Annotated in this window: 47 protein-coding genes, 1 other RNA gene and 3 pseudogenes (2 of these 51 only partly in view); 32 read left to right on the plus strand and 19 right to left on the minus strand. The window is 25.0% G+C overall.

All coding sequences use genetic code 11. From position 1 onward, the window contains the following. The 10 genes from nuoH to BUMPG002_RS03185 form a co-directional block, all read left to right on the plus strand. Positions 1-515: the 3' portion of an NADH-quinone oxidoreductase subunit NuoH gene (nuoH, locus tag BUMPG002_RS00805; RefSeq protein WP_025368805.1), read on the plus strand. It extends 454 nt beyond the left edge of the window; only the last 515 of its 969 coding nucleotides appear in the window; its start codon lies beyond the left edge, outside the window; the stop codon is at positions 513-515. A 24-nt stretch (positions 516-539) separates the two neighbouring features. Further along, positions 540-1,082, plus strand: coding sequence for an NADH-quinone oxidoreductase subunit NuoI (gene nuoI, locus BUMPG002_RS00810; protein WP_025368806.1), 543 nt, complete (start codon positions 540-542; stop codon positions 1,080-1,082). A 10-nt stretch (positions 1,083-1,092) separates the two neighbouring features. Continuing rightward, complete coding sequence (nuoJ, locus tag BUMPG002_RS00815; RefSeq protein WP_025368807.1) at positions 1,093-1,596, plus strand: NADH-quinone oxidoreductase subunit J; 504 nt, start codon at positions 1,093-1,095, stop codon at positions 1,594-1,596. Positions 1,597-1,630: 34 nt separating this feature from the next. Next, positions 1,631-1,933: an NADH-quinone oxidoreductase subunit NuoK gene (gene nuoK / locus BUMPG002_RS00820; RefSeq protein ID WP_025368808.1), complete on the plus strand. Its 303-nt coding sequence runs from the start codon at positions 1,631-1,633 to the stop codon at positions 1,931-1,933. Beyond that, the gene (nuoL, locus tag BUMPG002_RS00825) at positions 1,930-3,768 is read left to right on the plus strand and encodes an NADH-quinone oxidoreductase subunit L (RefSeq protein ID WP_025368809.1); all 1,839 of its coding nucleotides are present in this window, start codon (positions 1,930-1,932) and stop codon (positions 3,766-3,768) included. Before nuoK ends, nuoL begins: the two co-directional genes overlap by 4 nt. A 77-nt stretch (positions 3,769-3,845) precedes the next feature. Continuing rightward, complete coding sequence (gene nuoM / locus BUMPG002_RS00830; protein ID WP_025368810.1) at positions 3,846-5,363, plus strand: NADH-quinone oxidoreductase subunit M; 1,518 nt, start codon at positions 3,846-3,848, stop codon at positions 5,361-5,363. Between the two features lie 6 nt (positions 5,364-5,369). Next, a complete protein-coding gene (locus tag BUMPG002_RS00835; protein ID WP_025368811.1) occupies positions 5,370-6,842 on the plus strand; it encodes an NADH-quinone oxidoreductase subunit N in 1,473 nt (490 codons plus the stop codon). Between the two features lie 32 nt (positions 6,843-6,874). Continuing rightward, positions 6,875-7,831: a TerC/Alx family metal homeostasis membrane protein gene (locus BUMPG002_RS00840; protein WP_025368812.1), complete on the plus strand. Its 957-nt coding sequence runs from the start codon at positions 6,875-6,877 to the stop codon at positions 7,829-7,831. A gap of 111 nt (positions 7,832-7,942) precedes the next feature. Continuing rightward, positions 7,943-9,232, plus strand: coding sequence for a bifunctional tetrahydrofolate synthase/dihydrofolate synthase (folC, locus tag BUMPG002_RS00845; protein WP_025368813.1), 1,290 nt, complete (start codon positions 7,943-7,945; stop codon positions 9,230-9,232). Beyond that, a complete protein-coding gene (locus BUMPG002_RS03185; protein ID WP_025368814.1) occupies positions 9,232-9,681 on the plus strand; it encodes a CvpA family protein in 450 nt (149 codons plus the stop codon). Before folC ends, BUMPG002_RS03185 begins: the two co-directional genes overlap by 1 nt. A gap of 95 nt (positions 9,682-9,776) precedes the next feature. Here the strand turns inward: BUMPG002_RS03185 and BUMPG002_RS00855 are convergent, their stop codons facing one another. Together BUMPG002_RS00855 and ispE are read right to left on the minus strand one after the other, a co-directional pair. Further along, positions 9,777-10,724, minus strand: a complete 948-nt coding sequence (locus BUMPG002_RS00855; protein ID WP_143269452.1) for a ribose-phosphate pyrophosphokinase — start codon at positions 10,722-10,724, stop codon at positions 9,777-9,779. A gap of 92 nt (positions 10,725-10,816) precedes the next feature. After that, a complete protein-coding gene (gene ispE / locus BUMPG002_RS00860; RefSeq protein ID WP_044006128.1) occupies positions 10,817-11,704 on the minus strand; it encodes a 4-(cytidine 5'-diphospho)-2-C-methyl-D-erythritol kinase in 888 nt (295 codons plus the stop codon). A 219-nt stretch (positions 11,705-11,923) separates the two neighbouring features. On the opposite strand from ispE, the gene prfA reads away from it, so the two are divergent. The 3 genes from prfA to sirB1 all read left to right on the plus strand — a co-directional run bounded on the left by prfA (position 11,924) and on the right by sirB1 (position 14,807). Then, positions 11,924-13,006, plus strand: a complete 1,083-nt coding sequence (gene prfA, locus BUMPG002_RS00865) for a peptide chain release factor 1 (RefSeq protein WP_025368817.1) — start codon at positions 11,924-11,926, stop codon at positions 13,004-13,006. Further along, the gene (gene prmC, locus BUMPG002_RS00870; protein ID WP_025368818.1) at positions 13,006-13,839 is read left to right on the plus strand and encodes a peptide chain release factor N(5)-glutamine methyltransferase; all 834 of its coding nucleotides are present in this window, start codon (positions 13,006-13,008) and stop codon (positions 13,837-13,839) included. Before prfA ends, prmC begins: the two co-directional genes overlap by 1 nt. 158 nt (positions 13,840-13,997) lie before the next feature. Next, positions 13,998-14,807, plus strand: coding sequence for an invasion regulator SirB1 (gene sirB1, locus BUMPG002_RS00875; RefSeq protein ID WP_025368819.1), 810 nt, complete (start codon positions 13,998-14,000; stop codon positions 14,805-14,807). A gap of 14 nt (positions 14,808-14,821) precedes the next feature. Here the strand turns inward: sirB1 and nadE are convergent, their stop codons facing one another. After that, complete coding sequence (gene nadE / locus BUMPG002_RS00880; protein ID WP_025368820.1) at positions 14,822-15,628, minus strand: ammonia-dependent NAD(+) synthetase; 807 nt, start codon at positions 15,626-15,628, stop codon at positions 14,822-14,824. Between the two features lie 96 nt (positions 15,629-15,724). On the opposite strand from nadE, the gene BUMPG002_RS00885 reads away from it, so the two are divergent. Both BUMPG002_RS00885 and pta read left to right on the plus strand, forming a co-directional pair. Further along, positions 15,725-16,939 (plus strand): acetate kinase, encoded by a 1,215-nt coding sequence (locus BUMPG002_RS00885; protein WP_079172788.1) that lies wholly within the window; start codon positions 15,725-15,727, stop codon positions 16,937-16,939. Between the two features lie 45 nt (positions 16,940-16,984). Continuing rightward, a complete protein-coding gene (gene pta, locus BUMPG002_RS00890) occupies positions 16,985-19,111 on the plus strand; it encodes a phosphate acetyltransferase (protein WP_025384572.1) in 2,127 nt (708 codons plus the stop codon). Positions 19,112-19,119: 8 nt separating this feature from the next. Here the strand turns inward: pta and yfaE are convergent. The 4 genes and pseudogenes from yfaE to gyrA form a co-directional block, all read right to left on the minus strand. Beyond that, positions 19,120-19,382: pseudogene (gene yfaE, locus BUMPG002_RS00895) on the minus strand (class I ribonucleotide reductase maintenance protein YfaE). Between the two features lies 1 nt (position 19,383). Further along, the gene (gene nrdB / locus BUMPG002_RS00900; RefSeq protein ID WP_025368823.1) at positions 19,384-20,514 is read right to left on the minus strand and encodes a class Ia ribonucleoside-diphosphate reductase subunit beta; all 1,131 of its coding nucleotides are present in this window, start codon (positions 20,512-20,514) and stop codon (positions 19,384-19,386) included. A 62-nt stretch (positions 20,515-20,576) separates the two neighbouring features. Beyond that, a complete protein-coding gene (gene nrdA, locus BUMPG002_RS00905; RefSeq protein ID WP_025368824.1) occupies positions 20,577-22,859 on the minus strand; it encodes a class 1a ribonucleoside-diphosphate reductase subunit alpha in 2,283 nt (760 codons plus the stop codon). 72 nt (positions 22,860-22,931) lie between these two features. Next, positions 22,932-25,421 carry a DNA topoisomerase (ATP-hydrolyzing) subunit A gene (gene gyrA / locus BUMPG002_RS00910; RefSeq protein WP_025368825.1) on the minus strand — a complete coding sequence of 830 codons (2,490 nt, stop codon included), beginning with the start codon at positions 25,419-25,421 and terminating at the stop codon, positions 22,932-22,934. A gap of 267 nt (positions 25,422-25,688) precedes the next feature. On the opposite strand from gyrA, the gene BUMPG002_RS00915 reads away from it, so the two are divergent. After that, positions 25,689-26,432, plus strand: coding sequence for a DUF2076 domain-containing protein (locus BUMPG002_RS00915; RefSeq protein WP_025368826.1), 744 nt, complete (start codon positions 25,689-25,691; stop codon positions 26,430-26,432). Positions 26,433-26,536: 104 nt separating this feature from the next. On the opposite strand, the gene BUMPG002_RS00920 is transcribed toward BUMPG002_RS00915, so the two are convergent. Then, complete coding sequence (locus BUMPG002_RS00920) at positions 26,537-27,130, minus strand: peroxiredoxin (protein WP_025368827.1); 594 nt, start codon at positions 27,128-27,130, stop codon at positions 26,537-26,539. Between the two features lie 101 nt (positions 27,131-27,231). Between BUMPG002_RS00920 and ung the strand changes: the two are divergent. Next, positions 27,232-27,892 (plus strand): annotated as a pseudogene (ung, locus tag BUMPG002_RS00925) (uracil-DNA glycosylase). 110 nt (positions 27,893-28,002) lie between these two features. Here ung and grpE read toward each other — a convergent pair. After that, positions 28,003-28,560, minus strand: a complete 558-nt coding sequence (gene grpE, locus BUMPG002_RS00930) for a nucleotide exchange factor GrpE (RefSeq protein ID WP_025368829.1) — start codon at positions 28,558-28,560, stop codon at positions 28,003-28,005. Positions 28,561-28,673: 113 nt separating this feature from the next. Here grpE and nadK point away from each other — a divergent pair, with 113 nt between their 5' ends. Next, positions 28,674-29,552, plus strand: a complete 879-nt coding sequence (gene nadK, locus BUMPG002_RS00935; RefSeq protein WP_025368830.1) for an NAD(+) kinase — start codon at positions 28,674-28,676, stop codon at positions 29,550-29,552. Positions 29,553-29,637: 85 nt separating this feature from the next. Further along, entirely contained in the window at positions 29,638-29,943 is a 306-nt protein-coding gene (locus tag BUMPG002_RS00940; protein WP_025368831.1) for an outer membrane protein assembly factor BamE, read from the plus strand. A gap of 37 nt (positions 29,944-29,980) precedes the next feature. Here BUMPG002_RS00940 and ssrA read toward each other — a convergent pair. After that, positions 29,981-30,346, minus strand: a transfer-messenger RNA (tmRNA) gene (gene ssrA / locus BUMPG002_RS03190). A 106-nt stretch (positions 30,347-30,452) separates the two neighbouring features. Between ssrA and grxD the strand changes: the two genes are divergently transcribed. After that, positions 30,453-30,779 (plus strand): Grx4 family monothiol glutaredoxin, encoded by a 327-nt coding sequence (gene grxD / locus BUMPG002_RS00945; protein WP_025368832.1) that lies wholly within the window; start codon positions 30,453-30,455, stop codon positions 30,777-30,779. A gap of 141 nt (positions 30,780-30,920) precedes the next feature. Here grxD and rnt read toward each other — a convergent pair whose 3' ends face one another. Next, positions 30,921-31,595 carry a ribonuclease T gene (gene rnt, locus BUMPG002_RS00950; protein ID WP_025368833.1) on the minus strand — a complete coding sequence of 225 codons (675 nt, stop codon included), beginning with the start codon at positions 31,593-31,595 and terminating at the stop codon, positions 30,921-30,923. A gap of 359 nt (positions 31,596-31,954) precedes the next feature. Between rnt and BUMPG002_RS00955 the strand changes: the two genes are divergently transcribed. The 3 genes from BUMPG002_RS00955 (at position 31,955) to ychF (ending at position 34,418) form a co-directional block, all read left to right on the plus strand. After that, entirely contained in the window at positions 31,955-32,566 is a 612-nt protein-coding gene (locus BUMPG002_RS00955) for a Fe-Mn family superoxide dismutase (RefSeq protein WP_025368834.1), read from the plus strand. 187 nt (positions 32,567-32,753) lie between these two features. Further along, complete coding sequence (gene pth, locus BUMPG002_RS00960) at positions 32,754-33,296, plus strand: aminoacyl-tRNA hydrolase (RefSeq protein ID WP_044045776.1); 543 nt, start codon at positions 32,754-32,756, stop codon at positions 33,294-33,296. 33 nt (positions 33,297-33,329) lie between these two features. Further along, positions 33,330-34,418, plus strand: a complete 1,089-nt coding sequence (ychF, locus tag BUMPG002_RS00965; protein WP_025368836.1) for a redox-regulated ATPase YchF — start codon at positions 33,330-33,332, stop codon at positions 34,416-34,418. 68 nt (positions 34,419-34,486) lie between these two features. On the opposite strand, the gene thrC is transcribed toward ychF, so the two are convergent. Genes thrC through thrA form a run of 3 tightly spaced genes read right to left on the minus strand, consistent with a single transcriptional unit; the run spans position 34,487 to position 39,172 of the window. Beyond that, positions 34,487-35,773: a threonine synthase gene (gene thrC / locus BUMPG002_RS00970; protein WP_025404219.1), complete on the minus strand. Its 1,287-nt coding sequence runs from the start codon at positions 35,771-35,773 to the stop codon at positions 34,487-34,489. 3 nt (positions 35,774-35,776) lie between these two features. Then, on the minus strand, positions 35,777-36,706 hold the full coding sequence (thrB, locus tag BUMPG002_RS00975; RefSeq protein ID WP_025368838.1) for a homoserine kinase: 930 nt from the start codon (positions 36,704-36,706) through the stop codon (positions 35,777-35,779). Between the two features lie 21 nt (positions 36,707-36,727). After that, positions 36,728-39,172 carry a bifunctional aspartate kinase/homoserine dehydrogenase I gene (gene thrA, locus BUMPG002_RS00980; RefSeq protein ID WP_025368839.1) on the minus strand — a complete coding sequence of 815 codons (2,445 nt, stop codon included), beginning with the start codon at positions 39,170-39,172 and terminating at the stop codon, positions 36,728-36,730. 650 nt (positions 39,173-39,822) lie between these two features. On the opposite strand from thrA, the gene hpt reads away from it, so the two are divergent. Further along, complete coding sequence (gene hpt / locus BUMPG002_RS00985; protein ID WP_025368840.1) at positions 39,823-40,356, plus strand: hypoxanthine phosphoribosyltransferase; 534 nt, start codon at positions 39,823-39,825, stop codon at positions 40,354-40,356. A gap of 8 nt (positions 40,357-40,364) precedes the next feature. Here the strand turns inward: hpt and panC are convergent, their stop codons facing one another. The 3 genes from panC to dksA form a co-directional block, all read right to left on the minus strand. Further along, the gene (gene panC, locus BUMPG002_RS00990; protein ID WP_025368841.1) at positions 40,365-41,219 is read right to left on the minus strand and encodes a pantoate--beta-alanine ligase; all 855 of its coding nucleotides are present in this window, start codon (positions 41,217-41,219) and stop codon (positions 40,365-40,367) included. 16 nt (positions 41,220-41,235) lie between these two features. Next, positions 41,236-42,027, minus strand: a complete 792-nt coding sequence (gene panB / locus BUMPG002_RS00995) for a 3-methyl-2-oxobutanoate hydroxymethyltransferase (protein WP_025368842.1) — start codon at positions 42,025-42,027, stop codon at positions 41,236-41,238. A 105-nt stretch (positions 42,028-42,132) separates the two neighbouring features. Beyond that, positions 42,133-42,588 carry an RNA polymerase-binding protein DksA gene (dksA, locus tag BUMPG002_RS01000; RefSeq protein ID WP_025368843.1) on the minus strand — a complete coding sequence of 152 codons (456 nt, stop codon included), beginning with the start codon at positions 42,586-42,588 and terminating at the stop codon, positions 42,133-42,135. Between the two features lie 253 nt (positions 42,589-42,841). On the opposite strand from dksA, the pseudogene truA reads away from it, so the two are divergent. The 4 genes and pseudogenes from truA to mutT all read left to right on the plus strand — a co-directional run bounded on the left by truA (position 42,842) and on the right by mutT (position 49,309). Continuing rightward, positions 42,842-43,641, plus strand: a pseudogene (truA, locus tag BUMPG002_RS01005) (tRNA pseudouridine(38-40) synthase TruA). Positions 43,642-43,774: 133 nt separating this feature from the next. Beyond that, the gene (gene mrcB / locus BUMPG002_RS01010) at positions 43,775-46,033 is read left to right on the plus strand and encodes a penicillin-binding protein 1B (protein WP_268744734.1); all 2,259 of its coding nucleotides are present in this window, start codon (positions 43,775-43,777) and stop codon (positions 46,031-46,033) included. Between the two features lie 203 nt (positions 46,034-46,236). Beyond that, positions 46,237-48,858 carry a preprotein translocase subunit SecA gene (gene secA, locus BUMPG002_RS01015; protein ID WP_025404220.1) on the plus strand — a complete coding sequence of 874 codons (2,622 nt, stop codon included), beginning with the start codon at positions 46,237-46,239 and terminating at the stop codon, positions 48,856-48,858. Between the two features lie 25 nt (positions 48,859-48,883). Beyond that, the gene (mutT, locus tag BUMPG002_RS01020; RefSeq protein WP_025368846.1) at positions 48,884-49,309 is read left to right on the plus strand and encodes an 8-oxo-dGTP diphosphatase MutT; all 426 of its coding nucleotides are present in this window, start codon (positions 48,884-48,886) and stop codon (positions 49,307-49,309) included. A gap of 49 nt (positions 49,310-49,358) precedes the next feature. Here the strand turns inward: mutT and coaE are convergent, their stop codons facing one another. Beyond that, positions 49,359-50,012: a dephospho-CoA kinase gene (gene coaE / locus BUMPG002_RS01025; protein ID WP_025368847.1), complete on the minus strand. Its 654-nt coding sequence runs from the start codon at positions 50,010-50,012 to the stop codon at positions 49,359-49,361. Positions 50,013-50,135: 123 nt separating this feature from the next. On the opposite strand from coaE, the gene BUMPG002_RS01030 reads away from it, so the two are divergent. From BUMPG002_RS01030 to lpdA, 4 genes are all read left to right on the plus strand, one after another. Continuing rightward, a complete protein-coding gene (locus tag BUMPG002_RS01030; RefSeq protein ID WP_025368848.1) occupies positions 50,136-51,185 on the plus strand; it encodes a GMP reductase in 1,050 nt (349 codons plus the stop codon). Positions 51,186-51,393: 208 nt separating this feature from the next. Next, positions 51,394-54,060, plus strand: a complete 2,667-nt coding sequence (gene aceE, locus BUMPG002_RS01035) for a pyruvate dehydrogenase (acetyl-transferring), homodimeric type (RefSeq protein ID WP_025404221.1) — start codon at positions 51,394-51,396, stop codon at positions 54,058-54,060. A gap of 12 nt (positions 54,061-54,072) precedes the next feature. Next, positions 54,073-55,281 (plus strand): 2-oxo acid dehydrogenase subunit E2, encoded by a 1,209-nt coding sequence (locus BUMPG002_RS01040; protein WP_075629951.1) that lies wholly within the window; start codon positions 54,073-54,075, stop codon positions 55,279-55,281. Between the two features lie 36 nt (positions 55,282-55,317). Beyond that, the gene (gene lpdA / locus BUMPG002_RS01045; protein ID WP_025368851.1) at positions 55,318-56,739 is read left to right on the plus strand and encodes a dihydrolipoyl dehydrogenase; all 1,422 of its coding nucleotides are present in this window, start codon (positions 55,318-55,320) and stop codon (positions 56,737-56,739) included. Between the two features lie 171 nt (positions 56,740-56,910). Here the strand turns inward: lpdA and speD are convergent, their stop codons facing one another. Further along, on the minus strand, positions 56,911-57,671 hold the 3' portion of the coding sequence (gene speD / locus BUMPG002_RS01050; protein WP_025368852.1) for an adenosylmethionine decarboxylase. Its footprint extends 43 nt past the window's final position; the window shows 761 of its 804 coding nt (coding positions 44-804); the start codon falls outside the window, past its right edge; the stop codon is at positions 56,911-56,913.

Here is a 57,671-nt window from a genome sequence, read left to right on the forward strand (position 1 = left end):
AAACTTTAAGTTACGAGGTTTTTTTAGGTTTATCTTTAATGGGTGTGGTTGCACAATCAGGATCTTTTAAAATAATTGATATTGTAAATAGTCAAAAAGAAATTTGGAATATTATTCCACAATTTTTTGGTTTTTTAACTTTTTTTATAGCAGGTTTGGCAGTCTGTCACAGACATCCTTTTGATCAACCTGAATCTGAACAAGAATTAGCTGATGGTTATCATATTGAATATTCTGGTATGAAATTTGGTTTATTTTTTATTGGAGAATATATTTCTATTATTACCATTTCATTATTAATAGTGACAATTTTTTTTGGTGGTTGGTTAGGACCTTGGACTTCAAGTTTTCTTTGGTTATTTTTAAAAACAATTTTTTTTATTTTTATTTTTATTTTAATTAGAGCTTCTTTACCACGACCTAGATATGATCAAATCTTATCAATGGGATGGAAAGTATGTTTGCCTTTAACCTTGTTCAATCTGCTTGTAACAGCTTTTTTTATATTATTATAAATTTTATAAGAGATTTTTTTATTTATGATTTTAAAAAATATTATTGTCGGATTTTTGACTCAAATAAGAAGTATTTTGATGATTGGTGCAAATATTTTTTCAAAATCGGAAACCCAATCGTATCCAGAAGAAAGAGTAAATTTATCACCTCGTTATAGAGGACGAATTATATTAACACGCAATTTAGATGGAAACGAACGTTGTGTAGCCTGTAATTTATGTGCAGCAGTTTGTCCTGTAGACTGTATTTCTCTACAAAAATCCGAAAAAGTTGGTGGACGTTGGTATCCAGAGTTTTTTAGAATTAATTTTTCTCGTTGTATTTTTTGTGGTTTATGCGAGGAAGCATGTCCTACTGCTGCTATTCAATTAACTCCTGATTTTGAATTATCTGATTTTAAAAGAAAAGATTTAGTATATGAAAAAGAAGATTTATTAATTTCAGGTCCAGGAAAATATCCAGATTATAATTTTTATAATTTTACTGGTATAGCTATAGAAGGTAAGAAGATAGGCGAATTAGATATCGAATCTAAACCTGTAAATGTGAAGGATTTATTACCATAAGGAGATTTTTATGGAGTATGTTTTTTATATCTGTTCATTGGTTTCAATTATTTCTACTTTTTGCGCAATTATACAAAAAAACGCAATATACTCTCTTTTATATTTAATCATTTCTCTTTTATCAATATCAGGTGTTTTTTTTTCATTAGGTGCTTTTTTTGCGGGTGCTTTACAAGTTATTATTTACGCAGGTGCTATAATAGTATTATTTGTTTTTGTTATTATGATGCTCAATATAAGTGATAAAAAGGAGATAAAAGAAATAAAACATTTACGATCTTATTCTTGGATTGGAACTATTTCTTTATCTTTAGTATTATTTTTATCAATGACTTATGCAATATTTTGTTTGAAAAATAAAAAAATAGAAACATTATTAATTGATTCAAAAATAGTAGGGATTAGTTTATTTGGTCCTTATGTGTTATTAGTGGAATTATCTTCAATTCTTTTACTATCTGCTTTAGTTGTTGTTTTTCATATTGGCACAGAAAAAAAATCAAAACATAATTAATCATAACAATTAATATTTATAAGGATGATGATTGATGCTTTCTTTATTTCATGGTTTATTTTTATCATTAATATTATTTGTTCTAGGTTTAACGTCTTTAGTGATAAGACGCAATATATTATTTATATTGATTAGTTTGGAGATAATGATGAATGCTGTCGGTTTAGCATTAGTAGTAGTTGGTAGTTACTGGCAACAAGTAGATGGTCAAATAATGTATATATTTGCTATTACTTTAGCTGCATCAGAAGCAAGTATTGCTTTAGCATTAGTACTACAACTTTATCGACGTTGGAAAACATTAAACATTGATATTTTAAGTGAGATGCATGGATGAATATTATTTTTTTTATAGTTTTGTTCCCACTCATCGGATTTTTGTTTTTATCCTCTACACAAGGTTTAATCTCTACAAGAAAATCTTCAAATATAGGTATTTTATCAATATTTATATCATTTTTAATCACTTTTTTTTATATTATAAGTTTTAGAAACAATACTGATCAAGTTTATATTCAAAAATTATGGTCATGGATATGCGTTCAAGGTTTTAAAATTGATTTTTCTTTTCTTTTAGATGGCTTATCTTTAAGTATGTTATCTGTAATTACAGGTGTAGGATTACTAATACATATTTTTTCTTCTTGGTATATGAAAAAAAAAGAAGGTTCTGCTCGATTTTTTGCATATACTAATTTATTTATAGCAAGTATGTCTATTTTAGTATTAGCAGATAATTTTTTATTTATGTTTTTGGGATGGGAAGCAGTTAGCGTATGTTCTTATTTACTTATAGGTTTTTATTATACCGAATCTAATAATAACTATTGTGCTATGAAAGCTTTTATTTTAACTAGAGTTTCTGATATTTTTTTAATGATTGGAATATTTTTGTTGTATAAAGAATATAGTACTTTAAATTTTCAAGAAATTAAATTTCTATCAACTTTTTTAAATATAGAAAATTATTATCATTTAAATTTTATTACATTTTGTTTATTGATAGGTGTGTTAGCAAAATCAGCACAGTTGCCGTTACAAACTTGGTTATCTGACGCCATGGTTGGTCCTACTCCTGTTTCAGCTTTAATACATGCTGCTACTATGGTTACAGCTGGTATTTATTTAATAGCAAGAACGCATTTTTTATTTTTATTAACCCCAGATATATTATATCTGATAAGTTTTATTGGTACGTTAACAATATTAATTTCTAGTATTTCTGCTTTAGTCCAGACTGACATAAAACGTATTTTAGCTTATTCTACTATGAGTCAGATAGGATATATGTTTTTAGCATTAGGAGTTCAGGCGTGGAGTGCAGCAATTATGCATTTAATTATACATGCAATTTTTAAGGCATTGTTATTTTTATCTGCTGGTTCATTAATTATATCATGTAAAAATCAAAAAAATATATTTAAAATGGGTGGTTTGCGCAAAAAACTACCGTTTTTATATATTAATTTTATAGTTGGAGGTGCATCTTTAATTTCTTTTCCTTTAGTGACAGCTGGTTTTTATAGTAAAGGAAATATTTTGTTCAGTGTGTTACAAAGTGGTCATATTAATTTATTTCTAATTGCTTTATTTTGTTCTTTTTTAACATCTATTTATACATTTAGAATGATTTTTGTTGTTTTCCATGGAAAAGGACAAATTCAAACAGAAACTCATTCTCAAGGTTTAGAACATAGTCTACCATTATTAATTCTCTTGTTTTTTTCTACATTTTTTGGTTCATACATTATTCCACCATTATCACATGTATTTCCTGTATCTAATTTATTAATAGAGAAAAAATTTTTATTTGAAATTATATGCAGCATATTATCTATTTCTGGAATATATATTTCTTATTATATTTGGATTTATAATAGATCTTATATTAACAAACTTTTTCATTTTAATTTTGCAAAATCTCTCTATTATTTTTTTTTAAAAGGCTGGGGTTTTGATTATTTTTATAATATATATTTTGTAAAATTTTATTTATATATATCTCATATGTTATCTTTTGATCCATTTAATAAAATAATGTATCTTTTTATAAAGATAACTAAAATGTTTAATTTTTATTTGTTAAAAACTAGTAATGGTTATATTAGATGGTATATAGCTTCAATAATATTAGGAATTAATTTAATTTTCATATTAATTTTATTTTATTAGTTTATTTTAAAATTAATTGTTTCATAAAAAATAACATTGATTAAATAGTCATAGTGAATAATAGGAATATACGTGTAATGTTACTTTCTTTATTAATTATAATTCCATTTTTTAGTAGTTTTATTTCTTTTTTTTCTTATAAATTTAATAAAAATATTCCTAAGTGGAGTGCATTATTAGGAATAATATTAACTTTATTAGTTAGTATTAAATTATTGCTGAAAAAAAATTATTATATTTTTCAACATGAACATTATCCTAATTGGGATGATCAATTAATTATACCTTGGATATCAAGATTTGGTATTTCATTTAACATTGCTATCGATGGCTTGTCTATTGTTATGATTATTTTTGCATCTTTGTTATCTACTATAGCATTAGCATGTTCATGGAATGAAATTAAAATAAAAGAAGGGTTTTTTTATTTTAATTTTATGTTAGTTTTTAGTGGAATTATTGGTGCTTTTATTTCTTGTGATCTTTTTTTATTTTTATTTTTTTGGGAAATAATGTTGATTCCTATGTATTTTTTAATTGCATTATGGAGTAACCAAAATGAAAAAGAAAATAGTTATTTAGCTGCTAATAAGTTTTTTATATATGGACAAATTTCTGGTTTAATTTTACTGTCATCGATTTTATTATTAGTTTTTAATCATTATCAAGTTACTAATATACTGACTTTTGATTATAATTTATTGATTACTTCATCAGTAAATAAATATATAGAATATACTGTAATGTTAGGGTTTTTTTTATCTTTTGCTATAAAAATGCCCATTGTACCATTTCATGGTTGGTTGCCAGATGTACATGTTCAATCTGCATCTTGTGGTGCAGTAGAGATTATAGGAGTTTTATTAAAAACCGCTCCTTATGCACTTTTAAGATATAATTTAATTTTATTCCCCCATTCAACAGAAGATTTTGTTCCAATTGCAATGTTTTTAGGATTAATAAGTATGTTTTATGGAGCTTTTGTTGCATTTTCTCAAAAAAATATTAAACGTTTAATTGCTTATTCTTCAATTTCTCATATGGGATTAATTTTAATTGGTATTTATAGCAATAGTGAAATAGCACTTCAAGGTGTATTGATTCAAATGTTATCTAATAGTTTATCTACGGCTGCTTTATGTGTATTATCGGGTCAATTATATAAGCGCTTGAAAACTCAAGATATGTCTCAAATGGGAGGATTATGGTCGTATATTTATTGGATTCCAGGTTTTACTTTGTTTTTTTCTCTTGCCAATTTAGGAATACCTGGAACAGGTAATTTTATTGGTGAATTTTTAATTTTATCTGGTATATTTCAGTTTTTTCCATTTATATGTATATTAGCTACAACAGGTATTGTTTTTTCTTCTATTTACTCGTTAAATATGATACAAAAAATTTTTTATGGTTCGTCTAAAAAAAATTTTCCAATGTTTTTTTTAAAAAAACAGGAGTTATGGATCGTAATAGTATTAATTTTTATGTTAATTTTTTTAGGTATAAATCCGCAAAAAATTATAGATACTTCGTACAATTCTATACATAATATTCAGAAAGAATTTAATCATTCTATTTTAAAGATAAGGTTGTGATAGGTAATGATAAAAAATTTACAACAATTCATAGCACTGTTGCCTTTTCTAATTATACTAGTTACTTTAGTAACAGTAATATTATCTATTTCTTATAATAGAAATCATTTTTTTGTTTCAGGATTGAGTATATTAGGTTTTATTTCTGCATTATTTTCATTGTATTTTTTAACTACAGTAATTCCAATAGATATCACTGGTTTATTACATGTGGATGGTTATTCTATTTTTTATATTGGCATGATTCTTATTGCTAGTATTAGTACCTGTATTTTTGCATATCCATGTTTACTGAAATATGAATTTAATAAAGAAGAATTTTACCTATTAATATTAATGTCTACTTTGGGAGCTGTATTATTAGTTATCTCTAATCATATAGCATCATTTTTTATTAATATTGAACTAATGTCTTTACCTGTATTTGGTTTGATTGGTTATTTTAGTTATAAGAAAAAGTCTTTAGAAGCTTTATTTAAATATCTTATTTTGTCTGGTGTTGCATCGAGTTTTTTACTAATGGGTATCGCATGGGTGTATTCTATTTCTGGTAGTTTAAGTTTTATATCTGTAAATAGAATTTTTAATGTAGTATCTTTAAATGAAAAATTAATAGTATTATTTGGTATAAGCATGATATTTTTGTCCTTATTTTTTAAATTATCTGTAGTACCATTTCATTTATGGACTCCTGATATCTATCAAGGAACTTCAGCATTAGTATTATCGTTTTTTTCTACAGTTGGGAAAATCTCTATTTTTTGTTTATTGTTAAACATATCATCAGATATCATTATTTCAAATAATAGAACACTATATTTTATAATATCATTAGTTACTTTTTTTTCTATGATATTAGGTAATTTAATGGCTCTTTTTCAAGAAAATTTAAAAAGATTTTTAGGATATACATCTATATCACAAATAGGATATCTTTTTGTAGTATTACTTACATCAGAGAATAACTACATATTTTCTTTAGAAGCTAATAGTATATATTTATTTAGTTATTTATTTAGTAATATAGCATTCTTTGGTATCATGAATTTAATTGCTAATGCTTGTGAAAATAATAATGGAAATTTAATATCTTCATATCAAGGATTATTTTGGTCACAGCCTATTTTATCGAGTATATTAACTCTTGTTTTACTCTCTTTGGCAGGAATCCCAATGACTTTGGGATTTATCAGTAAGTTTTATATATTATCTATTATTATACAAGAACATTTATGGATCTTATGTTTTGGATTTTTAATAGCAACTTTATTAGGTTTTTACTGCTATTTAAGAATTATTATTAATTTGTATTTAACTCCATCATTACCATTACAACACAATTTTAAAATATCAAATTATTGGGTTTACACTCCTTCTGGAATATTAATATTATTTTCAGCAATAATTCTATTATTTTTAGGTTTATATCCGAATCCTTTGATTAGTTTAGTAAAAGTACCTGAATTATTTAAATATTAAAAATATTTTTTCATACAATAGGATCAATATTAGTGATTTATATTTCTTCTATGACATTACTTTGGAGCATTTTTTTTTTCTTTATTTTAATTATATTCATAATAGATCATTATATCTATAATCACAAAAAAATAGAGAGAAAAAATTTAAAACATTCTTATTTTTATTATTTTCATTGGTTTTTTTTATCTTTATTTTTTTCTGTCATATTTTGGTTTTTAACTTATCAAAATAAAGGTAGTACGATTGCCAATGAAAATATTGCATTGTTTTTTACAGGATATTTATTAGAAATATTACTTTCAATTGATAATGTTTTTGGATGGTTTCTTATTTTTAAATCTTTAAAGATACCAAAAATTTTTCAAAGAAAAATTTTATTGTATGGTGTATGGGGTGCGTTAATATTGCGTTCTATTTTAATTTTTTATGGAGAAATTTTATTTTCAAAATATAATTGGTTTTTGTACTTATTTGGTATATTTTTTGTATTTGCTAGTGCAAAGGTTATTTTTTTCAAAAATGAAGATTCTTCAAAAGAAAAAAAAAATCGAATGTTTTTTTTCTATAAAATTTTTAGAGTTTCAAAAGAAATTAATAGTAAAAAATTTTTTTTTATTATCAAAAAAAATAAGCTTTTTATAACCCCTTTATTCTTATCTTTAATTGTAATAGAACTAAGTGATATTGTGTTTGCAATAGATAGTATTCCTGCCATTTTTTCTATTACTAATAATTTTTTTATTATACTGACTTCAAACATTTTTTCAGTACTCGGTTTAAGATCAATGTATTTTTTTATATCGATAATAATAGATAAGAATCCCGAAATCGAATATGGATTGTCATTTGTATTAATGTTTATTGGATTTAAAATATTATTTTCAAAATTTTTTGTTATATCAACATTTATTACATTATTAACAATATCAATAATATTAATTATTACATTTTTAATTAATAGAATTTTATATTTTAAAAAATATTAAATTATACATCTTTTAATAAAATATTTCTATTTTCAGTTTTATTTAATATGTATATAGAATAAAATTTTTTATATATAAAAAAATTAATATTATTTTCTATAAAATAATAACATGAATAATATACTTAATAAAAATAATTCTTTATCTATATGGTTAAAATATTTAGAAAAATTAGATAAAAAAATAATATTAGATCTTAACGAATTAAAATCTATTGCAAAAAAATTAGATTTATTAACTTTTAGAGCATTTATCTTTACTGTTGCAGGTACTAATGGTAAAGGTACAACATGTGCAATGTTGGAAAAGTTACTTTTAAATTCAGGTTATCAAGTAGGATTATATACTTCTCCTCATCTTATTAGTTATTTAGAACGTGTTCGTATTAACGGTAGTGTTCTTACTTCAGAAGAACATATTAATTCTTTTCAGGAGATAGAAATAGCAAGGAATTCAACTTTATTAAGTTATTTTGAATTTATTACACTTTCAGCGTTACTTTTATTTAAAAGATATTCATTAGATGTTATAATATTAGAAGTTGGTTTAGGTGGTCGTCTAGATGCTACTAATATTATAGATTCTAATTTATCTATAATTACTAATATAGAAATAGACCATAGTGTTTTATTAGGACATACTCGTTCAAGTATCGCTCGTGAAAAATCTGGTATTTTTAGAAAAAATAAAATATCTGTTATTGGAGAAATAAATATTCCAAGTACTATAGATCAAGAAGCTCAAGTAAAAAAAACTATATTAAAAAAAAATAATAGAGATTGGTTTTTGGAAAAATATGATCATTATTGGAATTTTATTCATGAAGATATTAAATTATATGGTTTACCTAATACTCAGATACCAATTTCTAATACAGCTCTTGCATTAGCTGCGTTATATTATTCAGATTTTAAAATAAGTGAAAAAGTTATAAGAACAACAATTCCCTTTGTGCGATTACCAGGAAGATTTCAAATTATTTCTGTTTGTCCTCATATTATTATTGATGTAGCTCATAATCTACATTCAGCTTTATATTTATTTAATAAAATAGATAGTATGAATATAAAAGGTAAAATATATGCAATAGTAGGTATGTTAGAGGATAAAGATATCAATGGAATTGTTAATCCATTTAAAAGAAAAATTCACTATTGGTATGCTGCACCTTTAAAAACGTCACGTACTGCTACTATAAAACAATTAAAAAAATCTTTACCGTCTCATAATACAAAAATATTAAGCAGTATACATGAAACTTATAAAAAAGTACTTTTGTTAGTAAAAAAACAAGATGCTATTTTAGTTTTTGGTTCATTTTTTACTGTATCAGAATTTATTAAAGCAAAAAAATTAGAAGACAATATAAATATATTTAAAAATGCAATTTCGGAAAAATAATGTTTTTAATAGATTATGTTATTATTTTTATTATCTTTGTTTCAGTATTCTTTGGTTTATTCCGTGGTTTTTTTAAAGAAATAATATCTTCTTTTTTTTGGTTTTTTAATTTTTATTTTTTTAATAAATATTATTATTTTAATTCTTTTTATATAGACGCTTTGCAAAATATTTTTTTAAAAAATAAAATTTCAATATTAGTTATATTTTTTTTTTATAAAAAAATATTAAATTATATTTCAAAAAAAATTATAAAAAAAATGAATTTTTCTTTTTTTAATATTGTTTTAGGCGGTTTTTTTGGAATATTTCGTAGTATGATAATCATATTTTTACTGCTTTTTATTTTTAAATACTTTAGCAATATCGGCTATAATAATTATATAAAAAGTTCTATTGTAATGTCTGTTTTTTTTAAAATTACAAATTATTTTTTTATTTATTTTTGATTTTTTCAAAAAAACTAAGCACATTTTTAGTGTTAGTATATCTAAAATGATAGTGTGCTTAGAATTATATAAATTAAATTATTATAGAAAATATTTTAATGTTCAAACATAGCTGAAATAGATTCTTCATTACTAATTCTTCTAATTGCTTCTGCTAACATACCTGATAAGGTTAGTGTTCGTACATTTGGTAATGATTCAATATTTTCTGATAATGGGATTGTATCACATACAACAACTTCATCAATCATAGAATTTTTTAAATTTATAGAAGCATTTCCAGAAAAAATAGGATGTGTCGCATATGCGAAAACTCTTTTTGCTCCTCTTTCTTTTAAAGCTTCTGCAGCTTTGCAAAGAGTACCCCCTGTATCTATCATATCATCTACTAAAATACAATCACGATTTGCTACATCACCAATAATATGCATAATCTGAGATACATTGGCACGAGGTCTTCTTTTATCAATAATTGCCATATCTGTATCATAAAGTAGTTTAGCGATAGCTCTAGCTCTTACTACCCCGCCAATATCAGGAGAAACAACAATTGGATTTTTTAGTTCTCGTTGTAACATATCTTCTAAAAGAATTAAACTTCCAAAAACATTATCGACAGGAACATCAAAAAAACCTTGTATTTGTTCTGCATGGAGATCTACTGTAAGTACTCGATCTACTCCGATACTAGATAAAAAATCTGCCACTACTTTTGCTGTTATAGGAACTCTAGCTGATCTTACACGACGATCTTGACGAGCGTATCCAAAATAAGGTATTACTGCAGTGATTCTACCAGCAGAAGCTCGTCTTAAAGCGTCTACCATGACAACTAATTCCATTATGTTATCATTAGTAGGTGAGCAAGTTGATTGAATAATAAAAACATCACCACCTCTAACATTTTCATTTATTTGGACACTAATTTCACCATCACTAAATCGTCCTACAGTAGCATTTCCTAGACTAATATATAATCTATTCGCAATTAATTTAGCTAGTTTTGGAATAGAATTTCCGGCAAAAAGTTTCATGTCAGGCATAAAAAACCTTATTTTTTTTATTTTATCTTTTCAATCAATAGTATTTTTTATTATAATATCGATAAAAAATTTATATAAAAATATATTTTAAATTAAGAAAATATATATTTTTTTTTATTAAGCATATTATGTAATGGTGAAATATTAACACTTTTCGCTATAAACGATTTCATATTTTTTGGTATTAAAGAAAGAATTTTTTTTGCAGATTCTTTATCATTAAATTCTGAAAAAACACAAGATCCTGTACCAGTCATACGTGAGGGTGCATATAAAGATAACATTGAAAGTAATTTTTTTATTTTAATAAATTTTTTTTTTACGATATTTTCAAAATCATTACTAAAAGGTAAATTTAATAATAATTTAATAGATTTTTTTGGAGTACTATGAGTTAAAAAAGGACTAGAAAACATATTTTTTGTTAATATTTGTATGCTAGGATATACTACTAAATACCATTTTTTTATTCGTTTAATTGGATATAATATATCTCCTATTCCTTGAATAACAGCGGTATTTCCTATAATGAAACCGGGTACATCTGTTCCTATTTTTAAACTAAATGTAGATAATTCTTGTAATGTAAATTTTGTGTTCCATAATTTATTTAATACAATCAAAGTTGTCGCAGCATTAGAAGAAGCTCCTCCTAATCCACTTCCAATAGGTATATTTTTTTTTAAAAATATTTTTGCCCCAAAATTAGTAGTATCTCTTTTATGATATAGCAATGCTTTTTCTTTTAATAACTGTGCCGCATTCAGAATGCTATTTTTTTTGTTTAAAAGAGTTTTTTTTTCAGTAAACAAACTAATATTACCAGTTTTATTTGGAATTATTTTTAATGTATCTCCATAGTTAAGAAATTGAAATAAAGTTTGTATGTTATGATATCCGTCAAAACGTTTGCCAGTTACATATAAAAATAGATTAATTTTTGCAGGAGATGGCCATGTATGCAATATTTTAAATTTCATTTATTAATTCACAAAGCATTTTTTGATATTAGTTTGATTAAAATTACAATGAAAACATTAAAAATGATATAATTATTGTAATATAAATATTATTAATATTACAGTTTTTAAAATTAAAAAAATATTTTTTTTATATATTCTATAATTTACTTATTAAATTTAATTCTATTAATTAAAAATTATTTTTGAAAAGATACTAGTTGTAGATGGAAAAATTTTATGAATAATTCTATTTTTAATAAATTACAATCTTTACGAAATCGGTATCAAGAAATTGAAATTTTGCTGACTCAAAAAAACATTTTTTCAAATCGAGAACAATTAAAAATTTTATCTCAAGAATATTTAAAACTTTCTGATATTATGAAATATTTTATAAAATGGGAAGAATTAGAAATTGATATAAAAAATATTCGTTCTTTATTCCAAGATGTAGAAATGCAGGATATAGCACAAGAAGAATTATGTTTATTTAATAAAAAAAAGAAAAAATTAGAAGAAAAGATTTATCAATTATTACTACCTGAAGATCCTAATGATAAAAATAGTTGCTTTATTGAAATAAGATCTGCAACAGGAGGAGACGAATCTTGTATTTTTGCCGGTGAACTATTTAGAATGTATACAAGATATTCTGAATCTTATTCATGGAAAGTAGAAGTAATGCATACCAGTGAAGGTGAAAAAGGAGGATTTAAAGAAATAATAGCAAAAATTACAGGTAAAGGTGTTTGTGGTCGTTTAAAATTTGAATCTGGTGGGCATCGTGTGCAAAGAGTTCCAGAAACAGAATCACAAGGACGAATTCATACATCTACTTGTACTGTTGCTATTATGCCTGTAACTCCAAAAACCGAAAAAGAAGAAATTAATTTATCTGATTTAAAAATTGATACTTTTCGTTCTTCTGGTGCTGGAGGACAACATGTTAATACTACTGATTCTGCTATTCGAATTACTCATGTTCCTACTGGACATGTAGTTGAATGTCAAGATGAGAGATCACAACATAAAAATAAAGCAAAAGCTTTATCTATTTTATCGGCTCGTGTTTATTCTGCTAAGTTAGAAAAAGATCATGAAAAAAATGCTTCCATGAGACGACTTTTATTAGGAAGTGGTGAACGTTCAGATAGAAATAGAACATATAATTTTGCCCAGAATAGAATTACAGATCATAGAATTCATCTAACTATATATAAACTAGATGAAGTATTACAAGGAAAGTTAGATTTATTAATTGAACCAATAATTAGAGAATATCAAGCAGATATGCTTTCTTCTTTATCTAAATCAGAATAATGAATATTTTAAATTGGTTAAACAAAGCTATTAAAAAATTATCTAATGTTGATAACCCTAGATATGAAGCTGAATTTTTTTTAAGTTATGTTTCACAATATGATCGTACTTTTATTATAACTTCTGATAATATTCAATTAAGTAAAAAACAGTATCAATATTTAAATTATTTAATTTATCGTAGATCTTTAGGAGAACCTATAGCTTATATAATAAGAGAAAAAGAATTTTGGTCTTTGTCTTTACGTGTTTCATATGATACTCTTATTCCAAGACCTGATACAGAAATTTTAGTAGAACAAGCAGTATATAAAATTAAAAATAAGTCTAATGCTAAAATTCTTGATTTAGGAACTGGATGTGGAGCTATTGCTTTAGCTCTAGCAAGTGTTTATTCTGATTCTATTGTGATTGGTATCGATAAATCAAAAAAAGCTCTCAAAATTGCTGAAATGAATGCTCTTAAATTAAACATAAAAAATGTTTTCTTTTTTTTTAGTAATTGGTTTTCGCATATAAATAAAAAATTTGATATTATCGTTAGTAATCCACCATATGTTAGTAAAAAAGAAATTAAATTGCTTTCACAAGATATTTTTTTTGAACCATTTGATGCTTTACTATCAGATAACAATGGATTATCAGATATTGAAAATATTATAAAACAAGCAAAACATTACCTATTTGTTAAAGGTTGGTTATTAATAGAGCATGGATGGAAACAAAAAACAAAAGTACAGCGTTTATTTAAAAAATATGATTTCTGTGAAATACAATCTTATCAAGATTATGGAGGTAATGATCGTGTGACAATCGGTAAAAATATTGAATAAAAACTACTTTGTTAAAAAAATTTTAAAAAATTTGTTGTATGAAAAACAATAAAACAATAAAACAAGGTTATATATTAATATAAAATATATTAATCTTATAATCACTCATTATCATTTAAACTTTTAATTATTTAAAAAATATTAATATTGCTAATAATATGAAATCTCTTTCTAATATTGATTTTTCTAAATTATCACTTTTTGAATCTATTATTACGGCTTCTCAAATAATTCGAGAAGATTTCCCTACAAATTCTGTTTTATCTGAATTAAATAATAGAATACAAGAAGCTGAATCTTATATATCATCTGAATATGAGCCAAATCGACAATTAGAGAAATTGTTGGAATTATTTTATATTCATTGGAATTTTGGTGGTGCCAGTGGAGTTTATAAACTTTCAGATGCGCTATGGATTGATAATGTCCTAAAAACGCGTCAAGGTACTGCAGTATCTTTAGGTATTGTGTTATTACATATTGCTCAAGAATTAAAATTGCCTTTAAATCCTGTTGTATTTCCAACACAACTAATTTTAAGAGCTGATTGGATTAATAAAAAAAAATGGCTAATAAATCCCTTTAATGGAGATATTTTAGACAAACATACACTAGAAGTATGGTTAAAAGGTAATATTAGCCCAACAGCAGAATTGTATGAAAATGATTTATATAAAGCTGAGTCTATTACTGTTATTCGTAAGATGCTAGATATACTGAAATCTGCATTAATGGAAGAAAAAAAAATGGAATTAGCATTAAATGTTACAAATTTATTATTGCAAATTGATCCTAATAATCCATATGAAATTCGTGATAGAGGTTTAATATATGCACAATTAGAATGTAATCATGTTGCTTTAACAGATTTAATTTATTTTGTAGAACATTGTCCCGAGGATCCTATTAGTGAAATTATTAAAATACAAATTCATTCTATTGAACAGAAAAAAGTTATATTACATTAAAAATAATTTTTTATTTATTGTGTAATTGGAGGATTACGTTTATGTACCGTATTTAAATATAATTTTTCAATGATTTTTTTGTTAACGATATCTATTTTTTTTCCTTCTAAATAAGAATCAATTGTATCATATGTCACACCTAAAATAGATTCGTCTTCTTGTTGTGGATATTTTTCTTCAAGATCTGCAGTAGGTTTTTTAAGATATAAATGTGCAGGACAATTTAACTTTTTTAATAACATTTTGCCTTGTCGCTTATTTAATTTTGCAATAGGATTGATATCTGTTCCATTATCTCCATATTTTGTGAAAAATCCAGTAATAGTTTCTGATGCATGTCCTGTTCCTACTACAAGACCCTTTTTTACTGCAGCAATACTATACTGTACTTTCATTCTCTCTCTAGCTTTTTCGTTTCCTTTTATATAATCTGAAATAATAATACCTGATTTTTTCAAAGATTTTTCACTACTTAAAACTGCTTTTTTTATATTTATATTGAGTACAAGATTTGGATTTATAAATTTAATAACATCTTTACAATCTTTTTCATCATGTTGAATTCCGTAAGGTAGGCGCAATGCAATAAATTGATAAGTCATATCTTGTGTTTCTGTTCTTAATTCATCAATAGCTATTTGACATAATTTACCAGTTAATGTAGAGTCTTGTCCTCCACTAATACCAACTATTAAAGATTTTATATAAAGATGGTCAAGTAAATATTTTTTTAAAAAATCGATGCAATTTTTAATTTCTAATTCACTGTTAATTACTGGTTTAACTCCTAGTAATCTAATAATTTTTTTTTGAAGACTCATATTTTTCCTGATTTTTTTAGTAATTTTAAATTTCAATATATTTAATAACTTATTTTTATAAGTTAATATTTTAAAGAATACATTTTTAAAAAATGGATAAAAACATTGAAAAATTTAATTTTTGTATTAAATTGTGGTAGTTCTTCTGTAAAATTTGCAGTATTAGATCCAGATAATAAAAAAAAATATTTATCGGGTCTAGTAGAATGTTTATTTTTACCAAAAGCATATATAACATGGCAGTATTTAGGATTAAAATATAATAAAACAATTAATGTAAGTATTAATCATAAAGATGCTGTAAATTTTATTATAGATCAAATTTTATTAGAAAAAAAAGATATTTTAAAAAATTTAATAGGTATTGGTCATAGAGTTGTCCATGGAGGTGCTAAAATAAAAAAATCAGTTTTAATCGATAACAAAATTATTCAATATATTCAAGATGCATTTTCTTTTGCACCATTACATAATCCAGTAAATTTAATTGGTATTCAAACAACTTTAGAAAAGTATCCAAAATTATCAAAAAAAAATGTAGCAGTTTTTGATACCTCGTTTTATCAAAATCTTCCTGAAACATCTTTTTTATATGCAATTCCATATAATTTTTATAAAGAACATGGTATTAGACGTTATGGTGCACATGGTACTAGTCATTTCTATGTAGCTCGAAAAACTTCGATTATTTTAAATAAGCCTTTTGATAACTTAAATATTATAACATGTCATTTAGGTAATGGTGCATCTATTTCTGCTATTTGTAATGGGATATGTGTCGATACTTCTATGGGATTAACTCCTTTAGAAGGATTAGTCATGGGTACAAGAAGTGGAGATATAGATCCTTCAATTATTTTTTTTATGAATAAAAAACTTCATATGAGTGTTGATGAAATTGAATTAATTTTAACTAAAAAATCAGGATTATTAGGTTTAAGTGGAATCAGTAGTGATTTTCGTTATTTTGAAAAAAATTATAATTTTGACAAAAAAGCGACAAGATCTGTTGATATTTTTTGTCATCGATTATCTAAGTATATTGCTGCTTATATAACCTTAATGGAAAATCGTTTAGATGCTTTGATTTTTACAGGGGGTATCGGTGAAAATGTACCTTTAATAAGAGAAATTACTCTTTCTAAATTATCTTTATTAGGTTTTAAAATTGATACTGAACTTAATTTATCTGTTATTAAGGGAAAATCAGGATTAATTAGTAAATCTGATTCTTATCCAGTATTTGTGATTTTAACGGATGAAGAGTTAGCAATAGCTGAAGAAACTTTACAGATTATAAATAAAAAGTAATTTTGAGTGCATTATTAATGTTAATTTAACATAATAAGGACAATTATGTCACGTATAATAATGTTAATTCCAATTGATCAAGATGTCGCTTTAACTACAATTAGTTTAAGTATGATTTCTTTTCTTAATAAACATAAATGTAAAAATAAATTTGATAAATCTATTTTATATTTTTCTTGTATTAATGATTTGTTAGACGATACAAAATTAATTATTAATAAATATTTTTCTAAATTTGTAAATATATTACATGGTATAGATTTTTCTAAAAGTTTTTTTCTATCTTCTGAATATTGTTCTTTACTAAATGAAGTAATTGAAAAATGTCATTATGAAAAGATTCTATATGAGTTTATTTTAATTGAAGGTATCAATTATAATCACAGTATATATTCTAAAGAAATCAATTATGATATTGCGCAAAATTTAAGTGCAGAAGTAGTATTGATAGCAAATTTAAAAAATAATTCTTTCAAAACTATTAAAGATAAAGAACAAAAAATTAAATTATTTTTAAAAAAACAAAGATATAAAAATATTTTAGGTGTGATATTTAATAATGTTTATTCTCCTTTTATAGAAAAAAAATATCATTTTACAAAAAAATTAGCTTTATTAAAAAAAATAAAAAGAACAAAAAAAGAATTATTTATTAGAAAAGAAGGATTTAAAGATATTTTTTCCTTAATTTTAGCATTTATTCCTTGGAATAAAAATCTTATAAAGATACAGACAATAGATATTTATAATTTTTTAGAAATACAATTTTTGCGTTCACTAAAAAATAAAACTGTTATTATAAAGAAAATAATTATATTTGATGAATTTTGTCTGAATATGTCAAATAAAAAATATGTTAATACTTTAATAATAGTTTCATTTAATCGTATTAATTTATTAATCAAAATGCTTTATTCAAATGTTAATAGTAATAAAATTAGCGGTATTATAGTGACAGAAACATTAAAATCAAAAAAACATATCATATCTATCTGTCAGATTTTCATAGAAAAAAAAATTTCTATTGCTTTTACAAAAAAAAATACTATTGAGATATTATCTCAACTATTAGATTTTAATTTTAATATCAATATAAAAGACAAAATATACATCACAAAACTACAAAAATATATTACTAGTTTTTTTTGTTATAATTCTATAATGATTCCACGAAAAAAAAATAATAATTACATGCAATATTCTCCAAAAGAATTTTGTTATCATTTAAAATTTTTATCAAGAAAAATAAAAAAACGTATTATTTTGCCAGAATCATATGAAACTAGAATATTACAAGCTGTTTCTATATGTCAAAAAGAAAATATTGCTGATTGTGTATTATTAGGAGATTCAAAAAAAATTTATAATATTGCAAGTGATAAAGGAATTGACTTAAGTAAAAATACTGAAATAATAAATCCTGTTTTAGTTAGAAATCAATATGTTTCTCGTTTAGTTGAGCTTCGTAAAGAAAAAGGTATGAATGAAAGTTATGCGAAAAAAAAATTAGAAGAAAATATCGTATTAGCTACTTTAATTTTGGAATCAAATAAAGTCGATGGATTAGTTTCTGGATCAATAAATACTACAGCTAATACTATACGTCCAGCATTACAACTTATTAAAACTCATTTGAAAAATTCATTAGTATCGTCTATTTTTTTTATGTTATTACCTAATGAAGTTTTAATTTATGCTGATTGCGCAATTAATGTCAGTCCTACTGCAGAAGAATTAGCAGAAATTGCTATTCAATCTGCAGATTCATCAAAAATTTTTGGAATAGAACCACGCATCGCTATGTTATCTTATTCTACTGGTTACTCAGGTTCTGGATATCAAGTAGAAAAAGTCAGAAAAGCTACTTCTATTGTTCAAAATAAAAGACCTGATTTAATTATTGATGGTCCTATTCAATATGATGCTGCAGTTTCAGAAACTGTTGCTAAATTAAAAGCACCATATTCACCTATTTTAGGTGCTGCAACTATATTTATTTTTCCTGATTTAAATTCTGGTAATATAGCTTATAAAGCAGTTCAAAGATCTGCTAATCTACTTTCTATTGGTCCTATATTACAAGGTTTAAGAAAACCAGTAAACGATTTATCTCGAGGAGCATCGATAGACGATATAGTTTATACTATTGCGTTAACATCTCTTCAATCTTGAGAATTTTATTAAATTTTAATGATGATATTTCCATTAGGTTGGCAACAACATGGAAAAATATCTTGTTTTTTAAATAAAGCAGCCATAGGCTGTTTTATTTCATATTTTATTTGTCCTTTTATTAATTCAATACGACACATTCCACAATAACCAGATCGACATTGATATTGCATATCTATATTATTTAGTTCTAAAGTCAATAATAATGAAATATTTTTTCTGTATATAATTTTTTTTTTATATTTGTAATTTCAATGATAGAATAATTCATATTATAATTTAAATTTTTTAAATTCATTATCAGATACTTCTGAATCAATTTGTCCTACTAAATATGAGCTAATTTCTGTCTCTTGTGGAGCAGTCTGGACGTAATCTGAAGTTAACCAAGAATTAATCCAAGGAATAGGATTAGATTGTTTTTCAAAAGGCATTTTTAAACCTATTGCATACATACGAATATTAGTAATATATTCGATATATTGACAAAGTATATCTTTATTGAGTCCAAGCATTGATCCATCTTGAAATAAATATTTAGCCCACTTTTTTTCTTGTTCTGCTGCTAGTATGAATATATTCATGGCTTCTTCTTTACATTCTATAGATGTTTGATACATTTCTTCATTGTTTTTCACATCTCTTAAAAGATTCAAAATATGTTGTGTTCCTGTAAGATGCAATGCTTCATCTCTTGCTATTAATCTTATAATTTTTGCATTACCTTCCATTAATTCTCTTTCTGCAAAAGCGAATGAACATGCAAAACTAACATAAAATCTAATTGCTTCTAATACATTAACACTTATTAAGCATAGGTATAATTTTTTTTTAAGCAAACTTAAAGTAATGTTAATATTTTTTCCTTTTACCAAATGTATACCTTCACCGAATAAATGCCAATAACTAGTAATTTTTATTAATTCGTCATAGTATATGCAAATATTTTTAGCTCGATCGTTAATATGTTTATTGGAAATAATATCATCAAATATTAAAGATGGAGAATTAACAATATTTCTAATAATATGAGTATAAGAACGTGAGTGAATAGTTTCCGAAAAAGACCATGTTTCAATCCAGGTTTCTAATTCCGGAATAGAAATAATTGGTAGAAAAGCAATGTTAGGACTTCTTCCTTGAATAGAGTCTAATAATGTTTGATATTTTAAATTACTAAGAAAAATATGTTTTTCATGTTCAGGTAAATTTTGAAAATCTATTCTATCTCGAGAGAGATCTATTTCTTCAGGTCTCCAAAAAAAAGAGAGTTGTTTTTCAATTAATTTTTCAAAAATATTATATTTTTGCTGATCATATCGGGCAATATTGACAGGTTGTCCAAAAAACATAGGTTCCTTTAGTTGATTATTTTTTTTTTTCGAAAAAATTGTATAAGACATTTTTTTTCACCTAATATTTAATTAAATATTTTTTTTGATATTAAAAATATATTTTCTGATTTTTATATAACGCATGAACCACTTTCACATATTTCTTCTGTTGTGTCGGAAATGTTATTTTGATTTTCTTTAGAACCATCTCGAGTGTTTTGATAATATAATGTTTTTAAACCTAGTTTATATGATAAGAGTAGATCATAGAGAAGTTGTTTCATAGGAATTTTGTCATTGAAAAATCTTTTTGGATCATAATGTGTATTTACTGAAATAGATTGATCAATAAATTTTTGCATAATACCAGCTAGTTCTAAATATCCAGTATTATTTGGTATATTCCAAAGTAATTCATATTGTAATTTTAATTTTTTATAGTCTGGAACTACTTGACGTAATATTCCATCTTTTGATACTTTAATACTAATAAAACCTCTTGGTGGTTCAATTCCATTAGTTGCATTAGATATTTGAGAGGATGTTTCTGAAGGCATAAGTGCAGATAATGTTGAGTTTCTTAATCCATGTTTTTTAATTTTAGAACGCAATATATTCCAATCTAAATGCAATGGTTCATCGCATATTTTATCAATGTCTTTTTTGTATGTATCTATAGGTAATTTACCTAAATAATAATTAGTGTGATTAAATAAAGAACATGCTCCTTTTTCTTTTGCTAAATCACAAGAGGCTTGTAATAAATAATATTGCATGGCTTCAAAAGTTCTATGTGTTAAGTTTTTTGCACTACCATCTGAATAGCGTACGTTATTTTTAGCTAGGTAATATGCAAAATTGATTACACCAATACCCAAAGAACGTCTAGAAATAGCTGATTCTTTAGCTGCTAATATTGGATAATTTTGATATTCTAATATTTCATCAAGTGCACGAACTGATAATACAGATAATTCTTTAAAATCTGTTAGATTATTAATAGTTCCTAAATTAAAAGCAGATAATGTACAAAGTGCAATTTCTCCTTTTTTATCATCAATATTATTTAAAGATTTAGTGGGTAAAGTAATTTCTAAGCATAAATTAGATTGTCTTATTGGAGATAATTTAGGATTAAATGCACTATGTGAATTACAATGATCTACATTTTGTATATAAATACGTCCTGTAGATGTTCTTTCTTGCATGATTAACGAAAATAAATCTAATGCTTTTATACTTTTTTTCCGTATATTTTTATTTTTTTCATATTGAATATATTTTTCTTCAAATTTTTCTTGATTAGAAAAAAAATATTTATATAAGTTAGGAACATCAGACGGGCTAAATAATGTAATTTTTTTTCCTGATAATAATCTTTGATACATCAATTTATTAATTTGTACTGCATAATCAACGTGACGTACTCTATTTTCTTCAATGCCCCTATTATTTTTTAAAACTAATAAACTTTCAATTTCAAAATGCCATATTGGATAAAATATAGTTGCCGCTCCACCTCTAACTCCTCCTTGAGAACAGGATTTTACAGCACTTTGAAAATGTTTATAAAAAGGAATACAACCAGTATGAAATGCTTCGCCATTTCTAATAGGACTACCTACTGCACGAATTTTTCCAGCATTAATACCAATTCCTGCTCGTTGAGAAACATATTTTACAATAGAACTAGTAGTAGCGTTAATAGAATCTAGATTATCATCACATTCAATTAAAACACATGAGCTAAATTGTCGAGTAGGAGTTCTAACTCCAGACATAATTGGTGTCGGTAAAGAAATTTTGAAAGTTGAAATGGCATTATAAAAACGCTGAACGTAATTCATTCTAATATTTTTGGGATATTTAGAAAATAAGCACGCAGATATTAGAACATATAAAAATTGGGCGCTTTCATATATTTTCCCACTTATGCGGTTTTGTATCAAATATTTTCCTTCTAATTGTTTTACCGCTGCATATGAAAAGTTCATATCGCGCCAATGATTAATAAAAGCATTCATTTCTAAATATTCTTCATAAGAGTAATATTTTAATAAATTTTTATCATATTTACCTAAAAGAACCATTTTTTTTACATGTTCATACAAACAAGGAGGCTCAAATTGACCATAAGCTTTTTTTCTAAGATGGAATATAGCTAATCTTGCTGCCATATATTGATAATCTGGTGTATCTGGTGAAATTAGATCGGCTGCAGCTTTAATTATAGTTTCATGAATATTAACAGTAGTAATATTATTATAAAACTGAATTCTTGAACATAATTCAACTTGAGATACAGATACGTCATCAAGACCTTCTGCTGCCCAATTTAATACTTTGTGAATTTTATCTAAATTAATTTTTTCTTTTTTTCCATTACGTTTAGTAACAAACAATCTGTTTTTCATATTTTATTTAACTTCTTCTAAAGAATACATAAAATATATTTTTATATTTTAATAATTTTTTGATTGTATTTTCTATATCGGTTCTACTATTTTTTGTAAAGCAACAACTTGTTCATTTTTTGCTGTTCTTATTAATATAACTCCTTGTGTATTTCTTCCTAGAATTCCGACTTCAGAAACTCTAATTCTTACGAGTGTTCCTGCATTAGTAATCATCATAATTTGATTCTTTTCTAAAACTTGTATTGCTCCAATAATATGTCCGTTTTTTTTAGTTATTTTTATTGAAATAACACCTTGTGTTGCTCGTGATTTTATAGGAAAATCAGTAATTTTCGTGCGTTTTCCATAACCATTTTTTGTTGCTATTAAAATACTACCTTTATTTTTAGGGACAATTAAAGAAACAACTTTATCATTCTTTTTAACTTTAATACCTTTTACTCCGGATGCTGTTCTTCCCATAGTTCGAACACTTTGTTCTAAAAATTGAACTACTTTACCATTTTGAGTAAACAACATAATATTATTACTGCCATTTGTTAAAGATACTCCGATTAATTCATCGTTTATGTGTAAATTAATAGCAATAATACCTGATAATCTTGGTTTTTTAAATTGACTTAATGAACTTTTTTTTACTATTCCATGAGCAGTAGCCATGAAAATATTAAGATTGTCTTTATATTCATGCACTGGCAATATAGCTGTTATTCTTTCTTTTGAACTTAAAGGTAATAAATTTACTATAGGTCTACCTCTCGCATGTCTACTAGATTCTGGTAATTGATAAACTTTCATCCAATATAAAATGCCTCGACTAGAAAAACATAAGATAGTATCATGTGTATTAGCTATTACTAAACTTTCTATAAAATCTTCTTCTTTAGTTTTTGCAGCTGATTTACCTTTTCCTCCACGTCTTTGAGCATTATAATCAGATAGAGGTTGATATTTTACATATCCTGAATGCGAAAGTGTTACTACAACATCTTCTTGATTAATTAAATCTTCAATGTTTATGTTTTCATGATTTTCAGTTATTTCTGTGCGTCTTTTATCACTAAAAATATTTTTTATAGATATTAATTCTTCTTTAATAACATCAAACATACTATTTGGATTTTCAAGAATATTTTTTAATTCTTCTTTTTTCTTAATTAAATCATCATATTCTAAAATAATTTTTTTTTGTTCTAAATTAGTTAATTTATGTAAACGTAAATCTAAAATAGCTTGCACTTGTTGTTCAGTAAAATAATATTGATTGTTATTTTTTTCTTGAAGAATATTATATTGGTTTTGATTTTGAGATATCCAGTTTTGTTGTTGGATGAATAATTTAGCATCTGTTAAGTTTTTTGAGTTTTTTATTATTTTAATTATTAAATTAATATTTATTAAAGCAATATTCATTGCTTCAAGAATATGGAGACGATTACATGTTTTTTTTAATTCAAACAAACTGCGTCTTACGATTATTTCTTGTCTATGAGAAATGAAATTTTTTAATATTTCTTTTAAAGATAAAGTTTTTGGTTGTCCTTGGCATAAAGCAACCATATTAATACCAAAAGAAATTTGTAATTGAGTTAAAGAATATAATTGATTTAAAATTATTTCAGAAATTGATTCTTTTTTAATTTCGATAACAATTCTCATGCCGTCTTGATCAGATTCATCACGTAAAGCAGTAATTCCATCAATTCTTTTATCTTTAACTAATTCTGCTATTTTTTCAATTAAACGTGCTTTATTGACTTGATAAGGTATTTCATCAAATATAATAGATTCTTTTTTATTTCTTTGGTTTTTTTCAATAGTATAACGTGCTCGAATATAAATTTTACCTTTTCCTGTCCGATAAGCTTCTTCAATTCCTTCTTTTCCATTAATGATACCAGCTGTTGGAAAATCTGGTCCTGGAATATATTTAATTAATTCTTCTAATGTAATATTATTATTATTAATATATGCTAAGCATCCATCGATTACTTCATGCAAATTATGAGGCGGTATATTTGTTGCCATACCTACAGCTATACCTGATGATCCATTAATTAATAGATTCGGTATTCTTGCTGGAAGTATTTCCGGAATATTTTCAGTACCGTCATAATTAGGTAAAAATTCTACAGTATTTTTTTCTAAATCGGTTAGGAGTTCATGAGCTATTTTAGACATACGAATTTCTGTATATCGCATTGCAGCAGCTGAATCTCCATCTACTGAACCAAAATTTCCTTGACCATCTATAAGCATATAACGTAATGAAAATTTTTGGGCCATACGAACAATGGCATCATATACCGCTGAATCGCCATGTGGATGATATTTTCCGATAACGTCACCTACTATTCGAGCAGATTTTTTATATGCTTTATTCCAATTATTATTTAATATATGCATTGCAAAAAGTATTCTTCGATGAACAGGTTTTAAACCGTCTCGAACATCAGGTAAAGCTCGGCCAACTATGACAGACATAGCATAATCTAAGTAAGAGCTTTTTAACTCTTCTTCAATATTAACCTGTATGATTTCTCGTTCAGAGTCTTTCATAGAACTATTATCTCTTCAATTAAAAATGTAAATTAAGTAGAAAAGTATAACATAATTAAATTATTAGATGGATCGAAAGACAATGATTCTTATCTGATATATAATTATATAAAATTAATTGCAGTATAAAAATTATTTTTTTATATTGTTTATTTGAAATGAAAGTATTATTATAAAAATAATTATAATTTTAGTTTTCTAAAAAATAGATAGTTTATAATTACAGATATATTAGTTTGTTAATTTGATTTTAAAATGAGATCTGATATGAAAGATGAAGAAAAAAATTTAATAGAAAACCTATTTAATCGTCTAAAAAATGCTGAATTAAATTGTTCTGGAAGAGATCATTCAGCCGATGAATTAATTCAAGAATTAGTGAAGAGACAACCTGCTTCTTCTTATTATATGGCTCAAACTATATTAGTTCAAGAAACACATATAAAAAAAATGAGCCTAAAAATTGAAGAATTAAAGAAAAAAATTGAAATTTTAAATAAAGAAGAATCAAATAAAAAACCAAGTTTTTTATCAAGTTTTTTCAAAAAAAATCCTATTAATGAAACCATATCTCCTGATAATAATATATGGAAAAATAAAGAAAATATTTCACCAACATCTAATTCTCATGCAACATTTTCTACTTCTCCAATGACACAAACTATACCAACAGTTTCAAAAAATAGTGGATTTCTGAGCAATGCATTACAAACAGCTACAGGTGTTGCAGGTGGTATGATTTTAGGTAACATGTTAATGAATGTTTTTAATCATTCTAAATCAGAAGAAGAAACGTTTGATACAATTAATAAATCTTCTTTAGATCATCATACAGATGAACATTTACCGAATAGTAGTAGCTATCATAATAATTTAGTTAATTATGAAGAAAAAGAATCAGATATTAACACTAGTCAATCAAATCTGGATGTTATCCATCATACTAATGATGAAGTACACAATATAGATAATTTAGATGATGGTGATATTAATGATGACAATTTTATTTAAAATTATTACTGTATTATTATTATGAATAGTTTAAATTTTTTTTAATAAAATCTAATTAAAAATAAAGCCAGCATAAATTTTTTTTTGCTGACTTTAACTTTTTTTTAAGAATAATTACTCAGATATTCAGCAACTCCTTCTGAAGATGCTTGCATGCCTTTCTTGCCTTTTTCCCAATTTGCAGGACATACTTCTCCATATTTATTATGAAACTCTAAAGAATCTACCATTCTTATCATTTCCTGTATATTACGTCCAAATGGAAGATCATTTACAACTTGATGACGAATAATCCAATTAGAATCAATTAAAAATGAAGCTCTTAGTGCTACACCTAGTGTCGGATGTTCTATACCGTAAGATTTTTGAATGTTATGTTTAATATCGGATACCATGGGAAAATTTATCTGACCAATTCCGCCATTTTTAGGTAATGTTTTTTGCCATGCTTGATGAACAAAAACACTATCAATAGAAACACCTACAATTTTAACGTTTCTTTTTTTAAAATCGTTATAAAGTTTATTAAATTCTATAATTTCAGATGGACATACAAAAGTAAAATCCATAGGCCAAAAGAAGAGCACCACTGTTTGACCATCACAATATTTTTTGAAATCAAATTTTTCTATGATCTCATTATTTGATAAAACTGTCGGTGCTATAAAATTTGGTGCATTTTGTGTGACTAAAACCATTTTTTCTCCTATAATTTTATTCTTAATAAACAAGTAAATAAATTTTTAAAAATAAATAATTGTTATATAAATTTTTAAAAAAATGGGAAAATAATATGAATATAGTATTGTCTTGGAAAGATGTTTTGTCTGAAGAAAAAAAAAAAATATTTTATTGATATGATTAAATTTATTAAGCAACAACGTTTAAAAAAAATAATTTATCCAGATCAAAAGTATATATTTAATGCTTTTCTTTTAACTAATTTAAATGATATTAAAGTTGTTATTTTAGGACAAGATCCATATTTTTCTCAAGATCAAGCACATGGATTATCATTTTCTGTTCCTAAGAATTCTACTATACCACCTTCTTTAAAAAATATATATAAAGAGTTGAATAGTGATTTTAAAAAAAAACATATTTTTAATCATGGTTGTCTTCAAAATTGGGCAACTCAAGGAGTTTTTTTATTAAATACTATTTTGACAGTTGAATCAGGAAAACCAAAATCACATAGTTCTATAGGATGGCATATTTTTACTGACAAGGTAATTTCTATTATTAGCTCATATAGAAAATCTGTTGTTTTTTTATTATGGGGAAAAGACGCGCAAAAAAAAAGACACTTAATTAATATAAATAATCATTATATTTTAAAATCCCCTCATCCATCTCCTTTATCCGCACATAGAGGATTTTTTGGTTGTAAACATTTTTCTTTAACGAATAAGATATTATCCGATAATAAAAAAAAACCAATTGATTGGTTTTTAATTTAAAAAAATAGAAAAAACTTTGATAATTTTTTCTATTTTATTATTATATAAAAATATTATTGAAACTTAAAATCATTGAAAGTAATACGATATTAATCATATTATTGAAAAAATTATTTTTTAGAAATAGTTACCGTTGCTTTTCTCAATAATATTTTATTAAAAATTAATCCTTTTTTGTGAACAGAAATAATGTGATTATCTGATATCTTTTCAGATGATTTAGTTTCAATAATATCATGAATTTCAGAGTTAAAAATGTCGTTTTTTGTACCTTCCATTTTTACTCCTAGTTTTAATAAAATATTGAATAAAGAATTTAGAGTTAATTCAATTCCTTTTATTAATGGTTTATCTTTTATATTTAATGTATTAGATAATGATAAAATATCTTCTAAAGCATCGATTGCTGGAATTATTTTTTTTAAAAATATTTCTTTTTCGATATTATTTCTTTTTTTTATTTGTTCTTTAGTGTTTTTTTTTATATTTTCTATTTTGGCTAATTTACGTAATTCGATATCATCTATTTTTTGTTTATTTTGTACGATTTGACTTGTTAAATCGTTAATTTCTTTCTGTTGAAGCATAGTAATAGAGTCTATTTTTTCTTCTGTATTAATTTGTTTTATATCTTTTTCATTATTATATTGTTTTTGTTCAGTGTTCATGAATATTACCATTTTCGATATTAATAAATAAGTTATTATAAAGACTATAATTAATCTTTCAAGATGATTTACTGTTATAATCTACATTATTTTTTATTAGGACTTTTTCTGCAATGAAACAACATTTCACTTGTATTGGAATTGTTGGGCATCCGCGTCATGCGAGTGCATTAATAACACATAAAATACTTTATAAATGGTTAATAAACAATGGTTATAAAGTATTTATTGAACGTACTATTTCTAAAGAATTAAAATTAGATAGTGCTAACACTGCAACATTGATAGAAATCGGTCAATCTTGTGATTTAGCAGTGGTAATAGGAGGAGATGGTAATTTATTATGTGCAGCTCGTGTGTTATCATTTTACGATATTAAAATTATTGGTATCAATCGTGGTAATTTAGGTTTCCTTACTGATTTAAATCCCGATACCGGATTACAGAAATTATCAGAAGTCTTATCTGGAAAATATTTATTAGAAAATAGGTTTTTATTAGATGCACAGGTTTGTCAAGAAAAAACAATTTCCAGTTCTAGTATAGCTATTAATGAAGTAGTTTTACATACAAAACATTTGGCTCATATGATAGAATTTGAAGTATATATCAATGATAAGTTCTCTTTTGCTCAGCGAGCAGACGGATTAATTGTTTCAACTCCAACAGGTTCTACTGGTTATTCACTTTCAGCAGGAGGACCAATTATAGCAACATCTTTAGATGCTATTGTTTTGGTCCCGATGTTTCCACATACTTTATCTGCTCGTCCTTTAGTAATTGATAGTGATAGTATAATTTGTTTAAAATTTTCTAATATTGAAAAAAATTTGAAAATCAGTTGTGATAGTCAAATTATTTTAAATATTAAAAAAGATGAATGTGTATTTATTCGCCGTAGTCATAATCATTTAAACCTCATCCATCCTAGAAGTTATGATTATTTTAAAACTTTAACTTCTAAATTAAACTGGTCTAAAAAATTTTTTTAGATAATTCAAATATAAATCATATTTTTAGTAAATAAAATAAATAAGAATTAATCACTTTTTATATAAACTATAGTAGGATACTATAATGAATAATTATATCATAATACTATTGATAGCTGTTTTTTTTTCTAGTTGTTCAAATTTAGCAAAACAGAAATATGATTCTTCTTTAGAAGAAATGCATTTAAATCAAAAGTATTTAAATAAGAATTATATTGGAATGACTAGAAAACAAATAATTTATATGTTTGGTATACCAATTATTTCTGATTCTTTTAATGATGTATATCACTATCATATATATGCTGAACGAAGTAAAAATATTTTTCAAGAAGAAATATTAAGTTTGTATTTTAAAAATAATCAAGTTTTTAGTTATAATATTAGGTAATGCTAGTAATGTTTTTACAAAATATAGCGAATGTATTTTTTGGAGCTGGCGGGATTTGAACCCGCGTCCAAAATTTCTTCTCATAAAGTCCTACATGCTTAGTTTTTATTTTTTAAATTCATATCCTAATTTGTAAAAACTCATTTTAGGTATATAGCTTGAAAATTTTTACATGTCATCGTCAAGCTTGATGTTCATGTTTTTCTCTTTTTTTGACCTTTCTTTATTTCTCGTCCTAAGAGAGGAGGCTGAGAAGAAAGGGCTTTATACAGTTTTTTAAGCTGCTAAAGCGTAGTGTTGTTTATTATTTGCAGCTATTATTTTACGGCTTTTATCGAGGCAAACCGTTCCTCGGCATGCACTTTACTTTGTTGATAATTTTGTCAAATCCAAAAACAGCCCCTTATTTTGCATAATAGTATTACAAAAATAAATAAATTTGTCTATGAATTATTTAAATTTATAATTTTATGTGTATTGAAGAATCAATTTTTAAAATAGGAATTAATATGAATATCATTCAAAAAATAAAAAAACAAATAAAAGATAATATTATTTTAATTTATATGAAAGGAACTCCAGAAGCTCCTAGCTGTGGATTTTCTGCGCAAGCAGTACAAGCTTTATCAGCTTGTGGAGAAAAATTTGCTTATGTAGATATTTTAGAAAATCCAGATATTAGAGTTGAACTACCAAAATATGCAAATTGGCCTACATTTCCTCAGATATGGATAGATGGGGAGTTAATTGGTGGATGTAGTATTGTACTTGAAATGTTAGAAAATGGTGAGTTAAAAAAAATAATATCCAATACAGTAAAAAAATATAATATTTAATTTTTTTAAGAAAATTCTAATATATAAAATATGCAAGAAGTCCTAGATATGACATTACGGAAAGAATAAGAAAGTTTTAATCTTTTTTGATAATGTCATATCTATTTTATAAAAATATTTTTAATAATATAAATAAAATAGTTATATTTTAATATTGGATTCAAATAAAATCTTATTTTTTCTTGTATTTAAAGGCCAGCCACCTAAACGTTTCCAACGATTTACTAATTCACAAAAAAGATTAGCAGTTTGTAAAGTATCATATAATGCAGAATGGGCTTGATGATTATCAAATGATAAACCAATGGCTTTACAGGCTTTAGCTAAAACAGTTTGTCCGACTACTAATCCACTTAATGCTGCTGTATCAAATGTTACAAATGGATGAAAAGGATTATTTTTTATTTTTAGTCTTTGAATTGCTGCCATTAAAAAATTATGATCGAAATTAGCATTATGTGCGACAACAATTCCTCGACTGCATCCTTGTATTTTAATTCCTTTTCGAACCATATCTAATATTGATTCAATTGCTATTTTTTCGCTAATAGCACCACGTAATGGATTAAAAGGATCAATTTTGTTAAAAGCTATTGCATCAGAGTTTATTATAGAGCCTTTAAATGGTTTTACATGGAAATGTAATGTATTTTCTTTATGTAACCATCCTAATTCATCCATTTTTAATGTTATTATAGCAATTTCTAATACTGCATCAGTTTTCGCATTAAAGCCTGCAGTTTCAATATCTATAACAACAGGATAAAAAGTACGAAATCGATCGCTTAACAAATTGAATTCTGGAATTTTAGACATCAAAATCTCATTTTTTTAAAACACTTTTTTTGTGTTTGACATAGTTATTTTTTTTAAATTAATATTTTCTAAAATATTAAAAATAAATTAATATATCAATATTTTAAAAAACTATTTTTATTGATATTTTATAGAAAAATTGATCTATGCGAAAAAATAGTATGTTTAATATAAAAAAATATTTTCTTATGTTTTTACAATTATAATTTTGGATACTTGTTTTAAAAATGTTATAAATATTATTGAAGACTTAATAATTGTACTATAATTTATAAAAATATTTAAGATTAAATTATTAATTTAATATTTTTATAAAAACTTTATTTATAAATTTATAATAACTTTTTAAGGAAATTCAAATGAGTTATGTTCTTCCGTCTTTAACTTATTCATATGATGCTTTAGAGCCTTTCTTTGATAAAGAAACCATGAAAATTCATCATACTAAACATCATCAAAATTATGTTAATAATACAAATACTATTTTAAAAAACACAATTTTTTCTTCTTTATCTATTGATGAACTAATGTCTATTTTTAATGAAATTGTTTTGGAAAATAAAAATGAATTACGAAATAATGCAGGAGGACATTTTAACCATAGTTTTTTCTGGAAAACTTTAAAATTAGGTACAGTTTTAACAGGTGAATTAAAAATAGAAATAGAAAAACAATTTGGTACTGTAAATTCTTTTAAAGAAAAATTTGAAGAGGTAGCTCTTAATCATTTTGGTTCTGGTTGGATTTGGTTAGTTAATCAAAATGGAATTTTATCTATTGTGTCTACTATTAATCAGGATAATCCTTTAATGGGAAAATCGATTTCTAATACTTCTGGATGTCCTATTATTGGTTTAGATCTTTGGGAACATGCATATTATTTAAAATATCAAAATAGACGATTAGATTATATTAAGTCTTTTTGGAATGTTGTTAATTGGGAAGAAGCCTCTAATCGTTTACAAAAATAATTTATGTATTTATATAATTTAACTGTGTTTAAGATTGTGAATTTATTCTAAAATTTTTAAGCTAATTAAATATATTTTTTTATATTTTTGAAAACATATAATATTTATATTATATGTTTTTTAATATATTATATACATATATTAGAAAATTATTAATATCAAAGGTTTTTTATTGAATATCATAAAAATGATAGTAGGATTATCTAATCCCAAAATACAATATCATCATACACGTCATAATGTAGGTTCTTGGTATATTTACACCTTAGCTAAAAGTTTTTTTAAAATCTTGAAAGAAGAAAAAAAATTTTTTGGTTTCACTTCTTCTTTAACTATAGAATCACATTATATTCGATTACTAGTACCTAATATATTTATGAATATAAATGGTCAATCAGTATTTAAAATGGCATCTTTTTATAATATTAATCTAAATGAAATATTAATAGTTCATGATGATTTAGAACTGGAACCTGGTAGTGTCAAATTAAAATATAGTTATGGTCATAATGGACATAATGGATTAAGAAATATTACTAATATATTTAATCAAAATATTAATTTTTATCGATTTAGAATTGGAATTGGTCGTCCTATGGAAAAAGATCAAATATCTTCTTTTGTACTATCAGTTCCTAGTGATAAAGAAAAAATATTAATTCAGAAATCTATTCAAGAATCTATCAATAAAACTCTTCAGTTAATTATTTCACCAAGCAGTATAATATAGAAATATTTTTTTGTTTTTTAAGGTGTATAAAATATGGGTTTTAAGTGTGGTATTATAGGATTACCTAATGTTGGAAAATCTACTTTATTTAATATTTTAACTAAAGGAAATTCAACAGTTGCTAATTTTCCATTTTGTACGATTAAACCAAATATAGGAATTGTTCCAGTCTTTGATCAGCGTTTAAATAACTTAGCTCAAATTATTTCTCCTAAAAAAATAATACATGCTTTTATAGAATTTATAGATATTGCAGGTTTAGTAGAAGGAGCTTCTCAAGGTGAAGGATTAGGTAATCAATTTTTAAATAACATACGAGAAGCACATGCTATAGCACATGTTGTACGTTGTTTTAAAGATGATAATATTACTCATATTTATAACCAGGTACAACCTGCTAAAGATGTAGATATTATAAATACTGAATTAATTCTATCTGATTTTGATACTTGTGAAAAAACGTTAGTATATTTAGAAAAAAAAACAATAGTAAAAAATAATGAGATAGAAAAAAAAATAAACGTTTTAAAAAAATGTATGAATCATTTAAAAAAATGTTTGACATTAAAAGTTCTGAATTTAAACGAAGAAGAAAAAAAAATAATTAATGACTTACGTCTTTTAACTCTTAAACCAATAATGTATATTGCAAATATTAATGAAGAAAAAGAATCTGATTATTTTTTAAAAGAATTGCAACAATTAGCTAATAAAGAAGATGCTATAGTCATTCCCATTTCTGCAAATTTAGAATTAGATTTAGCTAATATGAATGATAAAGAACAACAATCTTTTATGAAGGCTTTTAATATAAAAAGTTTGGCTTTAAATAATATTGTTCAAACAGCTTATAAATTATTAAATTTAATTACATTTTTTACTGCTGGTGTAAAAGAAATTCGATCTTGGGAAATTCTTAATGGAAGCACTAGTCTTCAAGCTGCTCATAAAATACATAGCGATTTTAGTAAAGGTTTTATTAGAGCACAAATTATTGAATATGTGGATTTTGTAAAATATAAAAATGAAGTAAAAATTAAGGAATTGGGAAAATTTAGAACAGAAGGAAAAAGTTATCGAATAAAAGATGGTGATATTGTTCATTTTTTATTCAATATTTAAGAAAGTAGTTTTTTTTAATATTTTTTTAGAGAGGAAAATATGATCTGTCCTCTCTAATCTAATATTTTCTATTTTACTAAAAATTCTTTTAACTTATTAAAATCAGGATTAATATTGTAAGACAATAATGGTAAATTCATTCTCACGCTTAATTCTTCTGGTAATTGAATATTATTTTTTAATATTTTTTCTACAGTTTTTTTGAATTTAGCCGGATGTGCTGTACCTAAAAATAGGCCAAATTCGTCTGGTGCCAATTGATCTTTTAACAACCTATATGCTATTGCCGCATGGGGTTCAGAAACATAGCCTAATTCAAATAATTCTTTAAGTGTTTCTTCAGTTATATCATCTGATACACTACCAAATCTTAGTTCTTTTAAATTCCATTTATTTCGATTGAATAATTCTTCAATTCTAGTCCAATTATTTGGTTGACTAATATCCATAGCATTTGAGATAGTTGATACAGTTTTTTTTGGATGCCATATTCCGTTTTTAAGAAATCGAGGAACTGTATCGTTAGCATTAGTACAAGCTATAAATGATTTAATTGGTAATCCAATAGATTTAGCTAATAATCCTGCAGTTAAATTACCAAAATTACCACATGGAACAGATATTACTAATTTTTTTCTTTCTTGTTCAGAAATTAAAGAAAAAGCTTCAAAATAATAACATATTTGTGCTAGTAACCTACTAATATTAATGGAATTAGCTGAATTTAATCCAATTGATTCTTTTAGTTTTTTATCATTAAAAGCTTCTTTTACGAGTTTTTGACAATCGTCAAAACTACCATTAATAGATATTGTTTTTATGTTTTTACCTAGAGTACAAAATAATTTTTCTTGTAATTCACTAATTTTTCCTTTTGGATACAAAATAATTACTCGAACATTTTTCATTCCGTAAAAAGCATGTGCTACTGCTGCACCAGTATCACCGGATGTTGCAGTTAAAATAGTAACACATTGATTTTTTGTATTAAGTGAGAATATCATTTGAGCCATAAACCGTGCTCCAAAATCTTTAAAAGCTAATGTTGGACCATGGAAAAGTTCAAAACAACTTATATTTTTTTTAATTTTTACTTTTAATGGATGTTTAAATGAAAATGCTTTTTTTACATGTTTATATAATTTTTCTTTAGATATTTCATTATAAATAAATTTAGATAGAATTTCAGTACTGCGAGTAATAAAATCCATTTCTAAGATTTCTGATAATTGAATAGGTGTAATAATTGGTAATTCTACAGGAAAAAAAAGACCTTGTTGCTGTCCTAAACCTAATTTTACAGCTGTTGCAAAATCTACTTGCTCACTATGATTTTTTAAATTATAAAGTTTCATTTTTTATCCTATTTTACGTACACCTTGTGTATCTAAAAAACAAATATGAACAAATCCCTTTTTGTTTTGTAAATAATTATTTTTTAACCATAAAGCTATTTTTTCAGCTATTTTTATGTTATCAGAAACAGCAAAAATAGCTGGTCCTGAACCAGATATTCCAAAACTGATAGCTCCTATTTTTTTTATTTTTTCTTTAGCTTTTAAAAAATTAGGTAATAATTTAATACGATATGGTTCTGCTATGAAATCTTTCATTAATCGTGCTGCTAAATAAGGTTGTTCAGTATATGACGCATGAATAAAACCAGATAAATAACGGTTATTTTTAATACATATTTCTCTGTCATATTTTTTTGGTAGTATATCTCTTGCTTCTGATGTAGAAATGTTTATTCCAGGCCAGGATACGATCCAATACCAATTTTTAAAGTGTGGAATATTTTGGCTTATTATTTCAGAATCTTCTAATATTAGTTGTAAGCCTCCTAGAAATGATGGAGCAACATTATCATAGTGTGTACTACCTGATATTTCTCCTTCTACTTCTCCCATAAGTAATAATAATTCTTTTGTATTTAAAGGTTTTTGACAAAATTCATTCATTGCGAATAAAGTTGCTACTACCGAACAAGCACTCGAACCTAGTCCTGAACCAATAGGCATATTTTTTTCAAGAATGATAGAAACCGGAACATTTTTTTTTATAATTTTGCAAAACTTAAACCAGCACTTCCAAACAATATTTTGTTCAATTTTTGTAGGTAATTCCTTAAAAAAAATACCCTTATTAACTAATGTAAATTCAGTAGATGATTTTACTGTAACAAAATCACCTAAAAAAGTATTGTTAATCGGTGTAATTGCTGCTCCTAAAATATCAAATCCCACTCCAACATTACCAATAGAAGCTGGTGCATAAATTTTAATCATTACTATATATGCTCCTGATGTTTATGATAGTGTACGTAGTAAGTCGGAAAATACTCCAGATGCTGTCACTTTATTACCAGCACCATAACCTCTTAGTACCAGAGGAATTGGTTGATAATAATTAGTATAAAATGCTAATGCGTTTTCACCATTTTTAACTTTATATAACGGATCATGAATGTTAATTGCTTCAATTTTTACATAACATTTTCCATTTTTTTCTATAGTCCCAACGAATCGTAATATATTTCCTTGATTGCGGGCTTCATTAATACGTTTTAAAAAACATGAATCTAATTCTTTTAATTTTAGTAAAAATTGATCAATATCTTTATACTTTGGAAATGTTATTGGTACTATGGGTTCAATAATGATATCTTTTAATTCTATTTTATACCCAGCTTCACGTGCTAAAATAAGCAATTTTCTAGCAACGTCTATACCTGATAAATCATCAGAGGGATTTGGTTCAGTAAAACCTAATTCTTTTGCTTCTTTAGTAGCTTGTGACAATAAGACGCCTTCTTCTAGCCTTCCAAAAATAAAAGATAAAGAACCAGATAATATACCTTTAAATCGAACAAGACGATCGCCTGTTTTAAATAAATTTTGAAGTGTTTCTATTACTGGTAAACCAGCGCCAACATTAGTTTCATATAAAAATTTTTTATTTGTCTTATTAACAGCATGTCTAATTTCTTCATAGTACGTCCATTGACTAGTATTAGCTTTTTTATTTGAAGTTACTACATGAAAATTATAATAAAGGAAATTGACGTATTGTTCAGATAAAAATTGATCAGATGTACAATCAATAATAACTGAATTTGGAAAATAATTTTTTTTAATAAAATCGTTTAAAACTTCTAAATTAAATTTTTGAGTTGATTTTTTAAAGTCATTTTTCCAATTTGATAAATTAATTGCATGATCTGATAATAATATTTTTTTGGAATTAGCAATAGCTAATACTTTAATTGATATATTGTTTTCATTTAAATATTGTGTTTGTTGTAATATTTGTTCTAGTAGTGTATTACCGATTCCACCTATTCCAATTAGATAAACATAAATAATTTTTTTATTAAAAAACAATGCATTATGAACATTTTGCACTGCTTTTAAAATATATTTTTTTTGAATAATCATCGAGATAGAATGTTTTGAAGAACCTTGTGCAATTGCTAAAATATTGATTTTTGCACTACCTAAAGCGGTACATATTTTAGCAGAGATATTATTTTTCTTAGAAATATTAGAACCTACAACTGAAAGAATAGATAGATCATTTGTAATTTTAAAAGATTTTAATAATCTATCTTTTAATTCTAACTGAAATTCTTTATTCAATGAAGATAGTATCGTATCTACTTGATTACTTAAAATACAAAAACTAATTTTATTTTCTGATGATGATTGAGTAATAAGTATTATTTTAACATTATTTCTTGATATAGTAGTAAATATACGAGGAATAATATTACCTACATTTTTTATAGAAAAACCAGATATATTAAACATGGTAATATTATCAAGATAAGTTACACCTTTTAGAAATTTTTTTTCAGACTCATTTTTTTGACAAATTAATGTACCACTAGATTGAATGTTAGTAGTATTTTTAATAAAACATGGAATTTTGAATTGAGAAAGAGGTTCTATAGTGCGAGGGTGTAATACTTTCGCTCCAAAATAAGAGAGCTCCATTGCTTCTTCATATGATAGAGATTTTAACAAATGTGCATTTGAAACTATTCTGGGATCACAAGTAAAGACTCCATCAACATCAGTCCAAATTTCACAGCAATTTGCATTTAAACAAGCAGCTAAAATTGCAGCAGAATAATCTGAACCATTACGACCTAATACTACTAATTCTTTTTTTTGATTACCAGCAATAAAGCCAGGCATTAAAATAATATTATTTTTTTCTATGCTTATTTTATTAATACGTTTTTTGGATTCATCTATATCAACAGTAGAATCTAAATAATTACCTATAGATAGAAAAATTGCAACAGGGTTAAGAATTTTAATACTATGTTTTCTCGATTCTAATATACTTTGCATTATCAAAACTGAAAGTATTTCTCCTCTAGAAATAATAATTGCTCGGATACTATCTGGACACTGTTTTAATAATATTACTCCTTGTAATATATTCTTTAATTTATCCAATTCTTGTTTTATTTTTTTTTCTATTTTTTGATAGTTGAAATTAGGTTCCAGTTCTAGAAGATTATTTATTAATTCAATAAATATATGTTCTACAATATTTATTGTATCTAATATTTTGTGATTAATTTTTTTTTCTATAATTGTAACTAGATAATTAGTTATATTAGCTGGAGCTGAAAGTACAACTGCAATTTGTTCAAATTTAATTTTTTCTTCTATAATATTAGATACGCATAAAAACTTTTCTGCATTAGCTAGCGAAGTACCGCCAAATTTTAATAATTGCATATTTTATAATTCCTTAGATTTATCTCATAAAAAACCCGCCTTAAGTATGAGCGGGTTTTTTTAAATATATGATCCTGGCCCACATCATGACTAGTTATAATAATTAGAATAGTTATTCTAGTGAAGAGGCTATAAATAGACATTAATATTTTTTATGAATATGTAAAGTAAGTTAATTTATTAGGTAATATTTTTTATGTTTCGTTTTATATTATTTGTTAAAAATATTCATGTTTAATTGAAATTACTATAAAGTATTAATATTATTATAAATCAAATATACCTATATTATGCTTAAAAAATTTTTTATGTATTATATAAAAAAATTTTATTTTTTTTTTATAAAATTAATATAATATTTTATTTTAGATATAAAATATAACATAAATTAAACTTTGACATCGATAGAATATATATTTTTATTATTGTTTTAAGAGTTAAAATAATTAGTTATTAGTAGTTTTTTCATTTAATTAATTTTTATAACATAATGATCATTATTAGTGCAATAATAAAAAAAATAAATATTTTATTTTTTATTGAATATTAATAATTTAATTATTATATACACTATGCTTTTTAAGTAAATATCAGTATATTCTTTTAAATTTTAATATAATTTAATTCACATCAAACATTTAGTTAATATTATGAATCATATTATTAAAGTTATTATTTCTGAAAAAGAACTCGACATACGTGTTCGAGAATTAGGTCAAGAAATTACTAAAAAATATCGAAAAAGCAAAAATAAAATGATATTAATTGCTTTATTACGTGGTTCTTTTGTATTCATAGCAGATTTATGTCGTAGTATTCAAGTTAAGCATGAAGTAGATTTTATGACTACTTCTAGTTATGGGCGTGGTATAGTATCCAGTGGAGATGTAAAAATTATAAAAGATTTAGATGAAGATATTTATAATAAAAATGTTTTAATTGTAGAAGATATTATCGATTCAGGAAAAACTTTAAGTAAGGTATTAGATATACTAAAACTTAGAAATCCAAAATCTTTATCTATTTGCACTCTTTTAGATAAACCAGAATGTCGAGAAGTTAATATTAGTATTGATTTTATAGGTTTTTCTATTCCAGATGATTTTATTGTCGGTTATGGTATTGATTATGCTCAGTCTTATCGTTATTTACCATATATAGGAAAAGTAATTTTTAAAAAATAAAATTTTTTTTAGTCAATAAAAATTTTTTTATTATCAATTAAACGAGTTTGACCTAACCATACAGATGCTAAAATAATCATTTTTTTCTTTTTTTTAAATAGAACATCTAATGTTTGATAATCGTATATATTAAATATATCAATAGAAAAACCTTTTTTAAATAATAATGTTCTAGATGAGTTGATAATATTTATTATAATATCAGAATCTTCTTTTATCACTTGTTTAGCAGTTTTTTTGATTATTGAATATAAGTAAGGAGCTGTTTTTATTTCTTGAGAATTTAAATTGTTATTTCTAGAGCTGAGAGCAAGTCCATTTTTTGATCGTATTGTTGGTAAGCTTATAATTTTTATCATATAATTTAATTCTTTTACTAGTTTTTTTATGATTAATAATTGTTGATAATCTTTTTCTCCAAAAAAAGAAAAATTTGGTTGTATAACATTAAATAATTTAGCAATCACTGTTGTTACACCTTGAAAATGACCTGGTCTTGCTTTGCCTTCTACAATATTAGATAATTTTGGTACTGTGATAAATGTTTGATTCTCTATTCCAGAAGGATATATTTCATTTATAGTAGGAAAAAACAGTATATCTACTTTGTTATTTTTTAAGATCATACAATCTTGGTCAAAGCTTCTAGGATATTTTTCTAAGTCTAATAAGTTATTGAATTGCATTGGATTGATAAAAATACTTACGATAACAATATCTGAATATTTTTTTGCTAATAAAATTAGTTTTATATGACCATCATGTAAGTTGCCCATTGTAGGAATTAATCCTATTTTTTTATTTATTTTTTTTAGAAATTTTATTTCTGCATGTAATGTTTTTAAATTTTTAATGATATTCATTGTAGCTCCATATTTTTTAAAAGCTATATTTTGGATTAGGATAAACACCTTCTTTTACTTCATTAATATATTTTTTAATCGCTTCTTGAATGCTACTACTGCCAGTAAGAAAATTTTTTACAAATTTAGGAGTTTTGCCTTCAGTAATGCCTAATAGATCTTGCATGACAAGAATTTGTCCATCAGTATTTTTTCCTGCTCCTATTCCAATAACTGGAATAGATAAATTATTAGTTATTTTTTGTGCTAATATTGAAGGAATACATTCTACTACTAGCATTTTAATACCTGCCTCTTCTAATAAGAAAGCTTCATCTATTAATCTATTTTCATCTTTTTTTTCTTTTCCTTGAACTTTATATCCGCTTAAATAATTAAATGATTGTGGTGTTAAACCTATATGACCACATACTAATATTGATCTATCACATAATTCTTTGATAATTTTTTTTAACCATTTTCCACCTTCTATTTTGATCATATTTGCACCAGACTGTATGATTTTAGCTGTGTTTTTAAGAGCTTGTTTAGTTTCACAATAAGACATAAAAGGTAGATCAGATAATAAAAAACTATGAGGAGCTCCTTTCCGAACTGCTCTTGTATGATATTCTATATCTTTAATTTTTACTGGCAGTGTAGAACTGTGACCTTGTATAGTCATTCCGAGAGAATCACCTATTAACATTACGGGAATACCTTGATTAGAAAATAATCTCGCAAAACTAAAATCATAAGCAGTAACAGCTGCAAATTTATTCTTTTTTTGTTTCCAATTATTGAGTGTAGAGATTGTCACATATTCCATATATTTTACCTTTTTTAATATAATGTATTAAAAAGAAAGGATATTCGAGATGTTTGAATTAATGAATCGAATACCCTTATCTAACTAAAATTTCACTTGAATTAACTAACCTGTCATTTGTTTTTCTCTAATTTCTGCTAATGTTTTGCAGTCTATACATAGATTTGCAGTAGGTCTAGCTTCTAAACGACGAATACCTATTTCAATACCACAAGAATCACAGTAGCCAAAATCTTTTTCTTTAATTTTTTTTAAAGTACTTTCAATTTTTTTAATTAATTTTCGACTGCGATCTCTATTTCGTAATTCTAAACTGAATTCTTCTTCTTGTGTAGCTCTATCAATAGGATCAGGAAAATTAGTAGCTTTATCTTGTATATAGAGTAGAGTATGTTTTATTTCATCTTGTAATTGATATTTCCATGTCTCAAGAATTTTATGAAAGTGTAAAATTTGATCTTTATTCATATATTCTTCATCTATTTTTTTTTGATAAGGTTGTAAACCTGCAATAGAAAGAACATTTAAAGATGATGTTTTTTTATTTTTTTCTTTTTTCACAGCTCTCTCCGATGTAATATTTTTTTTTAAAAAATTAAATTTTAGTTAACAGTTTTAAATTTTTTTTTAAAAAAATAATTTATATACATTAAATATATAAGATTTATTTAATTGCATTTCTAATCAAATTATTATAATAAATAATTTTAACATAAACTATAATTAAATATATTTTTTATATAATTAAGCTTATTAATGAGACAAAAATCTCTATTTATAAAAATATTTTTTAAAAAATAAGGCAACTATTTATATGATAAAAAATAATATTAAAAGATTTGCATTAGGAGTCGAATATGATGGAAGTTTTTATCATGGATGGCAGAGTCAAAAAACAGTACCTACTATTCAAGAAGAAGTAGAAAAAGCTTTATCTATAATTGCTAATCATAAGATAGATGTAATATGTGCAGGTCGTACTGATGCTGGGGTACATAGTATAGGACAAGTCATTCATTTTAGTACTACAACTATTCGTAAAAAATCATCTTGGATATTAGGAACTAATAGCTATTTATCTAAATACATTTCTATTATATGGATCAAAGAAGTTTCAGAGCATTTTCATGCACGTTATAGCGCTATTACACGTTCTTATCGTTATATAATATATAATTATCCTTTTCGATCTGCTATTTTTCAGGATAAATCAAATCATGTGTATAAAATTTTAAATATTGATAAAATGAATTTTGAAGCTCAATTTTTATTAGGAGAACATGATTTTACATCTTTTCGAGGTCTTAATTGTCAATCACATTCTCCTTTCAGAAAAATCATAAAATTAAATATTTGGCGTCATGAAGCTTGGGTGATAATTGATATTGTAGCTAATTCTTTTTTATATCATATGGTTCGAAATATTGTTGGCACCTTAATTGAAATTGGTCTTTCTAAAAAAAAAAATTTTGGATGAAAGAATTATTACAAAGAAAAAATAGAAGTGATGCAGGATCTACAGCTCCAGCTAAAGGTTTATATTTAGTATTTGTACAATATCCTTTATATTTTAATTTACCAAACTCGTCATGTGATTCTATTTTTTTATGTTAAAAAATATTATATGATTTTTAAAAATATTTACTCGTTTTGTAATATTTTTATTTAATATTTTAGAACATATAATTAACATCATTAAAAAAAGGTTTTTTATGTTTATTGATATAAAAAAAAAAGAAAAATTTTAATAAAAATATTTTTTTTAATATTCAGTTTAATTGTATTTTATGGATTTTATTTATATTACAAAATAGATCAATCTATTAAAGGTAAAGTGTGGAGATTTCCCACATCAATTTATGGACGAATAGTTAATTTAGAGCCAGGTAATTTATATTCTCAGAAAGAAATATTGAGTATTTTAAAAGGAACAATGTATAAAAAAGTAGAAACTGTCATGCTTCCAGGAGAATATAGTGTAAAAGATAATACTATAGATTTTATTAGACGTTCTTTTGATTTTCCGGATATTAAAGAAGGTGAATTTCATACAAGATTATTTTTTAAAAATGATTTTTTAACAGAAATTAAAAATATTGAAAATAATCGTAATTTTAGTTTTTTCCGTTTAGAGCCTAAATTAATTACCATGTTAAAGTCCCCTGAAAAAGAGAAACGTATATTCATTTCTCGTAGTATATATCCAGAAATTTTGGTTAAAACATTATTAGCTATTGAGGATAGATATTTTTATGAGCATGATGGGATTAATATATCTTCTATCGGTCGAGCTTTTTTAGTAAATATTATGGCAGGTCGTGCAATTCAAGGGGGTAGTACCCTAACTCAACAACTAGTAAAAAATCTTTTTTTAACTAATACTCGTTCTATTTTAAGAAAAATAAATGAAATGTATATGGCTTTAATTCTAGACTGTTTTTATTCTAAAGATAAAATTTTAGAATTGTATTTGAATGAAGTTTATTTAGGACAAGATGGTGATGAACAAATTAGGGGATTTCCACTTGCTAGTATTTATTATTTTGGTCGACCAATAGATGAATTAAGTTTAGAACAGTATGCCTTATTAGTAGGAATGGTAAAAGGAGCTTCTTTATATAGTCCTTGGACTAATCCTATTTCTGCATTGAAAAGAAGAAATTTAGTTTTATTTTCATTATATAATCAAAAATACATTACAAAAAAAATATATGAAAATTTATCTAAACGAGCTTTAAATGTTCAACTTAAAGGTAATATTATTTCACCTTATCCTTCTTTTGTGCAATTAGTACATGCTGAATTAAAAAAAAAAATTAAAACCAAAATTGAAAATATTTCAGGTATAAAGATATTTACAACTTTAGATTCTATATCACAAAACGCAGTAGAAAAAGCTGTTAAAATAGAAATTCCAAAATTAAAAAAAGAAAAAAAATTAAAAGATTTAGAAGTTGCTATGATAGTTTTAGATCGATTTACTGGAGAAATTCAAGCTCTTATTGGAAGTGCTTCACCTAAATTTGATGGGTATAATCGTGCTTTAAAAGCGAGGCGCTCTATAGGCTCATTGTCTAAACCTATAACATATTTGACTGCTTTATCAGAACCAAATAAATATCATTTAAATACTTGGATTTCTGATACACCTATTTCAATTAAATTAGATAATGGTGAATATTGGATACCGAAAAATAATAATTATCATTTTAGTGGAAAAGTAATGTTATTAGATGCGTTAATTCATTCGATTAATATACCAACAGTTAATTTAAGCTTAGATTTAGGTTTTAAAAAACTAGTTAATACTTGGTTACATCTAGGAGTTTCTAAAAATCAACTTACTCCTTTTCCATCTATATCATTAGGGGCTATTAATTTAACACCGATTGAAATTGCACAAGTTTTTCAAATTATTGGAAGTGGTGGTTATAAGTCATTATTATCCTCTGTTAGATCTGTTGTATCTGATGATGGTAAAATATTATATCAAACATTACCTCAATCAAAACATATAGTTTCTTCTGAAGCTTCTTATTTAATATTATATGCTATGCAACAAGTAGTTCAAAATGGAACAGCAAAATCATTAGGAAAAAATTTTTCGAGATTCTCTTTGGCGGGTAAAACTGGTACTACAAATAATTTAGTAGATAATTGGTTTGTAGGTATTGATGGGAAAAAAATTGTTATTACTTGGATAGGTCGAGACAATAATAAAACAACGAAATTATATAGTTCTTCTGGTGCCATGAAAATTTATAAAAAGTATCTTGAATATGAGCATCCGATACCATTGATACTAAAACGTCCAAAAAATATAAATATATTTTATATTAATAAAATAGGACAATTATTTTGTGAAAAAAATAATGAGCATAAAAGAGTTCTACCAATATGGTCTATACATAATAAAAAAATTTGTGATTATAAAAAAGAATTAGAATATCGTGAATTAAAAACTAAAAAAAATTTTTTATTTTGGTTCAGAGATTTATTTTCATAAGAAAATATTTGAATATATGTTAGATATTTTTACAGAATAATTCTACCACAAAAATTGTATTTTTTATTCTAAAATTATTTAAAAAAATAAATATTTTTTAATAAAATACATATTCAGTTTAAATATTTAAACAATTTAGTACAAACAATAAAAATTTTTTGACTTTTAGTTAATTTAAAAAATTTAAATATGAGAATTATAGTATGTTAATTAAATTTTTGACTAAAATATTTGGTAATCGTAATAATCGTATTTTAAAAAAATTAAAAAAAATAGTATGTTCTATTAATCAACTTGAAAAAAAATTTGAAAAATTATCAGATAGAAAATTACAAGAGCATACAAAAATATTTCGTTTACGTTTAAGAAATGGAGAAACATTAGATGATTTATTACCAGAAGCTTTTGCTACAGTTAGAGAAGCTAGTAAACGTATCTTTAGTATGAGACATTTTGATGTACAAATATTAGGAGGAATAGTTTTAAATAAACAGTGTATCGCAGAAATGCGAACAGGTGAAGGAAAAACTTTAACATCTACTTTACCAGCTTATTTAAATGCATTAAGTGGAAAGGGTGTACACGTGGTTACTATGAATGATTATTTAGCTCGTAGAGATGCAGAAAAAAACACTCCATTATTTGAATTTCTTGATTTAACGGTTGGTTTAAACTTATCTGAAATGTCTTTTTTTTCTAAACGAAAAGCTTATTTGTCCGATATTACTTATGGTACAAATAATGAATACGGATTTGATTATTTACGTGATAATATGATTTTTTCTCCAGAAGAACGAGTTCAAAGAGAATTAAATTATGCATTAGTAGATGAAGTAGATTCAATTTTAATCGATGAAGCTCGAACACCTTTAATTATTTCAGGACCATCAGAAAATAGTTCAGAATTATACAAAGAAATTAATATGATTGTGCCTTTTTTAATTTCTCAAAAAAAAGAAGATTCAGAAGATTTTAAAGGCACTGGTCATTTTTTTATTGATGAAAAATCAAAACAAATATATTTAACAGAAAGAGGATTAATTGAAGTTGAAAAAATATTATTTGAAAAAAAATTGATGAATATAGGAGAATCCTTATATTCTTCAAACAATATAATATTAATGCATCATGTTCTGTCTGCACTGCGTGCTCATAAATTATTTGTGCGAGACGTCGATTATCTTATAAAAGATAATACAATCGTTATTGTAGATGAACATACTGGACGCACTATGCCAGGACGAAGATGGTCAGATGGATTACATCAAGCAATAGAAGCTAAAGAAAATGTTCCAATAAAAAATGAAAATCAAACATTAGCATCTATTACGTTTCAAAATTATTTCCGTTTATATAAAAAAATAGCTGGTATGACTGGAACTGCTGCAACTGAAGCTTTTGAATTTAGTTCGATTTATAATCTTGACACTATTGTAATACCCACAAATAAACCAATGATACGTAAAGATATGTCTGATTTAGTATATATTACTGAAAAAGAAAAGATTAATGCTATTATAAAAGATATAGAAAAATGTATTAAATTAAATCAGCCTGTATTAGTAGGAACAGTTTCTATTGAAAAATCAGAGATTATTTCTAAAAAATTAATGAAATTAAATATTAATCACAGCGTCTTAAACGCTAAATTTCATGCTAAAGAAGCTGAAATCATAGCTCAAGCAGGAAAGCCTAGATCGATTACAATTGCTACAAATATGGCAGGTCGTGGAACAGATATAGTTCTTGGTGGTAATTTAGAAGTAGAGTTAAAAAAACATTCAAAAATGACTGCAGAAGATATTGCAAAAATCAAAAATAATTGGCAAAAAGAACATGATTTAGTTGTTTCTGTAGGTGGCTTGCATATCATAGGTACTGAACGTCATGAATCACGTCGTATTGATAATCAGTTAATAGGGCGTGCTGGTCGTCAGGGGGATAGTGGTTCTTCACGTTTTTATTTATCAATGGAAGATTCATTAATGAGAATTTTTGCGTCTGAAAAGATTATTAATATGATGCGTAAACTAGGACTATCTTTTAATGAAGCTATTGAACATCCTTGGGTCACAAAAGCGATAGAAAATGCTCAAAAAAAAGTAGAAAATCAAAATTTTGAAATTAGAAAACAATTATTAGAATATGATGATATTGTTAATGAACAGCGTCGTACAATTTATTTTCAACGAAATAAGTTAATTGATGAAAAAGATATCAAAATCATCATTCATGATATTTTTAAAGATGTATTAGCTAAAGTTTTTATGTCTTATATATCTAAAAATACTATTAGAGATAAATTAAAAATTATTGCTTTAGAAAAAAAGTTAAATACTGATTTTGATTTAATTGTTCCAGTGTCTGATTGGTTAAATATTAAACCTGTTTTACACCATGAAGAATTAATTAAAAAAATTATTAATTTATCACAAATTAATTATCAAAAAAAAGAAGATTTAATTGGTAAAGATAATATGAGAAAAATAGAAAAATCTATTATGTTACAAACATTAGATTCTCTTTGGAAAGATCATTTATCAGCTATAGATTATTTAAGGCAAGGTATTCATTTACGTGGTTACGCACAAAAAGATCCTAAACAAGAGTATAAACGAGAATCTTTTAATATGTTTTCTAACATGTTAGAAGTATTAAAATATGAAGTCGTATCATTTCTTAGTAAAATCAATCTATCTTATTCAAAAAAATATATAGATTTAAATCAAAGGTTAATAATGAGTCCTAATAATAAAATTAGTCGTAATTCGTCTTGTATATGTGGTTCGGGTAAAAAATACAAACATTGTCATGGTAGTTTATAGAAATATTTTATTGAGAATTTTTTTAATGAGTTATATAAAAGTAGCAATTGGTCTAATTGTAAATAAAAATATGGTTTATATCACTAAAGGAAAATATAAAAAAAATATATGGGAATTTCCTGGTGGAAAAGCGGAAAAAAATGAAAATATAATCCAGGCATTAAAAAGGGAATTACTAGAAGAAGTTGGAATTATAATATTAAAATTTCGTTTTTTTAAATACATTAAATATTTTTATTCCAAAAAAAAGTTAAAATTATATTTTTTTTTAATTAATCAATGGAAAGGTCGACCTTATAGTAGAGAAGGTTATTTTTATCGTTGGACATTTTTTTACGATCTAAAAACTTCTGATTTTCCACCTGCAAATTATAGTGTTATCACTTCTCTTAAAAAAACATTATTCTGTTCTAATATTTTTTATAAAAATTATAGTGATATATTTTATTAAAAAATTTTTTAAAAATAAAAAATAAATATAATATAAATAAAGTATTTTTTTAGTAAAATTTTGTTAAATAATTTTTATTTATATTTTTTGTTTTATTTTGATGATATTTATATCCTAAATATGAATAAAAATAATTTAAATAATAAATACATTGATATGTCTTCTTAATTTTATTTTTATTAAATATAATGTCATCTGACATAGAACGTCTTTCTCTTCTAGTAGCTTGTAATGAAATAATTTTTTTTGCTTCTTGCAAGCTAATCTTATCTCTTTCAACTACGCGTTTTATTTGATATTTTATAGGCGAGTCTACTAATAGAATTCTATTTGCTTTTTTTTCTAGTTTTTTTTCAAAAAGTAATGGTACTACCCACAAGCACCAAGTAGATTTTATGAGTTTTATTTCATTTTTAGTTTCTTGAAAAATTTTAGGATATAATAAGTTTTCTAACCATAACCTATGATTTTTATTATTAAATATATATTTTCGAAGTAAAAAACGGTTAATAGAGTTGTTTATATTTATTATTTTATTTCCAAATTTTTTTTTAATTGATTCTGAGACTTGAAAATTATATTTAATTATATTTTTTGCAATTATATCAGTATCAATAATATTAATACCTAGTTTTTTAAAGCTATTAGAGACAGTAGTTTTTCCACTACCAATACCTCCAGTAAGTGCTACAATATAAGTCATATTTTTGAATCTTTTAATTAATGAAGGAAATGTGTTTTTTGTAAAATTTTAATGTAGATAAAACATCTTATTTTTATTAGATGTTATATTAATATTACATATTTAAATTAGGATAGTTATATTATGCGTATTGAAGAAGACATTAAGTTAGGTTTTAAGGACGTATTAATAAGACCTAAACGTTCTACATTGAAAAGTCGTTCTCAAGTCGATCTAATTCGCAGTTTTTCTTTTAAATACTCTTCTATTGTATGGTCCGGAATTCCTATTATTGCAGCAAATATGGACACAATAGGTACTTTTCAAATGGTACAGTCTTTATCAAATTTTAATATACTGACAGCAGTACATAAATATTATTCCTTTGAAGTTTGGAAAAATTTTATTAGTTTATCTTCTAAACATGTATTAAATCATGTAATTGTATCTATTGGAACGTCTGATTCTGATTTTATTAAAATTAAAAAAATTTTTTTATTGTCTTCTGAAATAAAATATATCTGTATTGATGTAGCGAATGGTTATTCTGAACATGTAGTCTCTTTTTTAAAATTAGTACGAGATTTTTTTCCAGATAAAATTATTTGTGCAGGTAATGTTGTAACTGGAGAAATGGTAGAAGAATTAATACTTTCTGGAGCAGATATTGTTAAAGTTGGTATTGGACCAGGATCAGTATGTACTACACGAGTAAAAACTGGAGTTGGCTATCCTCAACTTTCAGCAATTATAGAATGTGCTGATGCAGCACATGGATTAGGTGGACAAATTATTAGTGATGGAGGATGTACTGTCTCTGGAGATATTGCTAAAGCATTTGGAGGAGGTGCTGATTTTGTTATGTTAGGGGGAATGTTGGCAGGTCATCAAGAGTGTTTAGGAGATATTATTGAAGAAAATTCAAAAAAATATATGTTATTTTATGGAATGAGTTCTACATCTGCAATGCAACGTTATACAGGTAAAATTGCAGGATATCGTGCTTCTGAAGGAAAAACAGTTAAAATACCATTTAGAGGTGATGTGAGTGATACAATACGTGATATTTTAGGAGGCTTACGTTCTTCATGCACTTATGTAGGTGCAGAAAAATTAAAAGAATTAACAAAAAGAACTACATTTATACGAGTTACAGAACAAGAAAATTGTATTTTTAATATTTTTAAAGAATAAAACAATTTATTTAATATTTTTTATATTTAATTAAATCAATAAAATTAATTATATTTATATATGCTTAATTTTATTGATTTTTTTTAGATATTTATAATTAATATTAAATTACGACAATAGTATATAAAAATTTTATTTTTTATTGTAATTTTTTTAGATGAAATGTTAATTTAATAATTAAATATTTAATGTATAAGGAATCTATACTATGTTAGAACGTTTATATGATGATGTGGATCCAATTGAAACCAGTGATTGGGTAGAAGCTATTGAATCTGTTATTCGTGAAGAAGGTCGTGAAAGAGCTTGTTTTTTAATCGAACAAATTTTAAAAAAGTCTAAAATAAATAAAATAGAATTTTTTAGATTTTTTTTTACTAGTGATTATATTAATACTATTAGCAGTGAAGATGAAGTGGAATATCCAGGTAATCTTATTTTAGAAAAACGTATTTGTTCAGTTATTCGTTGGAATGCTATAATGATGGTATTACGTGCTTCAAAAAAAAATTTAGAATTAGGAGGCCATTTATCATCTTTTCAATCATCTGCTACTATATATGAAGTGTGTTTTAATCATTTTTTCCGAGCTGCAAATAAACAAGATGGGGGAGATTTAGTTTATTTTCAAGGTCATATTTCTCCTGGTATTTATGCGCGTTCCTTTTTAGAAGGACGTTTATCAGAAGAACAAATTAATAATTTTAGACAAGAAGTTGATGGTAAAGGTTTATCTTCTTATCCTCATCCTAAATTAATGCCAAATTTTTGGCAATTTCCAACTGTATCTATGGGTCTAGGTCCACTTTGTTCTATTTATCAAGCAAAATTTTTAAAATATTTACAAAATAGAGAATTAAAAAATACTTCAAAACAAATAGTTTATGCTTTTTTAGGTGATGGTGAAATGGATGAACCAGAATCAAAAGGTGCTATTTCTATAGCTGTTCGTGAAAAATTAGATAATTTAATATTTATAATAAACTGTAATTTACAAAGATTAGATGGACCAGTTGTAGGTAATGGTAAAATTGTAAATGAATTAGAAAGTTTTTTTTATGGTGCAGGATGGAAAGTCATTAAAGTAATATGGGGAAGCCGATGGGATTGTTTATTAAAAAAAGATAAAACTGGAAAATTGATTCAGTTGATGAATGAAACTATTGATGGTGATTATCAAACTTTTAAATCTAAAGATGGTGCATATGTTCGTAAATATTTTTTTGGAAAATATAAAGAAACATTAAAATTAGTAGAAAATATGACGGATGAAGAAATATGGCAACTCAATAGAGGAGGACATGATTCAAAAAAAATGTTTAATGCTTTAAAAAAAGCTAAAGAAACAAAAAATAAGCCGACAGTAATTTTAGCACATACTGTTAAAGGATATGGTATGGGAATTACTGCGGAAGGTAAAAATATTGCACATCAAATAAAAAAAATAAATATGAATGGAATAATGTATATTAGAGATCGTTTTAATATTCCTGTATCAGATGAGAATATCAATGAATTACCGTATGTTACTTTTAAAAAAACATCTGAAGAATATTGTTATCTTCATTCACAACGGAAAAAATTAGGCGGCTATATTCCTTTTCGTTTATCTAAATTTACTGGTGTATTGAATTTACCAGATTTAAAAGATTTTCAATCATTATTAGAAGAGCAAAAAAAAGAAATTTCTACTACTATAGCTTTTATACGTGTTTTAAATATAATTTTAAAAAATAATTTTATAAAAGATCTTATAGTTCCTATTATTGCAGATGAAGCACGCACTTTTGGAATGGAAGGATTATTTCGAAAAATAGGTATTTATAGTTCAGGTGGTCAAAAGTATACTCCTCAGGATCGAGAGCAGTTATCTTATTATAAAGAAGAAAAAAAAGGTCAGATATTACAGGAAGGCATTAATGAATTAGGCGCTGCTGCCTCCTGGTTAGCTGCAGCTACATCTTATAGCACAAATAATTTTCCAATGATTCCTTTTTATATCTATTATTCAATATTTGGTTTTCAGAGAATAGGTGATTTATTTTGGGCTGCAGGCGATCAACAAGCAAGAGGATTTTTAATTGGAGGTACTTCAGGAAGAACGACTTTAAACGGTGAAGGATTACAACATGAAGATGGACATAGTCACATACAATCTTTAACTATTCCTAATTGTATATCTTATGATCCCTCTTTTGCTTATGAAGTTGCGGTAATTATACAAGATGGATTGAGACGTATGTATGGTCCTGAACAGGAAAATATATATTATTATATTACAACAATAAATGAAAATTATTATATGCCAGCTATGCCTAAAAATGTAGAGAAAGGTATTTGTAAAGGTATTTATAAATTAAAAACTTTATTTGGCACTACTTCTTTACAAGTGCAATTGATAGGTTCTGGTGCTATTTTACGTTCTATTTGCGAAGCTGCTGAAATTTTATTAAAAGAATATTTTATTACAACTGATATATATAGTGTTACTTCTTTTACAGAATTAGCTAGAAATGGTGAAGATTGTGAAAGATGGAACATGCTTAATCCAAATAAAAAAAATAAAATACCATATGTTAAAAGAATTATGAATGATAATCCTGCTGTTGCTGCTACTGATTATATGAAATTGTTTGCTGAACAAATTCGTCCTTATATTCCAGCAAAAAAATATTATGTATTAGGTACTGATGGTTTTGGTCGTTCTGATAGTCGTGATAAATTACGTAATCATTTTGAAGTGAATGCTTACTATATAGTAGTAGCTGCTTTAAATTTATTATCAGAATTAAAGAATATTCAAAAAAAAGTAGTAGAAGATGCAATTATTAAATTTAATATTAATCCTAGTAAAATCAATCCGCGTTTGTCTTAAGAGGTAAAAACAGTGGATATTGAAGTTAAAATACCTGACATTGGTTTAGATGAAGTAGAAATAATAGAGATATTAGTAAAAATTGATGAAAAAGTAAAAATAGATCAAGGATTAATTACTGTAGAAGGAGAAAAAGCTTCTATGGAGATACCATCTCCTATATCTGGTATAGTGAAAAAAATTCATGTAAAAATTGGTGAGAAAGTGCAAACTTCTTCCACTATAATGACTTGTACTATTGATGATACTGATATTAATACAGAGAAAAATAATGAAAATTTTTTAAAAAAAGAAATTAATTTATCAAATGACGATGTTTTTTTAGAACCTAAAAAAAATATTTTTGTACATGCTACTCCAGTTGTAAGACGTTTAGCTCGAAATTTAAATGTCAATTTATATAATGTCACTGGTACTGGTCCTAAAAAACGTATTTTAAAAGAAGATGTAGAGTTATATAAAAATGATTGTATAACTAATTTTTTAAAAGAAAACAATCAAACAAACTTCAATAATTCTAATTCGTTAATAACAGAAGAAATAGAATTAAGTAGTCTTCAAAAAATTACTGGAAATAATTTACATAAAAATTGGATGAATATTCCTCATGTTACACAATTTGATGAAGTTAATATTACTATATTAGAAAAATTTCGTCAAAAATACAATTTTGAACATACAAATAAAAATAATAAAATTACAATATTAGTTTTTATAATTAAAGTAGTTGCTGCTGCATTAGAAAAATTTCCTATTTTTAATAGTTCTTTTAATGTTAATAATAAAAAACTTATTCTTAAAAAATATATTAACATAGGTATTGCTGTAGATGTAGGCGATGGATTATTAGTTCCTGTCTTAAAAAATATTAATCAAAAAAATATTCAACAAATATCTGATGAACTAATATTAATATCAGAAAAAGCACGTACACGAAAGTTAAATGCATCAGATACGACTAAAGGATGTTTCACAATATCTAATTTAGGAGGAATCGGAGGTACTTGGTTTTCACCTATTATTAATTCCCCTGAAGTTGCAATTTTAGGTGTTTCTAAATCTCAAATTAAACCATTATGGAATGGTAAAGAATTTGTTCCAGCTTTAATGTTACCATTATCTTTATCTTATGATCATCGTATAATAAATGGTGCTGATGCAGCACGTTTTATTACATTTGTTAACAAACTATTATCTGATATGCATTTTTTAGTTATGTAGTTTTTATGATTACTATTTTTTATAAGCGAGGTTATAATGGATCAAAAAATTCATACTCAAATTGTAATTATTGGTTCAGGTCCGGCAGGTTATTCTGCAGCTTTTCGTTGCGCTGATTTAGGTTTAGATGTCTTGTTGATAGAAAGATATAATACTTTAGGAGGTGTATGTTTAAATGTTGGTTGTATTCCTTCAAAATCATTGTTACATATAGCTAAAGTAATTAAAGAAGCAAAAGAATTAGATGATTTAGGTGTTTCTTTTAATAAACCATTAATTAATATTCGAAAAATAAAAAACTGGAAAGAAAGTATTATAAAAAGATTAACTGATGGTTTATCTCATATGAGAAAAAAAAGAGGAATAAAAATCATTGAAGGAAATGCTAGTTTTAATACTGAGAATAGTCTTCTAGTAAAAAATAAAGAAAGTCAATTTCTTGTTTATTTTAAAAATGCTATTATTGCAACAGGTTCTCATCCAATTAAAATTCCTTCAATATCTTATGATGATGAAAGAATATGGGATTCAACTGATGCGTTGTTATTAAAAAAAATACCTGATCGTTTTTTGATTATAGGAAGTGGAATTATTGGTTTAGAAATGGCGACAATATATAGTTCATTAGGTTCTCAAGTTGATGTTATTGATCGTTTTAAAGATTTTTTGCCTTTAGTAGATAAAGATATTGCTAATATATATGTAAAGTCTATTAATAAGAGATTTAACTTACTTTTAAATACTCATTTAAATGAAATAAAAGTAACAAAAGATCAATTAATAATTAGAATGACACAAGATGATATAGAAAAAAAAGATTTGTATTATGATGCTGTATTAATAGCTATTGGAAGAATGCCTAATATTAGTGGTTTAGGATTAGAAAGTATTGGAATTAAAATAAATAATTTTGGATTTATTGAAGTTAATAAACAGTTACAAACAAATATATCTCATATTTATGCTATTGGTGATGTTACAGGTCCTCCTATGTTAGCTCATAAAGGTGTGCATGAAGGTCATATTGCAGCAGAAGTTATTTCTGGCAAAAATCATTTTTTTGAACCTCAAGTAATCCCATCTATTGCATATACAGAACCAGAAATTGCCTGGGTAGGACTAAATGAAAAGCAAGCAAAAAAACAAAATATAAATTATGAAGTTGCTTCTTTCCCATGGAGTGCGTCTGGTAGAGCTATGGCTTCTAATTCTAGTACAGGAATGACTAAATTAATTTTTAACAAGATTAATAATAAAATTATTGGTGGTGCTATTGTTGGAACTAATGCAGGAGAATTAATTGGTGAAGTAAGTTTAGCTATCGAAATGGGCTGTGATGCTGAAGATCTTGCCTTAACTATACATGCTCATCCTACTTTATATGAATCTATTGGTTTATGCGCTGAAGTTTATCAAGGCACAGTTACAGATCTATTAAATATAAAATTTAAAAAATAATTATTTTTTGTTTTATTGTTTATGGAATAATTCTTTATATAAACAAAAGATTATAGAATGTAATTTCTATAATCTTTTCTTTAATAAAAAATTATTCCATAAGATTTGTTAAAGTAATTATTTTTTTAAATATCAAAAATATAGTTAAAAATTTTATCTCTACATGAATATCTAAAAATTCAATTCCTGTATAGGCAAGTTTCTACCATAATATATTTCTCGCATTTCCCTCCATAATAAATTTATTATATGAGACTGTTCTTCTTTTACTAAATCTTCTAAATGAATATTAAATAAATAATTCTTTAAATGAAATTCTTTTAATAACATACGAGTATGAAAAATATTTTCTTGATATACGTTAACATCAACCATATCGTACATTGATTTTATATCATTAGACATAAAATTTTGAATAGAACTTATTTCATGATCAATAAAGTGTTTTATACCATGAATATCCCGAGTAAATCCCCTAACACGATACTCGATAGTTACTATATCTGATTCTAATTGATGTATAAGATAATTAAGTGCATTCAGAGGAGAAATAATTCCACAGGTTGAAACTTCAATATCAGCTCGAAAAGTACAAATTCCACTTTGAGGATGACTTTCTGGATATGTATGTACACATATATGACTTTTATCTAAATGAGCAAGTACAGACGATGATACAATATTTTTGTTTAAAACATTGATTTTATTTAAATTAATAGGTTCTTCACAGACTAAAATAGTTACACTTGCACCTTGAGGTTCATAATCTTGATGAAAGATGTTTAAAACATTTGCTCCAATAATTGAACAAGTTTTTTTTAAAATTTTAGTTAACCGAATAGCATTATATTGTTCATCAATATAAGAAATATAACTATGACGTGAATCATTAGTATTCGCATAGCAAATATCATAGATACAAAAACTTAGGC

This window comes from Buchnera aphidicola str. G002 (Myzus persicae) (assembly GCF_000521565.1).
Taxonomy (GTDB): Bacteria; Pseudomonadota; Gammaproteobacteria; order Enterobacterales; family Enterobacteriaceae; genus Buchnera; species Buchnera aphidicola_C.

What these genes read in the sequence shown, in the direction of transcription:
- nuoI (WP_025368806.1), top strand. Translation starts at nt 540, where the DNA reads ATGATTTTAAAAAATATTATTGTCGGATTTTTGACTCAAATAAGAAGT.
- nuoJ (WP_025368807.1), top strand. Translation starts at nt 1,093, where the DNA reads ATGGAGTATGTTTTTTATATCTGTTCATTGGTTTCAATTATTTCTACT.
- nuoK (WP_025368808.1), top strand. Translation starts at nt 1,631, where the DNA reads ATGCTTTCTTTATTTCATGGTTTATTTTTATCATTAATATTATTTGTT.
- nuoL (WP_025368809.1), top strand. Translation starts at nt 1,930, where the DNA reads ATGAATATTATTTTTTTTATAGTTTTGTTCCCACTCATCGGATTTTTG.
- nuoM (WP_025368810.1), top strand. Translation starts at nt 3,846, where the DNA reads ATGTTACTTTCTTTATTAATTATAATTCCATTTTTTAGTAGTTTTATT.
- BUMPG002_RS00835 (WP_025368811.1), top strand. Translation starts at nt 5,370, where the DNA reads ATGATAAAAAATTTACAACAATTCATAGCACTGTTGCCTTTTCTAATT.
- folC (WP_025368813.1), top strand. Translation starts at nt 7,943, where the DNA reads ATGAATAATATACTTAATAAAAATAATTCTTTATCTATATGGTTAAAA.
- BUMPG002_RS03185 (WP_025368814.1), top strand. Translation starts at nt 9,232, where the DNA reads ATGTTTTTAATAGATTATGTTATTATTTTTATTATCTTTGTTTCAGTA.
- BUMPG002_RS00855 (WP_143269452.1), bottom strand. Translation starts at nt 10,724, where the DNA reads ATGCCTGACATGAAACTTTTTGCCGGAAATTCTATTCCAAAACTAGCT.
- ispE (WP_044006128.1), bottom strand. Translation starts at nt 11,704, where the DNA reads ATGAAATTTAAAATATTGCATACATGGCCATCTCCTGCAAAAATTAAT.
- prfA (WP_025368817.1), top strand. Translation starts at nt 11,924, where the DNA reads ATGAATAATTCTATTTTTAATAAATTACAATCTTTACGAAATCGGTAT.
- prmC (WP_025368818.1), top strand. Translation starts at nt 13,006, where the DNA reads ATGAATATTTTAAATTGGTTAAACAAAGCTATTAAAAAATTATCTAAT.
- sirB1 (WP_025368819.1), top strand. Translation starts at nt 13,998, where the DNA reads ATGAAATCTCTTTCTAATATTGATTTTTCTAAATTATCACTTTTTGAA.
- nadE (WP_025368820.1), bottom strand. Translation starts at nt 15,628, where the DNA reads ATGAGTCTTCAAAAAAAAATTATTAGATTACTAGGAGTTAAACCAGTA.
- pta (WP_025384572.1), top strand. Translation starts at nt 16,985, where the DNA reads ATGTCACGTATAATAATGTTAATTCCAATTGATCAAGATGTCGCTTTA.
- nrdB (WP_025368823.1), bottom strand. Translation starts at nt 20,514, where the DNA reads ATGTCTTATACAATTTTTTCGAAAAAAAAAAATAATCAACTAAAGGAA.
- nrdA (WP_025368824.1), bottom strand. Translation starts at nt 22,859, where the DNA reads ATGAAAAACAGATTGTTTGTTACTAAACGTAATGGAAAAAAAGAAAAA.
- gyrA (WP_025368825.1), bottom strand. Translation starts at nt 25,421, where the DNA reads ATGAAAGACTCTGAACGAGAAATCATACAGGTTAATATTGAAGAAGAG.
- BUMPG002_RS00915 (WP_025368826.1), top strand. Translation starts at nt 25,689, where the DNA reads ATGAAAGATGAAGAAAAAAATTTAATAGAAAACCTATTTAATCGTCTA.
- BUMPG002_RS00920 (WP_025368827.1), bottom strand. Translation starts at nt 27,130, where the DNA reads ATGGTTTTAGTCACACAAAATGCACCAAATTTTATAGCACCGACAGTT.
- grpE (WP_025368829.1), bottom strand. Translation starts at nt 28,560, where the DNA reads ATGAACACTGAACAAAAACAATATAATAATGAAAAAGATATAAAACAA.
- nadK (WP_025368830.1), top strand. Translation starts at nt 28,674, where the DNA reads ATGAAACAACATTTCACTTGTATTGGAATTGTTGGGCATCCGCGTCAT.
- BUMPG002_RS00940 (WP_025368831.1), top strand. Translation starts at nt 29,638, where the DNA reads ATGAATAATTATATCATAATACTATTGATAGCTGTTTTTTTTTCTAGT.
- grxD (WP_025368832.1), top strand. Translation starts at nt 30,453, where the DNA reads ATGAATATCATTCAAAAAATAAAAAAACAAATAAAAGATAATATTATT.
- rnt (WP_025368833.1), bottom strand. Translation starts at nt 31,595, where the DNA reads ATGTCTAAAATTCCAGAATTCAATTTGTTAAGCGATCGATTTCGTACT.
- BUMPG002_RS00955 (WP_025368834.1), top strand. Translation starts at nt 31,955, where the DNA reads ATGAGTTATGTTCTTCCGTCTTTAACTTATTCATATGATGCTTTAGAG.
- pth (WP_044045776.1), top strand. Translation starts at nt 32,754, where the DNA reads ATGATAGTAGGATTATCTAATCCCAAAATACAATATCATCATACACGT.
- ychF (WP_025368836.1), top strand. Translation starts at nt 33,330, where the DNA reads ATGGGTTTTAAGTGTGGTATTATAGGATTACCTAATGTTGGAAAATCT.
- thrC (WP_025404219.1), bottom strand. Translation starts at nt 35,773, where the DNA reads ATGAAACTTTATAATTTAAAAAATCATAGTGAGCAAGTAGATTTTGCA.
- thrB (WP_025368838.1), bottom strand. Translation starts at nt 36,706, where the DNA reads ATGATTAAAATTTATGCACCAGCTTCTATTGGTAATGTTGGAGTGGGA.
- thrA (WP_025368839.1), bottom strand. Translation starts at nt 39,172, where the DNA reads ATGCAATTATTAAAATTTGGCGGTACTTCGCTAGCTAATGCAGAAAAG.
- hpt (WP_025368840.1), top strand. Translation starts at nt 39,823, where the DNA reads ATGAATCATATTATTAAAGTTATTATTTCTGAAAAAGAACTCGACATA.
- panC (WP_025368841.1), bottom strand. Translation starts at nt 41,219, where the DNA reads ATGAATATCATTAAAAATTTAAAAACATTACATGCAGAAATAAAATTT.
- panB (WP_025368842.1), bottom strand. Translation starts at nt 42,027, where the DNA reads ATGGAATATGTGACAATCTCTACACTCAATAATTGGAAACAAAAAAAG.
- secA (WP_025404220.1), top strand. Translation starts at nt 46,237, where the DNA reads ATGTTAATTAAATTTTTGACTAAAATATTTGGTAATCGTAATAATCGT.
- mutT (WP_025368846.1), top strand. Translation starts at nt 48,884, where the DNA reads ATGAGTTATATAAAAGTAGCAATTGGTCTAATTGTAAATAAAAATATG.
- coaE (WP_025368847.1), bottom strand. Translation starts at nt 50,012, where the DNA reads ATGACTTATATTGTAGCACTTACTGGAGGTATTGGTAGTGGAAAAACT.
- BUMPG002_RS01030 (WP_025368848.1), top strand. Translation starts at nt 50,136, where the DNA reads ATGCGTATTGAAGAAGACATTAAGTTAGGTTTTAAGGACGTATTAATA.
- aceE (WP_025404221.1), top strand. Translation starts at nt 51,394, where the DNA reads ATGTTAGAACGTTTATATGATGATGTGGATCCAATTGAAACCAGTGAT.
- lpdA (WP_025368851.1), top strand. Translation starts at nt 55,318, where the DNA reads ATGGATCAAAAAATTCATACTCAAATTGTAATTATTGGTTCAGGTCCG.